This is a genomic window from Ruegeria sp. D6, assembly GCF_056534365.1.
This window is the reverse complement of the sequence record NZ_JBQFPH010000003.1, coordinates 345,477-403,147: the sequence shown is the minus strand read 5'-3', so window position 1 is coordinate 403,147 and position 57,671 is coordinate 345,477. Positions and strand designations below refer to the sequence as shown.

Sequence of the window (57,671 nt, the reverse complement as noted above, 5' to 3'; positions counted from 1 at the left end):
CTGAACAGGTCAAAGACGACATCCGCTTTGCCCATGCCAATATCCGTCGATTCGCCGAAGCGCAGATGACCACGGTGAGCGAATGCGAGATCGAGGTGATGCCCGGCCTGATTGCAGGTCAGAAACAGATCCCGATCTCGAGCGCGGGATGCTACGTTCCTGGTGGTCGGTATAGCCATATCGCAAGTGCGTTGATGACAATTACCACGGCAAAGGTGGCTGGGGTGTCCCACATCACGGCGGTCTCGCCACCGCGTCCCGGTGCGGGCATCCCTGATGCAATAGTTTATGCGATGGACCTTAGCGGTGCAGATCTGATCCTGAATTTGGGCGGAGTTCAGGGGATTGCTGCGATGGCCCATGGCTTTTTTGGTGCGCGGCCAGCCGACATTCTTGTCGGTCCGGGAAACTCCTATGTCGCCGAGGCGAAACGGATGCTGTTTGGTAAGGTTGGCATCGACATGTTTGCAGGTCCAACCGATACCTTGGTCATTGCCGATCACACAGCATCGATCGAGACTGTCGCCTGGGATCTGGTGAGCCAAGCCGAGCACGGCGTCGATAGCCCTGTCTGGCTGGTCAGCACCGATAAAGCTCTGGCCCAGGGCGTTATCGCACGCGCCGATGCCCTGATCGAAAGTCTTCCCGAGCCGAACGCTAGTGCAGCGCGCACGGCATGGCGCGACCGGGCCGAGATCATTCTTTGCGACAGCCGCGACGAGGCTGCCAGGGTCGCCAATAACTACGCGCCCGAACATCTGCAGGTGATCGCCGAGGACCTGGATTGGTGGCTGGACCAACTGACCACCTATGGATCGCTGTTTCTGGGTGCCGAAACAACAGTGCCCTTCGGCGACAAGACGTCCGGGCCAAATCATGTTTTGCCGACAAGCGGAGCGGCCCGATATACCGGCGGTCTGTCAGTGCATAAATTCACCAAAACGGTGACATGGCAGCGCTGCTCAGCGCAAGCCTCGCACGAGCTTGCTGAACGCACTGCTAGGATCAGTCGGATGGAAGGCATGGAAGGCCACGCACGCGCGGCAGAAATGCGATTGTCTAAAGTGTGCTAAATCTGGCCCAAGGATGCTGTTGATTAGTCAGATTCACCGCATCACGAACGGATCGGGGATCGGATCGTCGCTTGTGCGCAACCAGACCGATTTGACCCGTGTGTAATCAAGCGCCGCCTGTAGGCCCCCTTCGCGCCCGTGGCCCGACAGTCCATGACCTCCGAATGGAGCAATCGGGCTGACAGCGCGATATGTGTTAACCCAGACAATGCCAGCCCGAATTCTGCGGATCATTCGATGTGCGCGGGTCAAGTCTTTGGTAAAGACACCCGACGCCAGCCCAAACGCGGTGTTGTTGGCTATTTGTATCGCCTCCGCTTCGGTGCCGAAACTGACGACTGAGAGGATCGGACCAAAGGCTTCGCGCGTCAGACAGGGCGCATCAGGCGCGTCCGTACAATCAATGATTGTCGGTGGAAAATAGTGCCCCTCACGGTCCAAAGGTTGCCCACCCGCTATCACGGTGGCCCCTGCCGAGACGGATTCAGCAACCAAATTTGCCGCTGTCACAAGCTGAGCCTGAGTGCACAGCGGGCCAACTTCGGTCTTTAGGTCATCGGGCGCCCCGATCACGATCTCACCCGCTTTTTCGGTGAGCCGGGCCAGAAACTCATCTTTGATCTTATCAGAGATTACCAATCGCGATCCCGCCACGCAGCTTTGCCCGGTAGCAGCAAAGATCCCCGAAACCTGCGCGTTCACAGCACTTTCGATATCGGCATCTTCGAATACGATGAACGGGGATTTTCCGCCCAGTTCCAACGAAGTCGAAGCGAGGTTTTCAGCCGAGTTGCGCACGATATGGCGCGCGGTTTCCGGGCCGCCTGTAAAGGCAACATGATCGACATCCGGGTGACTGGTCAGAACGGCGCCGCATTCCGGCCCGAAGCCGGTGATGACGTTCAGAACTCCGGGCGGGAAGCCTGCCTGATCGAAAATACGCGCGAATTCCAGCATCGGGGCCGGACCATCTTCGGATGCTTTCAGAACGACTGTGCAACCGGCGGCAAGCGCCGGGCCAATCTTGACCGCAGACAGGAACAGTTGCGAATTCCACGGCACTATGGCGGCCACCACACCAACTGGTTCTCGGCGCAGCCAAACCTCCATGTCGGGCTTGTCGATCGGCAGGTGCGCCCCTTCGATTTTGTCCGCCAATCCGGCATAGTAACGGTAGTAGTCCGCGACATAGGCGATCTGAGCAGAGGTTTCGCGAATGATCTTGCCGGTATCGCGCGTTTCAAGCTCGGCTAAGGTCTGAGCATTTTCGGCGACCAGATCGGCCAGCCGGTACAACAGTTTACCACGCGCCGTTGCTGTCATGGTCGCCCATTCGGGGGCATTCAGCGCTGAACACGCAGCCTCAACCGCGGCGTTCACATCATGTGTTCGGGCCTCAGGCATTTTCGCCCAAACGGTGCCCGTCGCGGGATCAAGGCTGTCGAAATGCGCGGTCCCATCCGAAAACGTGCCGCCGATATAGTGCTGAAACTGCCGCATTTTCTCTCCTTAGGCGAAGGCGGGCATGACGTCCGCGATGAACCGCTCTAGCGAGGCTTTCTTGCGCTCAAAGCTCATCCCACTGTCGATCCAGAAAGAATACTCATCATATCCAAGATCGCTATAGCCCTTGAGGCGTTCGATTGCTTTGTCAGGCGTGGCGATCACATTGTCCCGGATCATCGCCTCGGGCGAATAGAAGGGATGGTTAGCGATGTCGTCATCGCTCAGCGTCTGGATCAGACCCTGCGACACAGGGCGTTCGTTTTTGAACCACGCGCCGAAATAGCAATAAAAGCGATTGATCTCTTCCGCCGCGCGACGGGCATCCGCCTCGTCCGAGGCGATATAGGTGTGGTTCAACAGCATGATTTCGGGGCGCGGGACGTCATGGAATTTGGCGCAGGCTGCGTTGAACGTATCCATCAGCCGGGTGATCTCTTCGTCGCCCTGCCACAAAGGGGTGACCTGCACGTGACAACCGTTCGATACCGCAAACTCATGACTGTTGGGATCGCGCGCGGCAACCCAGATCGGTGGACCGTTTTGTTGCAGAGGCTTGGGCGAAGATGTGGTTGCCGGGAAAGAATGAAACTCTCCGTCCAGCGCATGATCGCCCTCCCAAAGACCCCGCACTGCCGGAACAAGCTCGCGCATACGCTGGCCTGCCTCCCAGGCGTCCAGCCCCGGCACCATCCGCTCGTATTCATAGCTGTAGGCGCCACGCGCGATGCCCAGATCCAAACGGCCATTCGTGATCATGTCCGTCATTGCGGCCTCTCCGGCCAGCCGGATCGGATGCCAGAACGGAGCGATAACGGTTCCGGTTCCCAGACGCACATTGTTGGTCTGGCGTGCCAGATCGACGATATTCAGGAACGGGTTCGGCGAGATGGTGAAATCCATCCCGTGATGTTCGCCGGTCCAGACCGCATGCATACCACCCGCATCAGCGATCTTGGCCAGTTCTATGAAGTTTTCATACAGCTCCTGCTGGTCCTGATCGGGAGAGGTGCGTTCCATATGAACGAAAAGCGAAAACCGCATGTCAGTGACCTCCTCGTGTAATCGGGCGAACCTCGCCGCTGTTCTTGTTTCCGTAGTAAATGCCAAAATCTCCCAGCCGGGATTCCTCGGACAATCGTTCCAGCATGGTTCGGGTCGCCTTGTCGGTTACAGTGCCAAAGGATACGACATCCAGTGGGACGAAATTACCTTTCTTCGGCTCACCATCTGCGGCCTGACACAGAAACGCGATATGTTGACGCTTTTTCTCTGCATCCTCGTAAACCGAATAAACAAAGCCCGGCTCTGCGGTCAGCCCGGTGGCCTCAATCAATTGTTCCAATGCCGCTGAAACACCTTCTGACCCAACCACTGCCTCGGGCGGTGCAAGCGCGCCGTCACCGGCATCGATCAACAGAACCTCACCTGCGCGTTCGATCAAGGCTGAGACGATCAGGCCGGTGTCCTGCATCAAGGCACCAGCAGCTGTTGATGGTGTTACATAGGCCCCCCTTACATATCCGAGACCGGGTGCCGGAGTATTGTCGAAGGCTTTGACCTCGCCGATCAGGATCACATGATCCCCCGCTTCGACGGTTTTGTGCATAGAGCAGTCAAACCAGGCCGACGACCCATCGATCAACGGCGATCCCGCAGGTCCACGCCGCCACTCGACGCTGGCAAACCGGTCTTCGACGGGCCGGGCAAAGGTATTGGATACCTCGATCTGTGTCTCTGACAGGATATTGACGGCAAACCCGTCTGCGGCAATCAATGCGTCATAGTTCTTTGAACTGTTGGCGAGACAAACCAGCACAAGCGGCGGGTCTAGTGAGACGGATGTGAACGAGTTCGCGGTAAACCCGATCGGGTTACCTTGGGTATCATGCGACGTAACCACGGTGACGCCCGTCATGAACGCTCCAAATGCATTTCGCAGCGTGCGGGGATCAAGTGAGGTCATTGCGCAATCCTTTCTTCGGCGGGCTGGCCGAGCCATTCAACCAGATGCGCTGTTACTTCATCGGGTGCTGTCAAGTTCACCATATGTCGGTGGCCTTGGATCACAACGGCCCGACCGTTTTGAACTGCTGCGGCCATAGCTTGTGACATAGCCGGGGTTGAGTTCGAGTCTCCGTCGCCGGTGAGCGCCAGAAACGGGCATGAAATCCGATTCATCTTGCTGGCGTAGGTGGCATCGCCCCGCGCAAAAGCGGAATAGGCGATGGCGTAGCCTCGTTGATCCACAGACCCAAGCCACGACGCCACCTGCGCACGGGCAGCCAGATCACCCGGACTGTCACCAAACCAGCGCGACAACGGCGTTTCCAGATCAACTCGACCCGCGCTGATTTCAGCGGCCCGTTGGATGACTGCGGCGCGGGCTGAGGCATCGCGACAGAAGACGCCGTTCAACATAGCAACACGGCTAGTGATGTCGGGGTGCTCCGCCGCAAAGCCGGCGGCAATCAGAGCCCCCATTGAATGCCCGATGATTGCGACCGGAGCCAGATTCAATGCGTCGACAACATCATGCATCCAGCCAACAAAATCCGGCAATTGGCTTCCAGATGACAGACGGTCACTGCCTCCATGCCCCGGCAGATCAACCGCAATTATACGGCAATGCTGGCTCAGCGTGTCAAACTGAGGGCCCCAGGCCGCAGATTGCATGCCAACGCCATGGATCATAAAGACCGGTTGCCCTTCGCCCGCCTCTCTGAACGCGACTGATCGGCCCGAGTTAGACAGCTGCAGGGTTGTCAACGTCATGACCAAGTTCCTCGATGTCCTGATAGCGATCCCCGATCCGGTGGTGCGGCCGCCCTCCAATCGATGCACCCAGTGCAATCAGAATCTCATCTGCCGCAGGTGCATCTGCAACCGAAGTCTGGATCGTAAGGTAGTGAGAGCGACGACCGCCATCATGTTTGTCCATCAAGGGGATCAGCAGCGGCGCATTGGCTGGGCCGCGCGTATTGCAGAAGGAAAGGTAGGATTTCGCGCCGACTGCTTTGCGATAATGATTGCCAAAATGCAGCGTGTGGATCAGGGCCGACGCATGCTCGACCTCTCCGTTCAAGCCCACAATCGCGGATTTTCCATAGGCTTCGACCCGGTCGCCGCCACCTGAAGCATCCAAAATCATTTTGGTCAGCAACTCCCCCAATCCGGGGGCGCAATCGCGGATCGCGGGGCCAAGATCTTCGACAAAACCCTGACCAGCCCAAGGGTTCCGAATGACAGCCATTGCGGCAATTAGCTTCAGCGGAGTGTCCGCCAACTTACCACCCTCGATCAGAGTGTCTTCGACATGCAGAAGCGTTTTTCGAATTTCGGCGGACATGGTGATTCCTTTGGCAAGCCTTTGGTCGAGAATATGGTATACCATAATACGATATGTCAATCATACTTGTTCCGGATCCGTACCACAGATATGAAAGCGTCGATGATGAACACCGACTCCACCCTGCAAAAGATCGAAAAAGCACCGCAAACCTTGCGGGATATCGTGCAAGCCCGCCTGCGCGAAGCGATCATCGCCGGGCATTTTGCCCCCGGTGAGCGGCTTGTTGAACGCCCGCTTTGCGATCAGCTTGGTGTCAGCCGCACCGTCATCCGCGAGACGATCCGGTTTCTGGAAGCCGAAGGTTTGGTTGAGATTATCCCCAACCGCGGGCCAATCGTCTCGACCCTCAGCTGGGACCAAGCGCAGCAAATCTATGACATCCGCTTACAGCTAGAAGGCTCAGCCGCCGCCGCCTGTGCACAAGCGCATGAGACAGGTTTCGCAAACGATCTGGGCAAGGCATTGAAAGCAGTGGGCGCGGCGCAGAATGACACCGAATGGTCAAATCTGCTACAGGCCACAACTCGCTTCTATGAACTGATTTTTCTACAGGCTGGGCACAGCATCGCCTGGGATGTCGTGCAACGTCTGAACGGCCGGATCAGCCGCCTGCGGGCCTTGACCCTCGCAGCGCGGAATCGAGAGCGTTCTGGGATGAGCCACATGACTGCAATCCATGATGCCATCCTCAGTGGTGATCCTGCCAAAGCCCGAAAAGCAGTCGAAAGCCATATCGCGGATGCTGCACAGACCGCGCGCGGCTTTTTGGAAAGCTCTGAAACCTGAGTGCTCGGCAATTGAGCCAGAATTCCAAGATTCTGATATCAAAGCTCTCATTATCTGCGTAGATTTGCCGGGAATGCCCTGATCTCACGAAAGCACCGGAATGCCGCGTCAGTCTACTCCGAAAGACCTCAGCCTCAAATGGCTGGAACTGTTTCAGATATGCGCGCAGAAAGGGTCGCTGCAGGCGGCCTCAAAGGAAACAGGGCTGACGATAAGCACCGTTTCCCATCACCTGCGCAATCTCGAAGACCATCTGGGCGTTGAGCTGTTCAACCACACCCGCAGACCCATGGTTCTGACCCCGAAGGGCCGGGTCTTCCTGCGCAATATCGACGATGCGCTGCACCTGATCCGAAAGGCCAAGGCCGAAGCGTCTGCAGGAAGCATCACCGAGGCCAGCTATCTGCGTTTCGGCACGATCGAAGACTTCGACAGCGACATCATTCCAGAGCTGGCGGTCTATCTATTCGCGAATATGCCCGCCTGTGATTTCATGTACCACACGGATTCCAGCCACGCGATTATCGACATGCTGCGCGACAGGCAGTTGGATCTGGGGATTTCCACTACTCCTAGCGAACGTATGCGCGATCTGCAGGATCGCCCCCTTCTGCGCGATCCATTTGTGATCGTTTTGCCTGCGGTGAGTGACAAGTCTTTGCAAGACATTGTTGAGGGTCGAACTAAATTGCCGTTTCTACGATATTCCAGCAATCTGATCATCGCGCGCCAGATCGAGTCCCAATTACGCCGGATGGGGATTTCGTCCTCTCACAGGTTTGAATGCAGCAACAATCAGACGTTGATGTCGATGGTGTCCTCCGGTGCGGGTTGGACCATCACGACGCCGCTGCTGTATTCTCGGGCAAAGCGGTTCCAATCAAAGCTGTGCATGCACCCGTTTCCGGGCAAGAGCTTTGCACGCACACTGGCGCTGGTCGCGACGCCGGATTGTTCAAGATCAGTGATTGAGCTTGTGGATGCCAAAACCCGATCACTGATCAATGACCGCATCATTTCACCACTGCGCGATGATACCCCGTGGCTGACGGATAGTTTCAAACTTATCGAATAGCACTGGATCAGCCTTCAAAGAATGTTGAAGCGATCTCGGATTTGCCGATCCTGTTCGTCTGACAGGTATCTTGGCGTATGGGTCTGCAAAATTTCTTGCGCCCGATGTCGCGCGCGGCTCCAGGCATCTTGCGCTCCGTTTTCTGCCCAGGTTCGCGGCTCGTCCCTGTCTGCGAGTGAGGGATAAAAGTAATCCCGTTCCATGGCCGCAAAAGTATGCTGACCACCCAGAAAATGGCCCTCGCCCAGAACTGCTTCGCAGATCGCGTCAAAGCCCAGATTCTCGTGTGTCACCTCTATGCCCCTCAAAGCGCGGTAGGTGTACGAGTGCATCTCATCATCCAGCACGAACGCCTCAAAACTTGCACCCAGCAACGAGGCCGTCATGCCCGAGCTTTCATAGATCAGATTACCACCTGCCAGCGCTGCCGACATTGAGGTCAGTCCCTTTTCCATCCCGTATTGAGCGTCGATCGCCTTGGCATCAGACATCGAACAGGCCACACCTGAAGGCAGCCCAAGCCAATTTGATAATTGTGCTGATGCTGCATTCAGGACAGCCGTCTCTCCGCTGCCACCTGAGAACGCGCCGGTCCGAAGGTCAATCACCAGTGGCCAATTCGAAAAGACCATAGGAAACCCGGGCTGGATCGCGTGGACCATTACTAGACTCGCAAGAGTTTCTGCCAATGACTGCGCCAGAAAACCAGCCAAGGTCGCTGGTGCAGTCGCGCCGGCCTGAGCAGCGGTGATGCAAGAAATCGGAATATTGTGTTCGATGCAGGCGTAGACCACATCCACCGCGTCTTCGCCGTAGCGCATCGGCGAGATCACCGGGCTTATATGTGCTTTCATGAACGGGCGTTTTGCGAATTCACCGGGTCCCCCGGCTGCGATATCCAATATCTCAACAATTGGCGCAACGTGCTGCGCCAATGTAAATGACGTCGCGGTGGGCTTGGAGGTATTCTTCAACAGCGCATAGACGGTGTTCACATCCAGATCGAAGGTTTCCTCCAGATCGGTTGCAACGCAACAGCGGGTGAACCAGCTGACATTTGGCAAGACATCTTGAAGACGCGTGAAATCATGCAAGTCCTGCAAGGTTGAAGGCCGATAGCGACCACTGCGCAGATCAAGCGTCTGAACCGCCGCCCCTCCGGTTCCGAAATAGACGCGATTACCGCCAACTTCGATGGATCGGGCTGGATCACGCCCGTGCAGAACGAAGGTCTTGGCGGCCTGATCAATCGCCTGTTCCACAAGTTGAGGCGAAAAAAGTATCCTCCCCTCCCCGCTATCTTGCGCCCCAACCGCCAACAAATCAGAACGCAAACGATCCGGCACCTCGCCGATCCCCAGCTTCTCAAGAAGATCCAGAGCTGTGTTGTAAATCCGCTCAAGCTCAACCCCAGTCAAGGGTTTGTAAGTGCCTCCCGGTTGACCTGGCGGACAGGGGTCGAGCGCAGGCTTTTCAGCCCGCTGTGCGATACGTCCTTTTCGACCGGACCTTTTCGCCTGCGGCGCAGCCATTTGTGATCCTCCAACCGCATCAGATTGATCAATTCAACTAAACGCCTAGGGCGAATTTCAACCGCATTCGAATTACTACGAGTTAATGAGCTTTTATTTTCGATTTTTTACGTAACAACATCCAGCCGCTTGTGAACCAACTGACAGAACAGGCTAATCCCCAAAAGACTACCTACCGGAGGGTCCTTGATGAAATCGCGCACTAAAGTGGTCGTCATTGGCGGCGGTATCGCCGGCTGCTCGACTCTGTATCACTTGACCCGTGAAGGTTGGTCCGATGTGGTGCTGGTCGAGCGCGATGAGTTGACCAGCGGCACAACTTGGCATTCGGCCGCGCAGGTGACCAATTTTGGCATGAACCAGACCATGGTTGGTCTGAAGACCCACTCGATCAACCTGTACAAGGAACTGGCCGAGGATCCGGACTATCCTATCAACTACCATCACGGTGACGGCGGCATCCGGCTTGCAAATACGCCTGAGCAGATGCAGGGGTACCATCATTTTGCGTCTATGGCGCGCGGAATGGATGTGCATTTCGAGGTCATAGATGCAGAGGAATGCGCCCGCCGGCACCCGTTGATTTCCACCGACAACCTTCTCGGTGGGCTATGGGATCCGCTAGATGGCGACATCGATCCGGCTCAACTGTGCCAAGCTCTGGCACGCCGTGCGCGCAAAGCCGGGGCCGAGGTATATCGCAATACTCCGGTCACAGGACTGACACAGCACAAGGACGATACCTGGACGGTTCACACGGAACACGGCAATATTGACTGCGATATCGTAGTTAACGCTTGTGGTTATCGGGTCAACGAAGTGGGCGCGATGATGGGCGTGCACCACCCTGTCGCTTCGATGGAGCACCAGTATTTTCTGACAGAAGAAATCGCAGCGATCCGCGACGCAGGCCATCGGATGCCCCTGCTGCGCTGTCCGATCAGCGACTATTATTGTCGGCAGGAGAAGAACGGCTTGCTGGTCGGCTTCTACGAGCAGGATTGCAAAACCTGGGGCATGGACGGGATCGATCCGAATTTTGTGAACGCGCTGTGCCCTGACGATCTGGACCGCGTGACGGATGTGCTGGAAGGTGCCTTCGCACGCATGCCTGCACTGATGGATGTCGGTATTCATACAGTGGTGAATGGTCCGATCACCTACACAATTGACGGCGCACCTTTGGTCGGGCCAATCCCCGGAAAGCGCAATGCTTTCTGCATCATCGGCCTACGCGCAGGTCTAGGTGAAGGAGGAGGCCACGGCTGGCTGCTGGCCCAACAGATCGTTCACGGCGAGGCCTGTTATGACACGTGGTGCCTTGATCCGCGTCGGTTTACCGGCCACACAAATGTGGAGCTGACCGCGCTGAAAGCCATCGAAGATTACCAGAATGAATTCCGCTTTCATTTCCCGCACGAACACCGGCCTGCCGGTCGCCCCGCCAAAACCACACCGCTGACCCCGATCCTCGCAGCAGAAGGGGCTGAATTCACAGTGGTCAACGGTTGGGAGCGGGTCGACTACATCAAGCCTGCACCAGATTTTCACCCAACGCTGAGTTTCAGTTTTGATGAGACCTTTGACGTCGTGGCCGCGGAAATCAGAAACCTTCAAGAAAATGTCGGACTGGCCGAAGTGAACGGCTTCAACCGGCTGGAAATCACTGGAACCGATCGGCATCGGTTTCTGGATCGGATGATGTGCGGCGCGGTGACAAAACGCGACGGGCGGGTCGGCCTTGGTTATCTGCTGAACCACCACGGGATGGTCAAAGCCGAGGCCACCATCGCCAACCTTCCCGCGAGTGATCGCGGCCCGGCACGGGTCTGGTACGGGTCCGCCGCCGCCAGCGAATACCATGATATGGACTGGCTAAAGGCGCATCTGCATGATGGCGAAGATGTGCAAATCCGCTCACTCACCAATGATCAGACAATATTAGTGCTGGCCGGACCCAAATCGCGCGACGTGCTGTCCGCTTGTGCTCGAGGAGACTGGTCGCGAGAAGCTTTTCCCTGGCTGTCAGTTCGCGAGTGCTTTGTCGGATTCGCGCCAGCAACTGTATTGAATATCAGCTTCTCAGGGGAACTGGCCTACGAGATACATGTCCCGAACGCCTCACTATACGCGGCCTATCTGGCGCTCAGAAAAGCTGGCGAGACGCATGACTTGAAATTATTTGGTGCTCGCGCCGTCGAGTCCATGCGGATGGAGAAAGGGTTCTTGCACTGGAAAGCCGATCTGCTCACAGAGTTCGACCCGTTTGAGACCGGTTTGAATCGGTTCGTGAAACTGACCAAAGGCGATTTCATTGGCCGAAATGCGTTGCAGAGACGCCTTGAGAGCGGTCCGAAGAAGAAACTGGTAAGCCTGAAAATCGATGCAACCAAAGCACCGGCGCATGGTGGAGCCTCCCTGATGTTGGACGACATGGTTATTGGCACAATCACGTCAGGTGACTGGGGCCACAGAACAGGGCTAAACCTTGCTTACGGCTTTGTGAATCCGGAATTTTCCGAACCCGGCAGCCGAATGCAACTTGACCTGTGCGGAGAAATGATCGCGGCCGAGGTGATTGCGCCGTCCCCGTATGACCCGGACCTCTCACGCGCGCGAGGCTAATCCCAAAGTTACTCCCCGTTCCGATAGGCTGTTGGTGTCTGCCCGAATTGCATCCGGAACGCCCGCGTCATTGCGCTTGGGTTCTCATACCCGCAGCGGCTGGCGATCTCGGCCACGGACTGCTGGGTCTCGACCGCAAGTTTACGCGCCAAATTCAGACGCAGGCGACGATAGAGCGCCTGCGGTGTTACACCCAGCTCGGACAAAACCCGGGTCTCAATCTTCTTTTGAGAGCACCCGAGCTGACGAGCGATATCCTTTATCATTACTGGCGCATCCAACGTGCCCTGCATGACGCCCAGCACCCGATTCACCAGCCTGTCTTCGGATTTCATCTGTGGTGAAGCAGCACTTGGTTCACCACGGTTCATCAGAAGATGCGCCACCTCCATCGACAACAGCGGCCCGTGATCCGCAAGAATCAGCGCAGTCGCCAGATCATAAGCAGCCATCGCGCCTGAGCAGGTGATCCGGTCCCGGTCGATCACAAAACGTTCCTGCACGACCTCGACATCGGTAAAAGTTTCTTCGAACCGGGAAAGTTCATCCCAGTGAATGGTCGCGCGATGCCCTTCCAACAGTCCCGCACGCGCGAGCAACCAACTCCCTGTGTCCAGACCAGCCAGTTTGCGATGACGGGTTGCGGCCCTGCGCAAAGCGCGATGAGTATCGGGAACCGAGTGTTCCAGATACCCATAAGACGGCATGACAACCAAAGCATCACCCGCCTCAATGCCCATCGCTCCATGCGGCGCGACCTGCAACCCGCTGGAGCTTTGGACTGGCGCACCATGGGGTGAATAAAACTGCCAGGCATAGAGATCCTGCCCCGCCAAAGTGTTCGCCGCGCGCAATGGCTCAACCATGTTGGCGAGGCAAAGGTTCGAGAACCCGTCGAACAGCAAAAAGTTATAGATCTGGGTCAAATTTTTCTAACTCGGCATGATATCGTACGATTACTGCATGTCATTGTGTCAGGCAATTACGTTTCATTGCCAATCAGACATCAGGGGAACGCGTCATGCAATTTGGCTTAACCGAAGAACAGGAAATGATCGTCTCAACAGTGCGGAGCTTTGTTGAGAACGAGATTTACCCCCACGAAGCTGAGGTCGAACGCACCGGACAGGTGCCGCAAGAGCTGGGAGACGAAATCAAGCGGAAATGCATCGAACTGGGGTTTTATGCCTGTAACTTCCCCGAAGAAGTTGGTGGCGCAGGTCTCTCGCATCTTGATTTCACTCTTGTCGAACGCGAGCTCGGCCGAGGTTCGATGGCATTGACCCACTTCTTCGGTCGCCCGCAGAATATCCTGATGGCCTGCAACGCCGACCAGCGTGAACGCTATTTGTTGCCTGCCGTGCGTGGCGAAAAGATGGATGCTCTAGCTATGACCGAACCTGACGCGGGGTCAGATGTTCGGGGCATGAAATGTCAGGCCGTTCGCGATGGCGGTGACTGGGTCGTCAACGGTTCGAAACACTTCATCTCGGGCGCGGAGCACGCGGATTTCTTCATCGTGTTCATCGCAACAGGTGTGGATGAAACTCCGAAAGGCCCCAAAAAACGGATCACTACCTTCCTCGTAGATCGTGGTACGCCGGGTTTTGAAGTGCGCGAGGGGTACAACTCAGTCAGCCACAAAGGCTACAAGAACTATATCCTGTATTTTGACAATTGCCGTTTGCCCGACGCACAGGTTTTGGGCGAGGTCGATGGCGGTTTCGCCGTGATGAACGAGTGGCTCTATGCAACGCGCCTGACGGTTGCTGCTTTTTCGGTCGGGCGCGCGCGGCGCTGTTTTGATTATGCGCTGAACTACGCGGCTGAACGCAAGCAATTCGGCCAGCCGATCGGTAAGTTTCAGGGTGTCGGCTTTCAGATCGCCGACATGATCACCGAGATCGACGCTGCTGACTGGCTGACGCTCGCGGCCGCATGGCGTCTGGATCAGGACTTGCCCTCAAATCGCGAGATCGCCTCGGCCAAGCTTTATGCTTCGGAAATGCTGGCTAAGGTCACGGATACGACGCTGCAAATCTATGGTGGCATGGGTCTGATGGACGACTTCCCGATCGAACGGTTCTGGCGGGACGCGCGTGTAGAACGTATCTGGGATGGTACGAGTGAAATCCAGCGGCATATCATCAGTCGTGATCTGCTGCGGCCCCTGGGTGCCTGAGGCCCGAATGAGCAAAGATATCTCCCGTCTTCTACGCCCGGAATCCATCGCGGTGATCGGCGGCGGCGCGTGGTGCCAGCAGGTTATCCTGCAGTCGGAACGCATGGGCTACGCAGGGAAAATCTGGCCTGTCCATCCCAAGGCGGATGAAATTGCCGGGCACAAGGCCTGCGCACGGATTGAGGACCTGCCATCGTCCCCGGACGCGGCCTTTGTTGGCATCAACCGTCACGCCACCGTTGAGGCCGTTCAGGTTCTGTCAGACATGGGCAGCGGCGGCGCAGTTTGCTTTGCCTCTGGCTTCTCGGAAGCTGCAGCCGAGGATCAGGCAGGAGGAGATCTGCAACCAGAGTTGATCAATGCAGCAGGCAGCATGCCCATTCTTGGGCCGAACTGCTATGGCTTTATAAATGCGCTTGATGGTGCGCTATTGTGGCCCGATCAGCATGGAGCTGCTCGAGTAAATCGAGGCGTTGCCATTCTGACCCAGAGCTCCAACATCTCGATCAACCTGACTATGCAGAAACGAGCTCTGCCGATTGCCTATATGGTGACTTGCGGGAACATGGCGCAGACCAGTCAGGCTGAGATCGCGATGTCGCTGATCGATGATCCACGGGTCACTGCCGTCGGTTTACATATAGAGGGCTTCAAGGATATCCGCGAATGGGAGGCCCTTGCTGCCAAGGCACATCGGAAAGGCGTGCCTCTGATCGCACTTAAGGTGGGCGCATCCGAACAGGCGCAGGCAGCAACAGTTTCTCATACCGCCTCACTGGCAGGGAGCGATGCGGGTGCGCAGGCTTTGCTAAACCGGCTGGGCATCCCGCGCCTGTCCTCGCTGCCCGAGTTTCTGGAATCCTTGAAACTGTTACATTGCTATGGGCCTTTGCCGGGGGGCAACATTGCGTCGATCAGCTGTTCGGGCGGCGAGGCAAGCCTGATCGCAGATATGGCGATCGGCACTGGCCTCAGATTTCCAGAACTGTCCAGAGATAAGCAAACCCGATTGCGCGATGCACTTGGTCCGATGGTCGCAATAAGCAATCCACTCGATTACCACACCTATATCTGGCGCGATGAAGAGGCGATGGCGAACGCTTGGGCCGGAATGACTGGCGACGACATAGATCTGACATTCACGATCGTTGATTACCCGACCACCGATCCCACAGATTGGGCCGCTGCCACGCGTACAGCACAAAAAGTGCGGGCAGATACGGGTGCGCGTTTTGCCGTGGTTTCTACCCTGCCCGAATTGCTACCTGAGGATGTAGCACAAACCCTAATGGAGGCCGGTGTTGTACCCTTCATGGGTCTCCGCGAAGCCCTTTCTGCCACGCGTGCGGCGGGTCAGGTCGCCGTACCTGCAAGCGCGCCAGTCTGCTTGCCGGGTACGTCTGATGTCAAGCATACGCTGTTCGAAGCCGAGGCCAAGCAAGCTCTGGCTGCCCATGGTTTGCGCATCCCTCGGAACAGGTCCGTTCGTGGCGCAAAGGAAGCCCTCAGCGCGGCGCAAGAAATGGAAGCGCCATTTGCTGTCAAAGGCGTCGGCCTTGCCCACAAGTCCGAACATTCCGCTGTACGATTGAGGGTTCAGGCTGCCGATGTGGCGGGTGTGGCAGCGGATATTGGAACCGAAGAGATTCTGATCGAAGAGATGATCACAGGTGCGGTGGCAGAAATACTCGTCGGCGTCGTGCGGGATCCTGCCCACGGCTTTGTGCTGACTCTGGGTGCCGGAGGTGTCCTGACCGAAATACTGCGCGACACCACCTCGCTTTTGATCCCGGCAACGTCCAGCAGTATTCGCGCGGCACTGGGCGAGTTGAAAGTCGCGCCGCTGCTGTCAGGCTATCGCGGCCAACCAGCGGCTGATATGGATGAAATCGTTGCCGCCATTCAGGCCGTTCAAGACTATGTAATGCAAAATGCCGAAACGCTCGGCGAGGTCGAAATCAACCCGCTTATTTGCACGCCCACCCGGGCGGTGGCGGTGGATGCGCTTATCAGAAAGGCCTGAGAAATGGACCCGATCAAGACCCGCCGTGACGGCGCAATTCTCGAAGTGACGCTGGATCGGCCAAAAGCCAATGCCATCGATCTGGCAACCAGCCGGATCATGGGGCAGGTATTTGCCGAATTTCGCGATGATCCCGAGCTGCGCGTCGCTATCTTGACCGGAGCAGGCGAGAAGTTCTTTTGCCCTGGCTGGGACCTGAAAGCCGCAGCCGAAGGCGACGCCGTGGATGGGGATTATGGTGTCGGTGGCTTTGGTGGTTTGCAGGAGTTACGCGATCTGAACAAACCGGTCATCGCGGCCATCAATGGTATTGCCTGTGGTGGCGGGCTCGAGCTTGCGATTTCAGCCGATATGATCCTGGCCGCTGAACACGCAACTTTTGCCCTGCCTGAGATTCGATCCGGAACCGTTGCAGATGCGGCGAGCGTCAAGCTACCCAAACGCATTCCCTACCACATCGCGATGGAGCTATTGCTGACTGGACGCTGGTTCGATGCCGAAGAAGGTCAGCGTTGGGGCTTGGTCAATGAAGTCCTGCCTGCCGATCAACTGATGGATCGTGCCTGGGAATTGGCGCGTCTACTCGCCTCGGGTCCTCCGCTGGTTTATGCTGCGATCAAAGAGGTCGTGCGCGAAGCTGAAGACAGCAAATTTCAGGACGCCATGAACCGCATCACCAAGCGCCAGCTGCGCACCGTCGATATCCTCTATTCCAGCGAAGATCAGCTTGAAGGCGCAAAAGCCTTCGCTGAAAAGCGTGATCCGGTCTGGAAAGGAAAATAAGTTCAAAACACCGCTGCCTTCATCGCATTGGCGCAGTTTTGCGCCAATCGCTCAGCTAAGCTTGTTTTTTGTCAGAACACACTTTTACTATCCTGCAATTCAGGCCAAAGCTACTTTAACTGGAAGAATGAATGTCAAAGCGGCCCGATGCAGGACAAGAAAACAGAACCAGAACTTGAGATCGGGCGAACCCTGCAGCGTTTGCGACAGGAACGTCAGCTCACGGTGACCGAACTTGCCGCGCAGTCAAAGGTTTCCGCGCCCATGATCAGCCGAATCGAAAATGGTCATGTGTCGCCGTCCCTTAGTACCTTACACGCGTTGGCAGATGCACTATCTGTCTCTCTGATGGCGATGTTCAGCCATACCGACACGACCTCGGATGTGCATCACGTTCAGGCGGGAACCGGGTTACCGTCGCGGCGTATCACACCAGACCATGCCCATGACTATCTACTGCTCGGCAAACACAGCGGGCCTAGCGGGTCATTCCAATCCGCACGCATCCGCATCTCAAAACAAGACCAACGCAAGTTGCCTAACTATCAGCACGAAGGCTACGTCTTCATCTACATGATTGAAGGCAGTGCCATCTATGGCTGTGGGACCGAAGAGTTCCAGATGTCCGAAGGTGACACGCTCAGCTTCGACGCCAAGCTCCCACATGGGGTGCGGGACATCCTGTCAGACGAAATTGAATTCGTGACCGTGTCGACGCGACCGCATTGATCTTTGCAGATGTCCTAGGTTCCACGCCGCGTTTGCCATCCGATCAGGCTGAAACACGCAAACACTACTGCAGCAACACAAACAATGGATGGCCCTGCAGGCGTATCAAACATGTAAGCAGCCCGTAGCCCGGCGATTGCGGAAAATGCACCAATCGCCGCCGCAATCAAAGCCATCGCTTCCGGTGATCTGGCCAGACTGCGCGCCGCCGCCGCCGGGATGATCAGCATTGCAGCAATCAGTAGAACACCTACGACCTTTATCGCCACGGCCACCGTAACTGCCAGAGACAGCGTCAGGATCAACTGCTCTCGCTTGGGGTCAAAGCCGCTGGCATAGGCCAACTCTTCATTCATGGTCGCCGTCAAAAGCTGCGACCAGCGCCATACGATCAGGGCCACGACAAGCGCTGCGCCACCCCAGATCACAACCAGATCGGTGCGTGACACCGCCAGAATATCACCGAAGAGATAGGCCATCAGGTCGATGCGAACACCGGACAGGAACGATACGGCGACTAGACCGAAGGCAAGTGCAGAATGTGCTAGAACACCCAGCAGTGTATCCATCGCGTAGCCACGTCCGGACAACAGTGTCACGGTAAGTGCCATTGCAAGCGCAACAGCTAGCGCCCCAGTAAAGACGGACAACTGAAACGTCAGCGACAAAGCGACACCCAAGATTGCCGCATGGGCGGTGGCATCCCCGAAATAGGCCATTCGACGCCAGACAACAAAACACCCCAGTGGTGCCGCAGCAAAAGCAACGCCAACACCTGCAAGCGTCGCGCGCGTCATGAAATCATCCAGCATTATTCTGCGGCTTCCTGAGAGGTTTCACAATGACCGTGATCGTGATCGTGATCATGGTCGTGATCATGGCGATAGAGGGCCAGTGCGCCTCCGGTACCCGTTCCGAACAGGGCCCGATATTCCGGGGCCGAGGCTACGACTGCGGGGGACCCTTGGCAGCACACATGACCATTGAGGCAGATCACCCTGTCCGACGCGCTCATGACCACGTGCAATTCATGGCTTATCATCAATATGGCGCATCCGGATTCACGCCGGACCTCTTCGATCTGACGATAAAACGCCGCAGACCCCGGTTGGTCGAGACCCTGAGTGGCTTCGTCCAAAAGCAGAACGTCGGGCCGATTGATCAACGCCCGCGCCAGCAAGACGCGCTGAAACTGTCCGCCTGACAATTGCGACATTTGGCGCTTTAGCAGATCCGGCACCCCAGCAGTTTCAAGCGCTTCTGTACATTGAAGCCTAGAGACACGATCCGTCAGACGCATGAATCTTTCCACTGATATCGGCAGGGTCGGATCAATGTGAAGTTTTTGGGGGACATACCCGATTTTTAGCCCAGGCTTCAGTGTAACCTTACCTTCCGCAGGCTTGGTCGCGCCGATAAGGGCACGCAACAGGCTGGTCTTGCCCGATCCGTTTGGACCAACGATCGTGACGATTTCACCAGCCTCGATCGTCATACCGACATGGCGCAGAACGGTATTCGCGCCATAACGCACGCTGAGGTTCTCAACGGTGATCAGGGTCATGTCTACGCCTTCTCGGTGCAGTCTGGGCAGAGTCCCTCGGCTTCTACAACGGTTCGTTCGATTTCGAAACCCGCCGCGCGCGCGGCTGCGCCGAGGACGCCATTGGACGGTGCCGACTGAGCTTCGGCGACAGCGTCGCATTTTCTGCAGATCATGAAGGCCGGGGAATGGACCTCTCCGGGATGAGAGCAGGCCACAAAGGCGTTCAAACGTTCAATCTTATGGACGAACCCGTACTGGACCAGAAAATCCAGCGCGCGATAAGCCACCGGCGGCTGCGAGCCAAAACCGGCTTCGCGCAAACGATCAAGTATAGCGTAAGCCCCAAGCGACTTGTGATCTTGCAACAGCATTTCAAGAACTTTTCGCCGCACAGGGGTTAGCCGCAACCCTTCTTCCCTGCACCGAGCATCCGCTGTGGCCAACGCCGTTTCGACGCAATTCTTGTGATCATGCTCCTGAAATCCTACCGGCGCATCTTCACCAACCGAAATGGAGTGCATCTCACTTGTCATGTTATACCATATCATATATGCCGCTCGTAACGTTATAAAATCACACAGAGGGTCTGATGTCCAGAAAGCTGCTCCCACTATCGATTACCGCTGCATTGATGGGCGGAACCGCCATGGCGGATGCACCCAAGGTTGCGGTTGACATCGCACCCGTTCACTCACTCGTGGCCCGGGTGATGGAGGGGGTAGGAACGCCTGAATTGATAGTGCAGCCCGGTGCCTCGCCACACGAATACAAACTTCGTCCGTCAGAAGCAGCCGCACTGCAAGAGGCAGATCTGGTATTCTGGATTGGCGAGGACCTGACCCCGTGGATGGAAGGCGCTGTCGAGACGCTCAGCGACGGGGCGACTGTTACGGTGTTGCTTGAGTCGGACGGAACGGTTCTGCTCGATTTCCGTGAAAGTGCTTTGTTCGAAGCGCATGACCATGGCGACGACGAAGATCATGGGGATGACAATCATGACGATCACGACCATGCTGAGGATGATGGTCATGATCACGACGACCACGACGATCATGCAAAAGACGATGACCACGATCACGAGGATCATGCCGAGGACAAAGAGCATGATGATCATAATCATGACGAAGAGCATGCGGATGAGCATGACCACGATGATCATGAGGACCACGCCGGACATGACGACCATGAGGGCCACGCGCATGGCGAACATGATCCGCACGCCTGGCTCTCTCCGGTCAACGCAGAAATCTGGCTGAAAACGATCGCGGCGCAGCTTTCTTCGGCTGACCCAGACAACGCAGGTGCTTATTTTGCAAATGCGGCAGCTGCGCGTGAAGAAATGGCTGCTTTGTCTGCGGAAGTGGCCGAAACGCTGGCGCCGGTCAAAGGTGGCAGCTTCATCGTGTTCCACGATGCCTATCAATATTTCGAAGATGCCTTTGGCTTCCCGGCCTCGGGTGCAATTTCCCTCAGCGATGCGACCGATCCAAGCCCGGCAAGGATCGCCGAAATTCAGGGGCGTATCCGCGACGAAGGTGTGGATTGTGTCATGGCTGAACCCCAGTTCAACCCCGGAATTGTCGCAACCGTTCTCGACGGCACCGAAGCTAAAACCGGCATCATGGACCCGCTGGGATCTGATCTGGAACCCGGAGTAAATCTGTACCCGCAACTCATCCGCAATCTGGCCAAAACACTGTCTGAGTGCCTTTGACTCAATCAACAGCCTGGTTGGGAGTTGGTTCTGGCCAGGCTGAAATCAGACAGAGTTCTCCGCTCATCGTTCCAACAAAGTCATCAGTATTCGGCTACCGGCCTCTCTAAGCTGTCCAATTTGGCGGCTAAGCTGCCGGCGCAAGCCAATCATCGCCAGCGGACTTTCGATGCCGCGCTCGACCAGAGGTTGGATCACGCCAATCTATTCCTCCAGAAACGCCGCCTCCACACCTGTACGGTCGGGAAGATCAAATTCTTGTCCGGATATCTGAGCCTCAAGTCTCGCGCGCGACGCGATCGCAATCGCCTGTCGCGGCCTGCCAATCGCCTAGATCACGCCACGAATACGAACGGGAAGGGCAGATCGACCAAAGCAACCAGCGAGGCAGACGTAAAGAAATCCCTCACGACTTCAAAGTCCTGAAGGATCGAGGCCATGCGTCCATTCTGCCCGCCCCGGGCTTTCATTATAAGCGCCATCAACTGATTGAACAGCCGCTCGGTGATCTTCAGGTCCGCCCGTTTTCCCGCTGCATCGATGAACCGTGTCCGCAATTTCTTGATCAGGAAATCGAACAACAGTGCAAGGCCAACTCCGACGACCAGAGCCAGTAAGCTATCAACCACTTCGTTTGGCAGATTGGGGTCATGAACGACCATGGTGAACAGCGACGTCGTCGGCCCAAGCACACTTATCACCATCGCGGCCAACATATTCTGAATGTAGACCACGCGCAGATCGCTGAACGCAGACCAAAACCATTGGCCTTGCGGGGCAGAGCGGTCCTCGTCCGAACGGCGCGAGCATTATGCGCGCAATATCCTGCGCGTCTTGCGCAGTCGTGTTTCCTGTCGCCGCCAGATCTGAGGTTCGCTGAATCCGGTGCTGACATCGATCGCAAGAAAGCGTCGGTGCCTTCTCGATCCAGAACCACTAAAGGTTGAACATCTGGGGCAAACGCCAGGACCAGAAACAAGTACAGGTCCAGTTTGAGTAACCGCGCTTTCCCAAAACCTGACTGTAGCCCACCGCTTCCACTGCGCTGACGGCCTAGGCGACTTCATCGCCCTAGAACACCCGAAAGATATCCACCTCGGACAACCCAAGACCCAAATGCTCTGTCAGAAGTCGGAGGTGCGTATTCAGCGGGATAGTCGCAGTCGGGTTCATGACGGATATCACAAGGTTGGATCGGTCGGCTGTGCAACACCCAACGCGTCCAGGATATCGCCCGTGACCGCCAGCACGGCATATTCTGCACGACGTGCCTGGGCCTCAAGCTGGATCACCCGAACCTGCGCAAGATTCAACTCGCGCAACGCATCCAATATCTGTACCAGCGTGCTGCGCCCGATATCAAACTGTCCACGAGCTGCATCCAGCGCTTGCTCATTGATCTCGACAGCGCGCCGGGCTGTGGCGAGCCGTCGCTGGATTGAATTGGTCTCTTCCAAGGCCTGGGAGAGATTACGTTGCAACTCGCGCCGCAATTCTTCTTCATCAGCCCGGCTTTGTTGAAGATTCGCCCTTGCGGTTTCGACATTGGCGCGCGCGGATCCCCCTTGGTAAATCGGGACCGTTACACCCAATCGGGCCTGCACACCGTCGTCGATACTGCCCTGGTCGAAATCTGTCTCAAGAATCGCAGAGAGTGTTGGGCGGGTCGCTCGTTCGGCAACCACGACCTCTTGTTCACGCACTTGACTGAAGGCGACCTGAGTACGCAGACGCGGGCTGCGCGCAACCATTTGCTGCGAGGTGGCCGCTGCCAGAATGGGTGCGGGGGGGATGGTCGGAATTATATCGGGTCGCGTTCCGAAGACTTCGACCCATGTTGCCGTCGCCAGTTCCACATCCGTCTGAGCCTGCGCTAATTCTGTCTCGGCGTTAGACTTCCGCCCCTGCCCCGCCAGCAAATCTGCCACCGATCCGGCCCCGGCATCAAAACGGGACTGGAGGTCGCTGACCAAAACGTCCGTACGATCCAGATTCTGCTGGGCTTGTTCTTCGAGGCGGCGATTTCGATCCAGATCAATTATGGTTTCGATGGCCTCGAAGCTCAGCGCGCTCAGCTCTGACAATTCGTTTAACCAGGTCTGCCGGGCTTCAATCTGACGCAAACCCACACGACCCGAGACTTTGCCACCATCATAGATGATCTGGCTAAGCCGCAGGATCGGTACTGTATCCCCATCGGACGTCAGGGATGTCTCGGCCTCGATCTGCGGCAGGAACGCGCCTTGCTCGGCATCAATGCGGGATTTCGAAGCCAGAACGCTGGCGGCTCCGGCTGCGGTGGTGGGCGATGTCGCGACAGACCTTCGCACCAACTCAGCGAATTCAGTGCGTGCGACATTTCCCTTCAGATTATTCCCCCCCGATAAGGGAGCGGGGGCTGGTGTCGCCCCGGGATCAAAGGACTTGGTTCCCTGTAAATCCTGACTGCAGCCCGCCAAAATAATAGTGGCTATCACAACCGACAACCATGCCCTCATCCCGCCAAAGCTCCTGATTTCAACTCTGAGATAAGCAACAAATTTCCAGTCAGTTAATCGTGGAACTTGTTGCCCGCATTTTGCGTTACAGGAGAAAGTGCGGTAAAAAAGTAACCATATTCTTTACGAGTTTATTGTTCTGGCACGACATCAGTTTATCAAGATGCGGGTCCAGAAAAATCAAGCGGAGCAAGGGCGCAGATCCCATCTGATAATCCGCGAGCTTTCGGCCGCCAGCCATGTTCTGTTCGGCAAGTTTGATTCAACCAATCACAACTCATCCAACCTTGTTGCCTTGGCTCCAGACACCGCGCAAAACTGGTGTTTGACCCATGCGACGCACACGCAGAACGTCACCACGCAGACCTACATTCAGGATGCCACGGTCATCAAGACCGACAGCCATTGCAGGATTACGTGTAACCGTGGCCACAGCACGAGGCAGGTCGTCCCAAACACTGGCAAGGTGAAAAGCCGACAGCAGTAGCGCGGAGGGCACATAGTCGGAAGACACAATTTCCAGAAGATCGGCCTTTGCAAGATCTTCAGCCGCGACATTGCCGGAATGCGAGCCGCCACGGATCAGATTCGGGGCACCCATCATGACGGCGATGTTGCGGGTACGGCAGGCCTCGGCCGCCTCGAACGTGGTTGGGAACTCGGCGAAAGCCACACCATTTTCGGACGATTTTTCGACATGCCGCGCCGTGGTATCGTCATGGCTGGCCAGCGCGGCGCCAAGACGGGCGGCCTCGATCACTGCACCGGCTTCGTGCTTTTCTCCGAAACGCTGCTGTAGACCACGCAGGTTCTCGACATGTGCAACGAAATCGGCGTCGGTCATACCGCGCTTTTTGGCGACATAGGTCTTCAATGCACTCAGATCGCTGAATTGGCGTTGACCCGGCGTGTGGTCCATCAGACTGACAATGCCAACCCTGTCTTCCGGCCCGAAGGTCGCCAATTCCTCAAGCAGTGTCTCCGAGCAGATCTCGGCCCGCAGGTGAAGGAAATGGCTGATCTTGAAATAGCCTGCGGCGCGCGCCGACAACAGTTCGTCCGCCAGTTTGCGGGCATAATCGATGTAACGGCCCTTGCCGCTGTGAATGGAACCTACTCGCATGGCGTCGAACACGGTTGTGATTCCGGTCGAGGCCAGCTCGCTATCATGCGCGATCAGGGCCGGAAGATGAGGCCAGTCCACTTCCGGGCGAGGCTCGATATGACGTTCGATATTGTCGGTGTGCAGCTCGACCAGTCCCGGAAGGATGTAATCACCTGCACAATCGACTGCGCCGGTCGGAACATGGTCCCCTTCGGTGATCTCGGAAATGACGCCCTGTTCGATTGTCACCGAACCGGTTACTACCCGATCGGGCATCACAAGCTGGGCATTCGCAAGGCACAGATTATCTGACATATCGCTGTCACAAGCCTTTGCCAAAGAGGGCGCGGGAAAAGGGGAATTCATGTCATACTCTCGATTTGCAATCTACTACGTGCCGCCCGAAGGACCATTGGAACAGTTCGGCGCGCGCTGGCTGGGATGGGATGTCGTGCAGGGCTGCGAGGTGCCTCAGCCCGATCTGCCCGATTTGCATGACGTTACGATGACACCGCGCAAATACGGCTTTCACGGAACGCTGAAACCACCCTTTCAACTGGCCGGAGGTTATTCGCTTGAAGCCCTGAAAGCGGCGGCGTCTGAGATGGCCGCTGGCCTGGCGCCTTCGAGCTGTGAAGGGCTGATTCTGACGAGGCTGGGCCGGTTTCTCGCCTTGACCCCACAGGGCGATGTTAGCGGCTTGCAAAGAATTGCTGCGGCCTGTGTACGTGAGCTTGACCCGTTTCGCGCCCCAACCAACGAGGCTGAACTTGAGCGGCGGCGCGGTGCAAGGCTGAGCCAACGTCAGGACGCACTGTTGATCGAGTGGGGTTATCCCTATGTGATGGACGAGTTTCGGTTTCACATGACGCTGACAGGTCGGCTGCCGAATGGTGATATTCCTGTATGGACCGAGGCGCTGCGCCGCCATTTGCCAGCCTTGCCCGAGCCCTTCGTCATCGACCAAATTGCCTTGTGCGGCGAGCGCATTGATGGGCGTTTCGAGCTTATTCATCGGTACGCGCTCGCTGGTTGAAGGACCCCTGCGGCGCGCGCAACCGTCTCGGCCAGCGGGCCATCGTTGGAAATGGTGATAACGTCCAACCCATCGGGCAAGGGTTTTTCTGCCTGAGCAAGCCGATTTGCAATCTCGCTATCGCTTTCTCGGCCGCGAGCCGCCAAACGCCGTGCAAGAGTTTCCGGCTTCGCGGTGATATTCAGGACAATGAAGCGCGGGAATTTTTCTGCGGCCTCGAGCAGAGCTTTACGCGAGAAATTTGCCAGACAATCTGCGCCATCACTCAGCCGATCTTTGACGGCAACCGGTATCCCGTAGCAAAGCCCATGAGCAACCCAATGCACCGCAAAGGCACCATTCGCCGCCATTTCTTCAAATTCGGCGAGTTCGACGGCGTCATAGTCTTCCCCGCCCAACTCTGGTGCCCGGGTGATGACGCGGCGCACCAAATGCAAATCGGGCAACAAGTCACAAAGCCCTAGCATCACACTGTCTTTGCCAACCCCCGACGGGCCAACCACAGCGATGAGGCGGCCCTGGGTCATGCCGCGACCTCGGGTGAAAACTGACTGGCGTCGATTTCGCGATCACAAACGCGCGCCCTAGCCGCTTCGTCGTGAAAGATGCCGATGATTGCAGTGCCACGCGCCTTTGCCTCTTCGATGAGGCTTAGAACAACCTCGCGATTGGCCGCATCCAGACTGGCAGTCGGCTCATCCAACAGCATCGCGGGATAAGAATAGGCGAACCCGCGTGCGATGTTGACACGCTGCTGTTCACCACCCGAGAAGGTAGTCGGTGAAAGGGTCCAGAGCCGCTCGGGAATGTTCAGTTGCCGCAACAGAGCTTCAGCCCGCGCCTTCGCGTCAGCAGCGGAAATGCCCACAGCCCGCAAGGGCTCGGCCACGACATCGACGGTGGGCACGCGCGGAACCACGCGGAGAAACTGGCTGACATAACCCAGAACCTCGCGGCGCAGGGCGATAACTGTCCGAGGCTCTGCCTGCACGATATCCACATCACCGATGCGAATTTCTCCGCTTCGGGCCAGATAGTTGCCATAGATCATACGCATGAGGGTGGACTTGCCCGCTCCAGACGCGCCCGTCAGCGCTACGCATTCGCCCGGAGAGACCGAGAAGGATACATCGCTCAGCACCTCGATCACGGCCGCACCTTGATTATGGAGAGTGAAAGTCTTTGAGACGTTGTTAAGCTCAATCATTGCTCACACCTGCAAAACGGAACTGACAAGAAGTTGGCTATAAGCGTGTTGCGGGTCATCAAGCACTTGATCGGTCAGGCCTGCCTCGACCACGCGGCCCGATTTCATCACCATCAACCGATCTGCCAGCAGGCGCACCACGGCCAGATCATGCGTGACGATGATCGCCGACAAGCCCATGTCGCGAACTAACCCACGCAACAAGTCGAGCAACCGCGCCTGAACGGACACGTCCAGACCGCCCGTTGGCTCATCCATGAACACCAGCCGAGGACCGGTCACGAGGTTTCGTGCAATCTGCAGGCGCTGCTGCATCCCACCCGAAAAGGTCGTCGGGCGATCATCCACACGGGAGGCATCGATCTCCACTCGTTGAAGCCAATCCGTGGCCTTGTCACGTATGTCGCCATAGTGACGCTCTCCAACGGCCATCAGCCGTTCACCTACATTCCCACCGGCGCTGACGCCCATGCGTAACCCGTCGCGTGCATGTTGGTGGACAAATGCCCAATCGGTACGGCTCAGCATCCGGCGCTCGGGCTCGGACATCGTTACCGTGTCCTGCGGACCTTTTGCGCGGGTGTCGAACACAACCTCTCCGGCATCCGGGGTCAGATGCCCGGCCATGCAATTCAGCAGTGTCGACTTACCTGACCCGCTTTCGCCAACGATCCCCATGACCTCGCCGGGATAGAGGTCGAATGACACATCAGCACAGCCAATGTTTGGGCCATAGCGCTTTGTGATGTCCCGAACAGACAGCAAAGGTGTCATGCGGCGTCCTTTCCTTTGTGACCCGCCGCCTGGCGCGCCTCGCAATAGTCGGTATCCGAGCAGACGAACATCCGCCCACCCGCGTCATCGATGATTACCTCGTCCAGATAGCTGTCCTCTGCACCGCACAAGGCGCAGGCTTGGTCGGCCTTGGACGCCTCAAACGGATGATCCTCAAAATCCAGTGAGACAACCTGCGTGTAGGGTGGCAGCGCGTAGATCCGTTGTTCACGCCCAGCTCCGAACAGCTGGATCGCAGCCATATCACCAAGCTTTGGGTTATCGAATTTCGGGATTGGCGACGGGTCCATTACATAGCGGCCTTCGACCTTCACCGGGTAAGCATACGACGTCGCGATATGCCCGTGACGACTGATATCTTCGTACAGCTTCACATGCATCAGCCCGTATTCCTCAAGGCTGTGCATCTTGCGGGTTTCGCTCTCTCGCGGTTCCAGAAAGCGCAACGGCTCAGGGATAGGCACCTGATAGACAAGAATCTGACCTTCTTGCAGCGGCTCCTCGGGAATCCGGTGGCGAGTCTGAATCACGGAGGCGTCGCTTGTCGTTGTGGTTGTTTCAACCCCTGCAGTGCGTTCAAAGAAGGTGCGGATCGAGACCGCGTTTGTGGTATCGTCCGAGCCCTGATCGATCACCTTGAACGTGTCATCCGGGGTCAACACAGCGGCCGAGACCTGCACACCGCCCGTACCCCAGCCATACGGCATAGGCATTTCGCGAGAGGCAAACGGCACCTGATAGCCCGGGATCGCCAGACTTTTCAGAATTGCACGGCGGATCATCCGCTTGGTCTGCTCGTCCAGATAAGCAAAGTTATAGGCGTTCATTCCGCAGCCTCCTGCACCTGATCCGCGCCAGCCTCGCGGCGTAGTTTGCGCACCAGTTCCAGTTCAGACTGGAAGTCGACGTAATGCGGCAGCTTGATATGCTCTAGAAACCCCGTCGCCTGTATGTTGTCCGCGTGATAGAGGACAAACTCGGCATCCTGAGCAGGTGCGCCAACATTATCCTCACCCAGTTCTTCCCACCGCAGCGCACGGTCGACCAAAGCCATCGAGATCGCCTTGCGTTCCGTCTGACCAAACACAAGCCCATAACCTCGGGTGAATTGCGGCGGCTCGGTTTTGGAGCCCTTGAACTGGTTAACCGTTTCACATTCGGTCAGAACGACCTCACCGATTTCGATGGCAAAGCCGAGTTCAGGGATCTCCATTTCAACCGGCACGGACCCGATCCGAAGCTCACCAACAAAGGCATGATTGCGCGCGTATCCGCGCTGTGTGGAATACGCCAGACCGAGGGTGAAACCTTCATCCGCGCGGGTCAGCGCCTGAAGGCGCAGGGCGCGATCGGCGGGCATTTCAAGCGGCTCGCGGGTCAGATCAGGTGGCGGCGTATCGTCATGCGGCGCTTCCTCGATCAGGCCTTCGCGATTGAGGAAATCCGTGACATGCGGCACATCACCCAGTTCAGCTTCGCGCGCTGGGGCTTTGGGCACCTCACCATCAGCAGCCAGTTTGAAATCCAGTAAGCGATGAGTGTAGTCGAAGGTCGGCCCAAGCACCTGCCCGCCCGGCAATTCCTTGAAGGTTGCCGAAATGCGCCGGTCGCAAGCCATTGCCCCGGTATCAACAGGCTCGGATGCGCCAAAGCGTGGCAACGTCGTGCGATAGGCGCGGATCAGGAAGATCGCCTCGATCAGATCGCCGCGCGCCTGCTTGATCGCAAGCGCGGCCAGATCCGGATCGAACAACGAGCCTTCGGCCATGACACGATTGACCGCCAGGCTCAGCTGTTCGCGGATTTGCGCGATGCTCAGTTCCGCCACATCGGTATCACCACGGCGTTCTTCGGCAAGCCAAGTGTGGGCATTTTCAATCGCACGCTCGCCACCTTTTACTGCGACATACATCAGGACACCTCGGTCGTTCTTGGCAAAGCCGCTAGGCGGTTGCCATTCGTGAAGATGAAGTCGAGCCCCAGTGGATATAGCGTCTGATTATGCTGAAACGCCTCAAGCTCGGGCAATGAAAGCGCGGCTTTATCCTTGATTCCCGGACCTGTCAGAGTCGCCCCTGAAGCGATGAGTTCGGGGCATTCCATGATCAACGTGGCAGAACGATCCGGATATTCAGACGTCCCGATCGGGTATGCGTTCAATGATCCCAGATCCGACCACGCACCAATGGCAAACATACAATGCGACGGGCCGGTCAGCGGTGCGCCGGTGTGGAATGCAAGCCAGTTGCGTACGGCGTCGCAATTTAGCGCACCTGCCAGATAAACGGGCGTCTCAATGTCGCAAAGCGTCAACAACACCGCACCCGCTGCTGGTGACATTGGGGCCGGAGGAACTGCGCCAGAAATCTCTTGCACGGTACCGGGACGCGCCATTGCTTCCATCACGCTGCGAAAGGCGTGAGCAGATTGGATCGCGGGATCCTTGAAACCGCTGATCAGGGCTTCTGACTGCATCAATCCTCTCCTCGTACCATGGTGAAGAAATCAACCTTAGTGGCTGCGGCTTTGGCGGCACGCGCGGCCTTTGCATTGGTCAGCTCATCTCGCAAAGGGGTCAGCACTTTTATTCGCAACAGATCAGACACATCTGTCTGCATCAGTGCATCAACCAGCGCGGCGACTTCGGCATCTTCTTTCCGACGGCCTTGCATATAGGCATGCCCGACTTCGCCCGTTCCCAGCGTCAGCGCACAGCGTGTTACCGTCATTTCGCCCAGATTGAACGGCGCACCAGTCCCGCCAGCGCGAGCCCGAACCATGGTGCTGCCAATCTCAGGAGCACGCAGCCATGTGAAGCCGGGGCGAGGCATCGCTGCATCCAACAGGACGGCCACGCGTCCCTCCGGCGCTTTGGCCAGCAGGCTCATCCAAGCCTTCCGGTCCGCGTTTTCATCAAAAGTGTCTTTCATCTCGACAACTTTTCCATATACTATACAACTATACACATCTTATCATATTTGCCGCCGTCAGACAGAGGAATTTTGTGAAACTTGCGTGACACTCCCACCAAAACCCCGATCTGGAAGGCCATCGCCGACGCACTTCGCAGCGATATGGCCGAAGGGCGCTATGGCCCGGGTGATAAGCTGCCAACCGAAGCGGCACTGGCAGAGCGGTTCGGTGTGAACCGCCATACGGTGCGTCACGGCATCTCGGCCCTTGTGGATGAGGGCCTCATCCGAACGCGCCGGGGCGCGGGCGCTTTCGTGGCAGCCACGCCCACCGATTACCCCATCGGCTCGCGGGTGCGATTCCATGAAAACCTCATCGCTGCTGGTCGCAGACCAGAAAAGAGGGTGCTTCATGTTGAAGAACGGGCAGCGACCGAGGGCGAGGCCACCGCACTGACCGTTTCACCCGGTGATCAGATCTGTGCGTATCACGGGCTCTCATTGGCGGACGGGCACCCGATTGCCGTGTTTGAAAGCATGTTTCCCCTTGAGCGCCTGCCTGGCATAACTGCTGCGCTGCAAGAGACCAGCAGCGTTACCGAGGCGTTAAACAGGTCGGGCGTCACTGACTATACTCGGGCCTCAACCCGGTTGACGGCCACGCGCGCAACGGCCACCCAAGCGCTACATCTGCAGGTTTCAGAAGGTGATCCGCTGCTTAGATCATCCGGGGTGAATGTGGACGAAAAGGGACAACCGGTTGAATTTGGCCGAACCTGGTTTGTTGGAGATCGGGTGACACTGACCCTTGAGAGTTAAGGCTCGTATTTCTCCAGAAACGCATCAGCCGTCAGAGCACGGAAATCGTCGAGCGCTATCCGCAACTTGTCATGAGACCAATTCCACCAGGCCAATGCGATTAACCGATCGGCGATGTGTCGTGGCTGACGCAGTCGCAAGGGTCTTGCAGGTGTACCGGCAACAATTGTGTAGGGGTCTACATCCTTCGTCACCAAGGCACCCGCAGCCACAACAGCCCCGTCACCCAGTGTGACCTCGGGCTTTATCATCGCGCCTGCGCCAATCCATGTATCGTTCCCGATATGGACAATTCGGGATTTGCGGTGACTGAAAAACACCTCGTCCCGATCCGCATCGTCCCAATAATCGTTCGAGCGATACAGGAAATGGTGACAGGACGCCGTGTGCAGCGGGTGATCAGTCGCGCCGATCCGCGAAAACGCGGCGATGTTGGCGAACTTACCGACCTTCGCGTTGGCGATGTCGGCATAACGATCGCAATAGCTGTAATCGCCCATTTTTGTATGTACGACGCGGCTGCCCTTGCCGATTTCAACATAGGCCCCGAACGTGCTTTCGGTAATCTCACATTCGGGGTGAATGCAGGGATGTTCCGCTGAAAGCCGCGCCATCAGTCTTTCCGCCCGATCAGCTTACCGCGCAACCAGCCCGAGGCCCAATCCATGAACATCACCATGATGATGATCAGGACAATATAATAGGCGACCTCTTCCCAATCTTTCTGCGTCTGGATGGCTTGCGTCAGCATCAGTCCGATGCCGCCACCGGTGATCGCACCGATGATCGTCGCAGAACGTGTATTGGATTCGAGGAAATATAGAATCTGGGCCAGCAGCACAGGAACAACCTGCGGGATCACCCCGAACCGGTATCGCTGTAGCGGTTTGGCCCCGGTCGAGGACACCCCCTCGATCTGTTTCTGATCAACGTTTTCCAACGCCTCCGAGAAGATCTTGCCAAACGTGCCCGTGTCGGTAATCAGAATCGCCAACGCGCCGGTCAATGGTCCGGGGCCAAAGGCCCGAGCCAGAACCACAGTCCAGATCAATGCGTCCACACCGCGCACAAAGTCGAAAAGACGGCGCGTTGCGGCGCGAAGCAACATGATCGGCGAAAACCGTTTGGCGGCGAGAAAGGCCAATGGCAGCGCGATCATAGCGGCACCCATCGTACCCAGAAATGCCATCAGGATCGTTTCTCCGATGGCCCAGGCCACATCCTTATGCCGCCACATCGCGTTGTTCCACCAGTCAGAGACTGCGCCTGCGATATTCGAACGGCTTGGATCGATCTGCGCGCCAAACAGGATTTCACCAAGCCCATGGCCGTGGTAGGGACTGTCAAGCGTGAACCAGAACAACTCCCAACCCGGGAAATAGTTGAACACTTCAGTCCGAGCGCCCGTCATGGTGATCCGGCCCTCAGGCGTTGTGACGCCAACACGCCGTTCAGATGCGGAAATCCAGTCGGGCAGTTCAGAGGGCAGATTTGTCGTCAGGCGACGTCCCTTGGCCTGCACTTCGATCAGCTGGAAGTCGGGTATTTCAATCTCGGTCCGGTTGTCAGGCAGGAACCGCACGATATGATTGCGGCCCAGATCGATCGTCGTCACCTCTTCACCCGATACCCAATCGGGGCGCTGACCTTCGGGATAAGTGCCCTTACGCTCGCCCTCAACAGCATAGGTCACCTGGCCGGACCGGTTATTGCGTGTGACATGCACTTTGTGTGACCAGCTATCAGAAGCCAGTGTAACGGCGTTGTCCAGATTGGCACGTTGCGCAAGGCCCGGCAGGTCGAAGGCAAAGAAGATGTAGGTGAGATAAACGAGGATCACGACAGGGATGCTAAAGCCGATCAATCGTTTACGCTGAAATAGCTTTTCGGCGTCAAGCTTGGCCCCGTCCAGCCCGAAGTTCCAATCAATCGTGGTCATTGGCCCTGCCCTTCGGTCAGACGGTTGCGGTAGCGGCTGGACACCTGATCGAAGAATACGATGGTGCTGAATAGCAGGATGAAAATCGCGCCGGCCTCGTCAAAACGACCCGGACCCCAAGCCATGGCATTGCGCAGTTCGTAACCCAACCCTCCCGCGCCGACGAAGCCCAGGATGGCAGAAGCGCGGATATTGATCTCAAATCGCAGCAACGTGTAGCTGATATAGTTTGGCGCGACCTGTGGCAGGATACCCAGCATCATCTGTTTCGACCAAGTCGCCCCGGTCGAAGCCAACCCCTCAACCGGTTTCAGATCCGCGTTTTCGGACACTTCCGAGAACATTTTGCCAAGCGCCCCAGCGGTGTGGATTGAGATGGCGATCATCGCCGGCACCGGCCCGCCGCCAAGGACAAAGATCAGCACAAGCGCGATAACGATTTCCGGCACTGCGCGCATAACATCCGAGATACGCCGGAAGACCGGGATTAGACCCGGCCATTTCGCCAGCCCGCGTGTGCCAAGAAGCGACAGGATCAGACCACCGATGGCCCCGATCAACGTGGAAACTGCGGCAATGTTCACCGTCTCAACCAGTGCAGGGATGTACTTCACGATCAGGCCAGGCAGATCGGCCCGCTTTTCCCAAGCTTCAGACAGCACATCCGCCGGGTAATCACCGATCTGATGCAATCCGTCCCAGAACCCACCCGCGTTTCGGGAATCCGCAATGTTGAAACCTGATACCATCAGGACCAAAAAGATCAGCAGCGTCAGCCCGCCATAAAGCCTGCGCTTGTGAACTTGTGCCATATAGCTGGATTGAATGGTCTCAACGCCGCCTGGCGCCGCACCGATTGATAAATCTGCCATCCCGAGCCCCGAATGAATAAAGACCGGCAACCCCAATGGGTTGCCGGAAACGTCATGTGCGCGCGTTAGCCACCGATTTTGGCTTTACGGGCCTCAACAATCGAGATGTAGGTGTCATGCGATACCGGCTGGAAACCCAGCGTCTCGCCTGCCGCCACACCATAAGCGCAATCGGGGTCACGCTCGTGCAGGCCATCGACAAGATCTGTCATGGTCGCACGGACATCGGCAGGCAACGCCTTGCGCAGAACCACAGGGCCTTCGGGGATAACGTTCGATTTCCAGATCTGGACCATGTCGTTCATGTCGACAAGACCTGCGTCAACCGCTTTGCGCAGGGCACCAGAATTGTATCCATCTTCCCAGTTGCCCTGACCATCGGCCCAGGTCACACCACCATCAATGTCGCCATTATTCACAGCGACGATCGTCTGCTCGTGGCCACCAGTGAATTTGACCTCACCGAAATACTCACCCGACTCCATGGTGATACCTTCTTTGTATTGCGGGATTTCGATCGACGGGATCAGATAACCTGAGGTCGAGTTCGGATCACCAAACCCAAACACTTTGCCTTTCATGTCGTCCAGTGAGGTGACGCCACTATCCTTACGGGCGAACCCGATCGAGTGATACCCGATTGAACCATCCACATTGACCTTGATCAGAACGGGCTCAACTGCTTCGGGGTCTTGCAGATAGGTGGCCGCGTAAGAAGAGGCACCCAGCCATGCCATGTCGAGTGTACCGCCCAACAGGCCCTGTATCACACCGTTGTAGTCCGCCGGGGCGAATAGCTTGGTCTCAACGCTTAACGCCTCAGAGGTATAGTCTGCAAGACACTGGTACGAGTTCATGCGGTCCTGGGCATTTTCACCACCGAGGATGCCAATGCGAAACTCGGTGATTTCTTCGGCAAGAGCAGCAGTGCTCAATACAGTCGTGGCGGCAAACGACAGTGCGAGGGTCTTTTTCATCATTTTCTCCGTTCGGTTAGATGAAGGTGGCCCGCGACGGACGCGGGGGGGGGAAATGGCTCAGACGTAGGCTTCCGCTTCGCGGACCTCGGGCCTGTCCAGTGTTTCGATCTCGGTCGAGGTTGCGGCCTCGGAAAAGTCCGCGCCTGCACCGTAGATGTCGCGCGCTACGCCCGTGGTCAGCTGCGCAGGGGTGCCGTCGAACACAATCCGACCATCACGCATTCCGATGACCCGGTCGCAGTAGCGACGCGCGGTATCCAACGTGTGCAGATTAGCAATGACCATTCGGCCGTCTTCTTCGTGAATGGCCCGCAGCGACTGCATCACAACCTGTGCATTCATTGGGTCCAGCGAGGCAATCGGCTCATCCGCCAGAATGATCTTCGGGTCCTGCATCAGCGCGCGGGCGATGGCGACGCGTTGCTGCTGGCCGCCTGATAAGGCTTCGGCTCGTTTGGGTGCTTGCTCGGCAATGCCTAGCCGATCCAGAATTTCAATCGCCTTATGAATATCCGACCGCGGGTACAGGTTGAACATCGTCGAAAAGGTCGATTGCCTGTTCAGCGCGCCATGCAAAACGTTCGAGACGACATCCATGCGCGGTACAAGATTGAACTGCTGGAAGATCATCGCACAGCGCGATTGCCATTCGCGTTTGGCAGCACCGCGAAGCGCAGAGATCTCTTCGCCTTCAAAAGTAATTGTGCCGGTCGTTGCATCGCTCAGACGGTTGACCATGCGCAAAAGCGTGGATTTTCCAGCCCCGGAGCTGCCTATAATCCCGATCATGGTTGGCTTGTCGACAACGATATTCGCCGAATCCACGGCCCGTTTGTCACCAAACTTTTTGGTCAGCTTTTCAATTCTCAGCATATCGCCCCCATCGTTGCGAGGCGGATAGAACGTCAAAACAAAAGCTTCGTGACGCTTTTGAATCGTTTCGTTTACATCTACGCGAAAGATTTGTGACAGGCGCGATGATTGCCTGGTTCTGCAGTGTGTGGCGTTTCTCGCAGGACTCTGCGCGAGTTTTATCCACAGGGCGTCATAAAACTGTTACGCTTGAGCGCAGAAAGAACTAACCTTCACCTATGACCCGTCTTCATGCCAGCCTTCTTCTTCTATGCCTTGTGGTGCCTTCTACTGCGCAGTCTAAAATGGCGGATGTCAGCTGTGATGACAGCGCGCGGATGGCACAGACACTGAAACAGGTTCTGGGGGCCGAACGTCAGGGCATGGGTTTGCGCGATCCCGAAACGATGCTGGAGGTTTGGGTCAAACGCACAAGCGGAGACTGGATGATCGTTCAGAACTACGCCAACGGCACTTCATGCATCGTCGCGATGGGGGACCATTGGCAAGGTGAGGTGCCAGACCCGGCTTAGGCAGGTGTCAGCAGACCGCGCGAACTGCAGACGCGCAATCTCGCTGATTGTGTCGTTCCTTCTGAAGATCTCGCGAAGGGATCAGGTCAGTCCAGCAGCCCACGTTCGGTCAGGACATTGCGAGCGACACGGAAGCATTCAAGAGACTGCGGGACGCCACAATAAATGCCGATCACATGAATGATTGATCGGATTTCCTCTTTGGTGACACCATTGTTCAACGCGCCGTTACAGTGGATTTCCCATTCATGCATCTTGCCGAGTGCCCCAATCATAGCGAGGTTCATCATCGAACGGGTCTTGTGATCGATCGTGTCATCCCCCCAGCCGAAGCCCCAGCACCAAGCAGTCATGTTCTCTTGGAATGAGCGGGTAAAATCATCCGCCGCTGCCAGGTTCTTCTCAACATACTCGTCGCCCAGCGTCGACTTGCGCTGCTTCAGGCCATGTTCAAACAGGTTGTCGTCCATCATTCTCTCCTCAGGTGAAACGACCGATCTGCAACTTAGTCGGTCCTGGCTCGATATTCCGCTAAAGCCGCCGCCCCTGTCTTACAACCAACCCCACCACCGAAGGCAAGGGGCTCGATCGCGTCGTTCTGGTCGGGTGTGCCCTTTGGCACAGCGTTGGCTTCGGTGATGTCTTATCTGGCCCATCCACAGCACGTAACGTTATTCAATCGCCTCGCGCATCCATTGTTGAAGCTTCGCAACGGAATGCTCGCTCATGACGCCACAGGCCGGATCAAGCACCAGCGGTCCCGGTTTGTACCCTTTGGATTTCAGGCCGCGGTGAACGGATTCCACTAACCGAATATCCTCAGCCACAGTCGTTTCGCGATCCTGAGTGGCAAGGCCACGGATCACGTCGCTTTCATGACCGCCTTCTGTGTACCACCCGCGCCAAACGGTACAGCTGTCCACTGTATTTGCCCGCCAATGATAGGTGTTCAGAACATTTCCCGGATAGCATTGGAACGAGAACATCGGCCACAGGAACCAGCTTTGATAGTCGCCCGCGTGCATGTTGCTTTCCAGATCAATCGGATAGGTCATCTTTTCGAGGCTTTGGCACTCGGTCGTGTGACGCAGCACGTAACCTCCCGACACATCGGGCTGAATGTCATAGGTTTCCGGTTTGATCACGCCTTCTGCAAAGGTCGGGTGATTAGTTGGGCAGTGATAGCATTCCGAGTAATTCTCGATCGAAACCTTCCAATTGCAGTTCTCGGGAATTTCCACCCACTCTAAGGGGGCCAGAGCGTTAGTGTTCGGCACGAACTCAGACAACTCGTCCCGGACACCGGGATACCATTCGTCCATCGTTGCCGCGTTATCGTCCAAATTGACAAAGATGAACCCAAGGAAGTCTTCGGTCCGTACTTCGGTCAGACAGATTTTCGCGCGATCAAAACCGGGAACTTTCTTGATGTTCGGCCCAGACCGCAGGCCGCCGGTAAGCTCATAGGTCCACTGATGATAGGGACAAACCACTACACGGGTATTCCCAGTTCCGGTCACCATTTCATGCGCACGATGCTGGCACACGTTGTAGAAAGTCCTGACAAGATTGTCGCGTCCGCGAATGGCAAAAAGGTTCTGACCAGCGATTTCGAACGCAAAGTAATCGCCTACATTTGGGATATCTGCCGCATGACCAGCGTATTGCCAAGTTCTGCACAACAGGCCGTTCATCTCTTTGTCGAATATGTCAGGATCCGTATAGTACCGAGCCTCGAGCGAGTGGGTTGGCAGGACAGTCATATTTTTTCTCCTGATACAAGCCGAGCTGGTGTTTCAGTCAAAAAGATCGCGTCAGGATTCGTAACATCCGTACGCGTCAGAATACCACTTGAAACATCTGTACCGCACATTGCTTACCTCGGTATGTACATTTGTGCCATTTTTCATTGACAATGGTACATATGTAGCAATAGGAAGTCCACAGAATTCCATGTCTCGGAAACAGGAAGTTGCGATGTCTAAAAAGGAACTGCCTGCACGCGCAAAGGTCGTCATTGTCGGCGGTGGCGTCATGGGTTGCGGACTGGCCTATCACCTGGGCCATGAAGGTTGGGGCGAAGACACGGTGCTGTTGGAAAAGGCCGAGTTGACTTCGGGCTCCACCTGGCATGCCGCTGGTCAGATCACTCACTCCACCAGTTCCTACGGGCTGGGCAAAATGGTCGACTATAACATTGGCCTTTATTCCAAGACACTTGAGGAGGAAACCGGTCAGGCGGTTACATGGCATGGCTGCGGTTCATTCCGTCTGGCCTACACCGAGGATGAGATGGACTGGCTGCGCCACACATTATCAGTTGGCCGAGCGCTGGGATTCAACATCGAGTTGGTAGGGCCTGATTTTATAGCTGAAAAGCACCCCTACTATAACCTCGACAGTGTCATTGGCGCGCTTTACACGCCAGATGACGGCCACGTCGACCCTTCGAACGTGACCATGGCTATGGCAGCTGGTGCCCGACAGAATGGAGTGAGGATTTTTCGCCACTGCCGCGCGACTAATATCACTCAGAATGATGCTGGCGAATGGGTGGTGGAAACCGAGCAAGGTATCATCACCTGCGAACACGTGGTTAACGCCGGTGGCACATATGCCCGTCAAATGGGCGAATGGTCAAACCTGCAGCTGCCTATGACCTCGATGACCCATCATTATTTTGTCACTGAAGATGTGCCGGAATTCAAAGACCTGACAACTGAGCTGCCGGTGATCCGCGATGACAAGATGGTTTCGGGCTATATCCGCATGGAACAGAAGAAAGGCCTGATCGGGATCTACGAAAAAGAGAACTCAAACTCTGTCTGGCATGATGAATGCCCATGGGAGTACGAAAACTGGCTGTTCGAGGCGGATTATGACCGTGTTATGCCATGGCTGGAAAACTCATTGGAACGGATGCCGATCTTTGCTGAACTGGGCATCACCCGCGAGGTCCATGGAGCAATCAGCCATCCGCCAGATGGCAACCCGATGGTCGGCCCCGCACCGGGCGTCAAGAATTACTGGTGCTGCTGTGGCACGCAGATCGGCATCGGTTGGGGGCCTGGTCTGACCCGTGAACTGGCCAAATGGATGGTACACGGTGCTGCCGATATCAACATGCGTGACTATGATCCGCGCCGCTTTGGCAGCTATGCCAAGAAAGACTGGCAGGTCATCAAGGCGCATGAGGATTACAAGCTGCGGCACGAGATCCCCTTTCCGCATTTCAATCGTCTTGAAGGGCGTCCGATCAAACCCTCGCCGCTGTATGAAATCCTCAAGGAAAAGGGCGCGGTCTATGAAGAGGTTTTTGGCCACGAGCGCCCGCGATGGTTCGCGCGCAATGGTGTTGAACAGCGTGACCACTATTCGTTCCGCCGCAACGAAGTCTTCGACATGGTTGCGCTGGAATGCCAAGCCGTGCGTGAGCGTGTTGGTATCATGGACGTGACCGCGTTCACCAAAGTCGAAGTTTCAGGCCCCGATGCCTATGCCTATCTTGACCGTCTGACGGCCAACAAGATGCCGCAAAAAGACGGCTCGATCACGCTGACCCACTTTTTGAATCGCCGAGGCAGGATCGAGCTTGAGACGACCATCGTTCGCATGGCTGAAGATCGGTTCTACCTTGTATGTGCCGCCTTCTTCGAACAACGCCTTGTCGATCACCTGAACCAGAACCTCACGGGAGAGACAGTCTTTGTCAAAACGCTCTCCGAAGATTGGTCGGCTTTGTCCCTGAACGGGCCAAATTCCCGCGAGGTGCTGGCCAGATGCACCGACGCGGACCTGTCCAACGCCGGGTTCCGCTGGCTGTCGGCTCAGGAAATCACCATCGCGGGGCACAAGGTCTGGGCCTTTCGCATGTCCTATGCGGGCGAGTTGGGTTGGGAATTCCACATGCCGGATGAAGCCTGCGTTGACGTCTACAACGCACTGTGGGCTGCCGGCGAGGAATTTGGCATCGAAAACTACGGCTCGTTTGCGATGAACAGCCTGCGCATGGAAAAAGCATTCCCCGGTGCTGGAGAACTGACCAACGAGGTCACGCTGCCAGAGGCCAATGTCAGCCGGTTCTTCAAGCTGGACAAAGAGTATCTAGGTGTCGAAGCAACGCGCGCCAGTGCCGCTCAGTCTGAGGCGGGCGAGATGCCTTGGATTTGCGCCTATTTGGAGATCGAACCGGATGGGGTCGAAGATGGTCATGGGGGCGAGGCTATTCGGATCAAAGGCGAGGTTGTCGGTGCAATAGCCTCGGTCGCCTATGGCCACAGCGTCGGCAAAATCCTCGCCTTTGCTTACGTCAAGCCACACGTGAATGTTCCGGGCACAGAGATCGAAGTAGTTATCGCTGGTGTACCCCGCAAAGGGCGTGTCCTCGGCGAAGCAGCCTATGATCCGAAATCCGAACGCCCACGCACGGACGCAGTTCGTGAACTGGCGTGATCTGAAAACCAGAGCATCGGCCATCGCGGAAGCCCAATGGTGACGCCTTGAAGATAACCCGTATCCGTGTGTTCAAAACCCCCCTGCCCTATGTCGGCGGATCATACGGCTGGGGCGCGGGCAACGCGATCACAACGTCGATGTCTTCGGTAGTGGTGATCGACACGGATGCGGGTCTACAGGGCTGCGGCGAGTTTGCCCCATGCGGCGAGAACTACATGATCGCCCATTCCGAAGGCGTCGAGGCCTTTGCCCGCCTCGCCGCCCCGCGCTTGCTGGGGGAAGATCCCCGCCAGCTGTCCAAGATCGAACGGTTGATGGATGGCACGGTCCAAGGTCACGGCTACGCCAAAGCGCCCTTTGATGCAGCGTGTTGGGATATTCTGGGACGGTCCACCGGACAACCTGTTTGGATGCTGATGGGCGGCAAACTCACCGATGGTGCGCCGATGTACCGGGTTGTGCCGCAGAAGCCTGTCTTGGAAGAAACCATCGCCGAGATGGGGCAGCACCGCGCAGCGGGATACCGGCAGTTCCAGATCAAGGTAGGTGGCGACTGGGTGACCGATATCGACCGTATCCGCGAAGGCGTGCCCCTGCTGAAGCCCGGTGAAAAGGCGATGGCAGACGCCAATCAGGGTTGGCGCGTTGACAACGCCATCCGTGTGGCCCGGGCAACCCGAGATCTGGACTTTATCCTTGAACAACCCTGCCACAGCTATGACGAATGCCAGCAGGTGCGCCGCGTAGCCGAGCAACCGATGAAGCTGGATGAATGTGTGACCGGGATCGACATGGCCCGGCGTATTGTAAACGATCGGGGTGCCGAAATTTGCTGTCTGAAGATTTCAAACCTTGGTGGGCTGTCCAAAGCCCGCCGGGTGCGTGATTTCCTGATTGATCACGGTATTCCGGTTGTCTCCGAGGACACATGGGGCGGGCAGATCACCACCGCTGCGGTCGCCCATTTTGCGGCCTCAACACCCCAAGAGATGCTGATCAACTCGACCGATCTGATGAACTACAACACACAAAACACCGGGATTGGCGGCCCCACAGTAAGGGACGGTAAACTCTATGCCACAGATACTCCGGGGCTTGGGGTGACGCCGGACTTTGACAGCCTTGGCCCACCTGTCGCAACCTACGAATCCTGCGCCTGATGGAAACCGCCTGATGAAGATAACCCGCATCACCGCCTGGGAAGTCCCGTTGACCTCGCATGACACCTATTACATGGCTGAGGGCAAGACCTGCGATACGACGGTTTCAGTGGTTGTCCGCCTGGATACCGACACCGGCGCATCGGGCTGGGGAGAGGTTTGTCCGATCCCGCATTATTTACCCGCCTATGCCAAGGGCGTGGTTCCAGCACTTGAAGAGATGGCACCCGTTCTCATCGGCGCTAACCCGGTTGGTCCCGAAGCGCTGATGGAGCGCCTTAATAAGCATCTGATCGGGCATGGCTACGCCAAGTCAGCGATCGATACAGCGCTTTGGGACCTGACCGCACAGGCAGCCGACCTACCGCTTTACGCTTTGCTCGGTGGGCGGGCGGTCGCGGATTTGCCGCTGTATCACTCGATCACCTGTATCACACCAGAGGAAATGGCGCGCATGGCGCGCGATGCCTTTGATCAGGGCATGCGACAGTTTCAGGTGAAGCTGGGCGCGGACGACAACTGGGAAGCCGACGTTGCTCGTTTGATTCAGGTGCGCGAGACTGTGGGTGATGGCCCGTTGGTTTATGGAGACTGGAACTGCGGGTCAGATACGCTGACCGCCACACGAGTTGGCCGCGCTGTCTCGCATCTGGACATAATGCTGGAACAACCTTGCGCCACGATCGAGGAATGCGCCCATGTACGAGCAGCCACGGGTCTGCCGATGAAGCTGGACGAAAGTGCCTGTGACATTCATTCGATACTGGCTGGACACCGCGCTGGCTGCATGGATGCTGCCGCGCTGAAACTGTCGAAGATGGGCGGCCTTTCGACGATGCGTCAAATCCGCGATCTCTGCCTGTCGCTTGGCACGCAGATGTGCATCGAGGACACTTGGGGCAGCGATGTTACGACGGCCGCCTCGCTGCATCTTGCAGCCTCAACCCCAGCGCGCGGCATCATGAATACCTGCGATTTGTCCCACTATGTCAAACCGCGTCTCGATCCGAATGCACCTAGCCGCCGGAACGGTCGCATCGCCCCACCCGAAGGCCCCGGCCTTGGCGTCACGCCTGATGCAGACGCTTTGGGCCAGCCAGTAACCATCATCGATTAATCCCAACCCCGCACGCCAAGAGGCCTGTCATGGAAGACTTCAGCAACGCCTACCCCTCACACGATCCCGAGTGGGTCAAAGACATGCATGCGGACCATTACCTGCAAAGCTGGTCAAAGCAGGGCAGCCGCCCGCGCGTCATAACAGGTGCTCAGGGCAGTTGGTTCTGGGACAGCGACGGCAAACGCTACCTCGATTTTCAAAGCCAGCTGGTGAACGCCAATATGGGTCATCAGCACCCCAAGATCGTACAAGCGATTAAGGATCAGGCGGACAAGCTTTGTTATATCGGCCCGGCCATGGGCTCGGATGTTCGATCAGAACTCGCGGCAATCATGACCGAGATCACACCTGCCAACATCTCATCAACCTTTTTTACAACAGGAGGGTCCGCCGCCAATGAAACCGCGATCCGTTTGGCGCGGCATTACACCGGTCGGACAAAGATCATTGCCCGCTACCGTTCCTATCACGGAGCAACCGGTGGCACGCTATCGCTGACTGGCGACCCGCGCCACCATCTGACCCGCGCCGATATGCCGGGCATCGTGCGGATGCTTGATCCTTACGTCTATCGGTTACCAACAGGCCACAAAGACCCGGCCCAGTGCCCGGTCGCCCAAGGCGGGCCGCATCTGGAAGAAATCCTGATGTATGAAAACCCCAACACCGTGGCCGCTGTCATTCTGGAACCTATTGTCGGCACAAACGGGATCATCGTGCCACCCAACGGATATCTGCAATCTATTAAGGCAACCTGCGAGAAATATGGCATCCTACTGATCGCGGATGAGGTCATGGCCGGGTTTGGCCGGACCGGGAAATGGTTCGCTGTGGATCACTGGGGTGTTCAACCGGACATCATCACCTCGGCCAAAGGCATTAACTCGGGCTACGTCCCGCTTGGCACAATGTCCGTCAGTACCGAATTGCATGATTGGCTGCGCGACACCCCGCTACCCGGGGGTCTGACCTATGCTGGCCATCCCCTTGCCTGCGCCTCAGGCGTCGCCGCGATCCGTGCCATGCAGGAAGAAGGCACGCTGGACCATGCCACTGCGATGGGTGAAAAGATGCGCGCAGAGCTGCGCAAGCTGGCAAAGAAACACCCCTCGATCGGGGATATTCGCGGCAAGGGCATGTTCAACGGCATCGAACTGGTCAAGAACCGCGACACTCGCGAACCGCTGGTGCCATTTGCCGCCAAAGGCGAAGACGCCAGACCCATGAGCGAGATGATGAGCTTTGCGATGAACGAAGGCCTCTACCTGTCATTCTTCTCGAACGTGATCCGCCTGACCCCACCGCTCAACATCACTGAAGACGACCTGATTACAGGGCTGGCGATTCTGGACCGCACCCTCGACATCGCCGACCGGGCGTGTCTCTGAGAACTAGTCGGCGCGAACGCTCGCATCTCGGAAATCCAAAGCCATCACATAGCCCTACGCCGCAGCCTCCGCTCGTTGCGAGTGCAATCACAAAATGAACGCTCTGGTCAGACCCTTCTACGCGTTGCTAACCAAGAAGGCCTGTGCGGCCTTCTGGAAGGAAGGCCAGGCAATCACGGCAGCATATCGGATATTCTGCTAAATCCCGCCAGATCGAAACCAAAGGAAATCGGATCGCCGACCCGGTTTACGCTTTCAATACTCAACAGATTGCCAGCGCGCATCTTTGACATCCAGTCCTGAGAAACAGGAGAACGGGCAAAACAACCCTGTGCTTCGCAGGTTAGAAAATCCAGCCGCGCGATCTCGGCATCATCCACTTTAGCAATCAGCCCTTCAGAGAACAGCAGGCCAAATGGCAGTGTCAGCACCGCTTCGATCTCGTCTCTGCCGGCAGGTTTGACGAACGCAATCGAGGCAAGCCTTTGATTGTTCTCGGTTAAGATAATGGTCTGGGTCATTTCACAAATCAATTCAGTTCCGTTGACCTGATTGCTGCAGTTGACCGACCACAATGGCGCTTCGTTTTCCTGTGCGCCAAGTTGAGTTGTCAAACCGAACGACGCCACCAAAGCGTAGATCCAAGTTTTCATACTGCTGTTCCTCATAAACTAGAATTGTATCCCAAGGCCAATGCCAACCTGCAGGGCTTCGGTTGAGTCTCCAAACATATGGTCCAGGCTCAGGTTGATAAAGCTGCTGTCATCCAAAGCAAACAATCCCAACCGCGCGGACACGACGCCGTGGGCGTCACCGATATAGCTGGTATTCACGAACCCTCCGTCGGAGGCGCTGGCCCCACTGAAGCCAGCGGTTACCGACACCGTGTCGTCAGACGAGAGGATGGCACCGGCGCGCAGGCTCGCACGCAGTTTCTGCGAGGCGCTCAGGATCTGCTCGGTCCCGATCTCAATCGACGGCGTCAGCGAATAGATCATCTCGTTGTCGTCCTGCAAGACGATACCTGACAAAGTGGCATCGCCATTGCTTTCCGTCGCCAACCGCGTCGCATCGACGGCCAGTTCGGGGCGCAGGTACGCTCCACCAGTGCCAAGTCTTTGATCATACGCCAGGCTGAGCCGCAGGTTCTGGTGGTTCATCTTGTGCTTGATCTCGCTGACACCAACGGTGTCCACAATAGTGCCATTGGGCAAAACACCCCGGATCCCACCTGCACGGCTTGTATCGTAGTTTGACCAACCTGCCGACAGCATGGCCGCAAACTCCCACGCGCCTGTGTATTTGGTCAGCGATGCACCCAGATTAAACCGATCGCCGGATGCATTGTATTGCGATCCGTTCTGCAGGCTGATCTGATCGTAGCCCAAGGCAAACCCTGCATACAACTCATCCCCCACCGGTAGACGGACACCCGCCGACCAATTGGTGTTGTTGACGTTCAGATCGTTGTAAATCCCGGTCTGCTCGCGGTCGAAGAAATAGCGGCCGCCGGTAAACCAGATACAATTACGCGGATCATCCCCGGCTTGGTAATTGGTGTAGCGTTCGCAGTTTTGCAGCGTATCCGCGAATACCCGCGTGCCATAATACGCATCCACCGCATCTGCGGCGTAGTCCGCTGTCGACAGGCTCTCAATGGCCGCGATCACATCGGCCTCGGATTGCATGTTCCCGATCAGCGCCAAAAGCTCGCCCTGTTCGGACGTTCCCCGCCCGTTCAGTACATCATTGATATAGTCACCGATCGCGGTCTGGTTGGAGTTCATCCTAGGCGTCGAATAGTCTGGTGTGATCACCAGATCGATCGAACTGCCGTCCGACGTCGCCCCGTTCAAACCAATGGAGTAATCCAGAACCACAGTGTCCTGGATGGTCGTGCCAGCATCTGCGGCCGTTCCATCGGGATTGATGATGACAAGCGGCAATGCGCGTTCGAGCGTGTTCAACCGCGGCACCAATGTACCACCAATGGTGGCATCCCCGGTGACATTGATCAGATCGCTGTCTCCACCCGATATGCCAGTGGTTCGGAAATACACGTCGAACGTTGAAGTCGCAGTGCCGCCAAAGGCCAGACTTCCGGTCACGTTCGTGGTCTGGCTGACATTTTCGGTGAAGGAAAAATCATCCGCTTGAACAGCAGCCGTCAGGCCTCCGTCGACGCCCCAATTTGCGCCCAGAACCAAGTTGCCATCCACCTGCATGAGCCCGGCGTCGCCCAGATTCACGGTATCCAATACATAGAAGGTTGCGCCATCTTCCACGGTCAGGCCATTCGTCCCGTCACCAAGGTTCAGGTTCCCAAGCGCGCGTCCGGACAGCGTGATTTGTTCATTGCCATCGCCGCCGTTCACCAGTTGGTTATTGCCCGCGATCAGCACCGTGTCTTCTGATAGGGTCAGCGTGTTGTCGGTACCTCCTTCGACAATGATCGAGGCAACCGAGTTCGCTTGCCCGGTGCCGCCCATGACAACACCATCGAACCCAAGCATAATGGCGTCTGCACCGTCACGGCCTTCGGATTGTGCAAAGACACCAATGCCACCGTCGCCGACCGACAAGACATTGCCGGTCAGGGTCATGTCGATAGCACCGCCCGACCCGGCGCCACCTGCGGCACCCCGGAATATGGAATCGACGATGCCGCCGCCGCCACCCAACGACTGCGCGGCGACACCGATCGCGTTCTCTCCGCTGGTGACCGTGTTACCAGTTTGCGAGAACAGAATGTCCCCGCCGTCCCCGCCATTTGCAGCTGACAGATTTACGGTCACCTGACTGGGGTCCAGGTCTGTCGTGACAAGACCACCGCCACCACCGATGCTCTGGATCACGAACGCATGCGATCCGGTACCACTTGTGTTTACGTCACCGGTATTGGTGAAATCGACGTTGCCGCCATCTCCAGTTGAATCGTCCTGCGCCCCGAGGGTCACATCGACGCCTCCAAGACCAGCAACGACAGCTTCACCACCGCCCGCGCCGATGCTTTGAACGCTTTGGCCAAAGGACCGGTCACCGCTAGTGAAGACATCTCCATTCAGATCAAGATCGATATCACCGCCGTTGTTGCGGAAGCTTGGATCGGACCCCAGGATTACCGAAGCAAACCTGTTGGTATCAGTCGTGCCCGTGCTGTTGAGCACCAGCTTACCGCCGCCGCCGCCAATAGATTGCGCCGTACCTGCCGAGGAAAACGCACCATCAGTGCCGACATCGCCCGTCCGGCTGCCGAACACATCGCCACCTGCTGCATCATTCGTATCAATCGCGCCCAGGCGCGCATCAATCTCGATACCGTCGCCATCCTGAAGGCTGATGTTGTTGGCCGATGTGCCACCACCGCCGCCAACACTCTGCAGCATCAGGCCTGTCGAGCGGTCGCTGGTGGTCGCTATGTTACCGACGTGCGACTGGGCAACCTGGCTGCCCGCCGTGCCCGAAACATCATCACCGCCCAGCGAGATGTCACTGATGTAAACAGTGCCGGTTACACCCGCGCTTGCCGTCGCAGTCGTAAAGTCGACCGATGTTTCAGAGTTGCCGCCGCCGCCGTTAACGGATTGTGCGAAGATGGCCTCGCTGCCTGCACCATTCACCAGAATGTCTCCGGTTGAATTGACAGTCGCAGTTCCCACCGAGCCGGTGGTCCCTTCTCGCGCGCCCAACACATGAGAGATCGTGTAGTCCAGCGCCGAGACCAAGGGCGACGATACCGAATATCCCGCATTACCGCCGCCGCCACCTACGGATTGGGCATAGATACCGAACCCGTTTTCAGCGTTCACGACAATCGTACCGGTATGGTTGACCGTGACATCTCCACCATCCGCCCCGTCGCCACCAGAACCGCCAATGGCGATCTTCGAGTATGACTGGCCGGTCATGGTGTTTTTGAAGTCGTTCACATCCATCGCGACGGCCAAACCACCGTTACCGCCGCCCCCACCAACGGATTGCGCGAAGATACCGTAGGCCCCTTCGCCATCAACGCGGATGTCGCCGGTATTGGTGACAACCGCGTTTCCGGCAGCATTCCCACTGCCACCCGAACCACCGATGTTCAACTGCGCGGTCGGAGAGCTATTGTCCCCAGTCTTAAGCCGCAGCGTCCCAGTAATCGAACTCCCACCATTGCCGCCGCCGCCACCAACGGATTGAGCAAAGATGCCATGCGCACCTGCACCAATGGTGAGGATCGTACCCGCATTTGTGACGGCCACGTTGCCTCCGGTTCCACCGGAACCACCCGAGCCACCCAGGCCAAACTGCAACGCCCGCCGAGTGCTCGCCTCGGCCCCGCCATAGCGACCATCGACCGAGATTGTCGATCCGCCATTGCCGCCGCCACCGCCGACAGACTGCGCGAAGATACCGTGGCTTTCGGCTCCGCTGGTCACGATCGTACCATCGGCTTCGTTCACAACAGTGGTTGTACTGCCAGAACCACCGGTGCCGCCGGTGCCACCAATAAGGATCGCGTTTGTCGTAGACCCCTCCGAGGACCGGCCCAGAATAATGTTTCGAACCTGCTGTGCATCACCACCGCCACCGCCGACCGATTGCGCGTAGATACCCACCGACTTGTCGCCCGTGGTCAGGATCACGTCCCGGTTGGTCACAGATACCGCCGCCGACATCGCACCCGAGCCGCCGTTGCCGCCGATGGACAAGGTCGCGGTGTTTCCAATCTCTTTACGCAGGCTGATGATGCGGTTTTCCACGACACCACCCATGCCGCCGCCGCCTCCGACGGACTGCGCAAAGATACCATGGGCCATGGTGCCTGCTGTGCTGATTATTCCGTCACTCACTACGGTAACGATGTCCGAGGTCATACCGTCCCCACCGGTACCGCCTATGTTGATCGATGCTGTGGTGCCGACTGTGGACGGGTTGACCACAGCTTTGATGGTATCGAGGTTCGATTGTCCGGCCTGTACCATGCCGCCAGTTCCGCCTGCGCCACCGATGGATTGCGCCATCAGCCCAATCGAACGATCTCCGAACGTTGCGATCTGGGCAGTGTTGGTCACGTCCACCGTGCCACCAACGCCTCCGGTGCCGCCGGTACCACCGATGGACAAGGCAATTGAAGTGCCCTTGCCAGCCGAGTTGCTGGCCTTGCCACCATTGCCGCCACCGCCGCCGACGGACTGGGCAAATACGCCATGTGCGTCATCGCCCTGCGTGACAACAGTGCCCGCCACCACAGAAGTCACATCGCCTGCTGCGCCACCCGTACCGCCTTCAAGCCCGACTGACAGGCTGGCTTTGTTGCCTTTGCTGTCGCCGGATTTCGGGGTGCCGATGCTGACCGAAGTTGATGACGAGTTACCCCCGCCATTGCCGATGGACTGTGCAAAGAAGCCATAAGACCGGTTGCCCGTCGTGCTGATCGCGCCGTTCGAGCTGGCATAGACGTCCCCACCGCTGCCCCCGGTTCCACCCGTGCGGCCGATCTGGATGTTTACATTGCCGCCATCAACCGACGTCGATGCCGAATTGTAGCCAGCATTGCCGCCGCCGCCGCCAACTGACTGCGCAAACAGACCATGGGAATCTGCGCCCGAGGTCGCGATGTCGCCTGTATTGCGCACATCCACCGAACCACCGATGCCGCCCTCACCCGTGCCGCCGCCAATAGCCAAGCCAAAGCCTTTGTTGGTCGCGTCGGAGGCAAGCTCATAGGTCATGCCGAGGTTCAAGGCGGCGTTGCCGCCGCCACCGCCGATGGATTGCCCAAACACACCGTGGCTGCCATCTTGCAAGGTGACGATATCACCATAGTGGTCAACATCGACCTCGCCACCGTCCCCTGCCGTACCTGCATCGCCACCGATGGCAACCACCGCCGACACTCCGGTTTTGTTGCCCGAGGAATCTGCAGGGTTCACCTTGCCTTCAAGCTCATCCAAAACCGCGTTGTAGTTGGCGATGACCGAGTCATCGACGCCGGTATTGGTCGGTGTCTTGCGATCCGTGGAATCGCCGGTGCCGCCGTTACTTTGATTGCTGGTGGTCTTGCTGATACCCACAACTGCGTTGATCCCGGCATCGCCGCCGCCGCCGCCAATGCTCGACGCCTCGATACCGTGTGATCCAACGCCATCGGTCGTGATTGTCCCCGCAGCAAGGGCCGCTGTGCCACGCGCGACGGTCACGTCACCCGCATCGCCGCCACCGCCGCCAAAGCCGCCGATCCCCATCGCGATCGGTGAGCTGTCCTTAGTACCAACAAAGGTTGCATTGATGCCGCCAGTGCCACCGCCGCCGCCGATGCTCTGGGCAAAGATTCCGCGCGCGTGATAGCCATTTGTTGCGATGTTGCCGGTCTGAGTGACCGACACGTCACCCGCATCCGCACCAGTACCTCCGTGGCCGCCAAGGCCGCCCACAATGCTCAGATCCGTTTTGCCGTCCGAGTTGTTGGAGTCGCCATAGTTCAGCTGCCCGGTCACGTTCAAAGCACCGTTGCCACCGCCGCCTGCGATCGACTGGGCCAAAACTCCATGTTTCCAGTTGCCGGCGACTGACACAGTTCCCGCGTGATTGACGCCCACATTGCCCGAGACATTGCCGTCACCGCCAAAGCCTCCGACGCCAAACGTAACCGAAGGGATCTTGCCATCTTTGCTGAGCGCAATACCGCCCGAGACATTCAGACCGCCATTGCCGCCGCCTCCGCCGATGGACTGTGCCAGCAGACCCGCCGAGCCATCGGTATCGGGTTTTTCTTCGTTGAAGACACCCATGTCGATGAACAGGCGTTCCAACCCGAAGTTCGACGCCAATTCCTCGGTCTCATCTACGATCGAGTCGCCCAGGAAATCGCGCAGTTTGTCTTCGAAGGTCGTTGTGTTGGGGATCGATATATCGTCCGGGTTCGTTGTAACCGTAATATCCGCTTGCGAGGTGACCGTGACGTCTCCGGCCTGGCCGCCATCGCCTGCGAAACCACCGACGCCCACGATCAGAGAGCTGTCGGATACGATCCCGCCTGACACGTTCAGACCACCGTTGCCACCGCCGCCGCCGACGGATTGGGCCAGCAGGCCGGATTGGCCAGTGCCGTGAGCTGTGATGGTGCTGCCTGCGCCGATGTTCACATCAACATTCCCGGCGTCTCCACCGCCGCCACCAAAGCCCCCGACGCCCACGACAACCGCGTAGGATTTGCTGCTATCTGTCTGGCCTGCGCCGGGTTTGCCGCTTATCGCGAGGCCACCCGAGACGTTCGTGCCGCCGTCACCGCCACCGCCACCAAGCGACTGGGCAATGATGCCACTGGCCCCTTTGCTTTCATCAACGGCGAAAGTGCCATCCGATTGCTCGACCATCGGTACGGCCTGTACATTGCCGGTATAGTCCAGATCGACATCGCTTGCATCACCACCGGCCCCGCCAAAGCCGCCAACACCCGCTGAAACCGAAAAGATCGTGTCCGACCCCGATGGTTTGGTCAGCGCCAGAGTGCCCGAAATATTCACGCCCCCGGTGCCGCCACCGCCACCAAGGCTTTGCGCAAACAGACCATGCGATCCGTCACCCGCCGTCACTACATCGCTTTGAACATCCAACGTGACCGCATCGGCATTGCCACCACCGCCACCAAAGCCACCAAGTCCCAGGGCAACCGCTGCACCGGATTTGCCGGTGAGATTGACAGCGCCAGAAACGTTCAGACCGCCGTTACCGCCGCCGCCGCCGACCGACTGGGCCATGACACCAATACTGTCTACGCCAGTGGTTACCACCGAAGTTGTGCCATTGCTGTCCGTTCTTGAGCGCAATGTGCTGTTCACTTCACCAGCGTTACCCGCCCCGCCACCGAAGCCGCCAACGCCCAGACTGACCGAGCCGCCATTTTCCTGGCTGATACCCAACGAGGCCGAGATATTAGTGCCGCCGTTGCCACCACCGCCGCCAAGGCTCTGTGTCAGGATCCCGGTGCTGCGATCACCTGTTGTGGTTACTCCACCGGTGATTGTCGATTGCACCAACGCTCCGGCATCAGCGCCGCCGCCGCCAAAACCGCCCACACCGATGCCGACCGCCGCATTGGCTGATCGGGACAGAGACAACGCTGCCGAAATGTTGGTGCCGCCGTTGCCACCACCGCCGCCGAGGCTTTGCGTCAGAATGCCGACCGAGTCATCACCGGTTGTCATGACATCTCCGGTGACCCGCTGCGTGACGTTATCTGCCGCACCACCGTCCCCGCCAAAGCCGCCGACGCCGATCCCCAAACCGCCGGAATAGTTGCTGGCTACAGAAATGGCCCCGGAAATGTTTGTGGCGCCATTGCCGCCACCTCCGCCAAGGCTTTGTGCGATAATACCTGCCGACCGCGGACCCGAGGTGCTCACATTGCCCGAGAACGTGTTGTCGACTACCCCGCTGGTCCCGCCACTGCCGCCGAAGCCGCCCACGCCGATACCTGCCGCACCCGATCCAGTGCGTGCGATGCTCAGAGCGCCCGATATGTTGACGCCGCCATTACCGCCGCCGCCGCCAACGGATTGGACCAGAACGCCCGCCGCGTTCTCACCACTTGTAGTGACATCGCCGGTGACCGACCCCGTCGCCGCGCTCGCAGCACCGCCATCGCCACCCGAGCCACCGATGCCAACCCCGACGGCGCCGCCCCCGGTCCCCGAGATGTTCACGGCTGCTGATACGTTCAGCCCGCCATTGCCGCCGCCACCCGCAGCAGATTGCACCAAGACGCCGCCAGAATTGTCACCGGTAGTGGTAACATTGCCAACGACCGTGCCTTCGGCCGTATCCGCGTCGCCCCCGTCGCCACCGCTGCCACCAAGACCAACAGACGCACCACCGCTGCCGGTTCCTGCGACAGTGACTGTGGCGGAAACATTCATGCCTCCATTGCCCCCACCGCCGCCAAGGCTTTGCACGATCACCCCGCCGGATTCATCGCCTTGTGTCGAGACGTTTCCGTTCAATGTGGCTTCAACTGTGCCTCCGTTGCCGCCGGTACCGGACGCCCCACCAAGACCCACGGATGCCCCACCCGAGCCGGTGCCCGCCGCGGCCACTGCAACCGAGACGTTCATGCCACCATTACCGCCGCCACCGCCGACAGATTGTGCCAAGAGACCGCTGGAGGTTTCACCTTGCGTGATCAGATTCCCGGTTACATTCGCCGTGACCGCCGAGGCGTCACCGCCGCCAGTTCCACGACCGCCCAAGCCAACTGCCGCAGCGCCAGAACCCGTACCTGCGCCACCGACGGAAGCAGAAACGTTGAACCCGCCATTGCCGCCGCCGCCGCCGATTGATTGCGCCACAACTGCGCTGGACTGCGCACCTTCGGTTTGAACACTATTGGCAACCGTCAGGCCAACAACACCCCCCGTGCCGCCGCTGCCACCGGACCCACCCAGGCCAACGCTGATCGCGCCCGATCCGGTGCCGGCCCCAGCCAAAGCCGGTGAGACATTGAAGCCACCATTACCACCACCGCCACCAACGGACTGCGCGAGGATACCCACCGAAGCATCCCCTCGGGTTACCACGTTAGCTGTTGTGCTGGCCGTCACCAAACTGCCGTCACCCCCGGCGGACCCTGAGCCGCCCAGACCAACCGAAACCGATCCCGCACCCGTTCCAGCCCCGGACACGGTGGGCGAGACATTGAATCCGCCGTTACCACCGCCACCGCCAAGCGACTGCGCAACAAACCCGCTTGAGGCGAAGCCATCCGTCAGGATGGTGCCATTCGAGGTCAGCGTGACAATGCCGCCATTGCCGCCGGTATCACCTGAACCACCCAGTCCTACACTCACCGCACCACTGGCTGTACCTGCGCCCGACAGAACCGGGGCTACGTTGAACCCACCATTGCCGCCTCCGCCACCGATGGATTGCGCTACGACGCCCGAGGACTGATCCCCCTGCGTTTCAACCGCATTATTCGATGTGGCATCGACCGTGCTGCCATCGCCGCCACCGCCGCCGTTGCCACCCAATCCGACCGAGACGCCAGCCCCTGCAGTGCCCGATCCCTGAACCGATGCGCTGACGTTAAACCCGCCGTTACCTCCGCCACCGCCGATGGACTGCGCGAGGAAGGCTGTCGCCGAGTCGCCTTGCGTCAGAATTGTCCCACTGGATCTTAGCGTAACCGACCCGCCATTACCGCCACCTGCGCCCGTTCCACCAAGCCCGACACTGACCGCACCGCTTGCAGTACCTGCACCGGCCCCAGTCCCCGAGATATTAAACCCACCATTGCCGCCACCACCGCCGATGGATTGGGCGACGACGCCTGAAGAACGGTCCCCGACAGTTACAATCGTATTTGTAGTCGTCAGATTGACTGTGCCACCCGTCGAGCCCGTACCTGCGTCGCCGCCAAGGCCAACTGAAACTGCACCGCTCGCAACCCCAGCCCCTGCAAGTGACGCGCTAACATTAAAAGCACCATTGCCACCGCCTCCGCCAACGGACTGTGCCAGAACGGCAGTAGAGTCCGCGCCACCGGTGCTTACGGTGCCTGTGACTCGACCTGTCACCGATTGACCGATTCCACCTCCTGAGCCGTCGCCACCAAGGCCTACGGTGACGGCACCGCCACCTGCCCCCGCACCAGCAACACCGGCCGTCACGTTGAAGCCACCATTGCCACCACCGCCGCCGATGGATTGGAAAACTACGCCGCCTGAGCCTTCGGACACTGTTGTGACGTTTCCAGCAACCTGGCCTTCAACCACGCCGCCATTGCCGCCTGTATCGCCGTTGCCGCCGAGCCCGACGCCAATTGACCCAGCACCGGCTCCTGCCGCTGCCACACCGGCAGTGACATTGAAACCACCATTACCACCGCCACCGCCGATGGATTGAATAACGACAGCCGTCGAGCGTGCACCTTCGGTCCGAACCTCGCCGTTGACGCGCACGCCGGTTACCGTACCGCCTATGCCGCCGCTGCCTCCGTCGCCGCCAAGTCCGACTCCAATCGTTCCGGCACCGCCACCGCCGGCCGCCAAGCCAGCAGCGACGCTGAAACCGCCATTGCCACCGCCACCGCCGATGGATTGCACCACGACCGCACCGGCATCGTCCCCACGGGTTGTGACATCCGCATCAACTTGGGCCGTCACTGTACCGCCCGCACCTCCACCGCCAGCTTTGCCGCCGAGGCCTACACTGATGGACCCGGCAGCGCCGCCCGCAATATCGGCGCTGGCACCGATGGCATAACCACCATTACCACCGCCGCCGCCAACGGATTGCGCAACGACACCGCTGGAGAATGCGCCACTGGTTTCGATTGAGGTCCCACCGGCGCGCAAAGTGACGTTGCCACCGATACCGGCACCACCACCATCTCCGCCGACACCGACGTTGATCCCGACCGCAGCGCCTCCGCTTGCGCTGATACCGGCCGCGATGCTTCCACCACCATTACCGCCGCCGCCGCCCACGGATTGCGCGATAATCGCGCTGGAGCTTGTGCCAGTCGTGGTCACGTCAGCATTGGTATAGACCTGAACAAGTCCACCATTGCCCGCACTGCCGGCCTTGCCGCCAATTCCAACTGACACGTTGCCCGAAAACAGAGCCGAAGCGCCTCCGGTCGCAGCGACCGCCAAACCACCATTGCCACCACCCCCGCCGACGGACTGGAACAGCATGCCTGTCGATCGGTTTCCGGTCGTGACGACAGTGCCTTCAAACCCAGCTGCTGTTGCGACGCCACTACCATCGAACTGGCCAACCGTGACCGGACCACCCGTGCCGCCCGTACCACCGTCACCGCCAACCCCAACAGCCAGCGAACCCGATACCGGACCTCCAGAGGCTGCGACAGATACCGCATAGCCACCATTGCCGCCGCCACCGCCAACAGATTGCAGCATCACCCCAACCGAGTCGTCACCACCGGTTTGTACAGAAGCTGAACCGCTGCCGCTAAGCGTGACCGTCCCACCGTTGCCACCATTGCCAGCGGACCCACCAACCGAGACCGATGCCGCGCCAAATGCGCCAACCGCAACCGAGACCGCTCCGCCACCGTTGCCGCCACCGCCGCCGACGGATTGTGCAAATACACCTGCCGAGCGCGCGCCCGAAGTCCGGATAGCCGACGGCTGGCTGCCATCGGTGTTGGATAAGGTTACGTTGACATTGCCACCGGTCCCTCCGGCCCCGCCATCACCACCGATGGCTACCCCGACAAACGCACCTACCGAACCGGACGAACCACCATTGCCGCCACCGCCACCAATCGACTGGGCCAGAATACCCATCGCATCATCACCCGAAGTGGTGATGATCCCGTCATTCACGATCGTCACAGTGGACCCGCTGCCACCGCCGCTGCCATTGCCACCGACCGAGACCATTCCGCCGGACGAGCCGCCGTCACCGCCACCGCCGCCGATGGATTGCGCGATAATCCCGCGGGCGTTGTCGTCTTCGGTTACAATACGCCCGTAGTTGCTGACGCTCACTGCAGCGCCCGTTCCGCCCCGAGATCCTGTGCCACCAATCGCAACAAGCCCATAGGAGTTTGCACCGGTTCCGCCGCTGCCGCCGATGGATTGCGCCATGACACCGTCAGCCCCAATGCCCGAAGTCAGGATGCTTCCCGAACCTTGCACAGTGACATTCACCGCGTCCCCGCTACCGCCGTTCGAGCCCACGCCACCAAGAGAAAGTGATACCAGACCGCCTGCAGTTCCGCCCGAACCGCCGCCGCCGCCGATGGACTGGGCAACAATACCGCGCGCGAAATCGCCTTGTGTTTCAATCGCGCCACCATGCGAGACGTTAACCCTGCCTCCATTTCCGCCATTATCGGCCCCGCCAATGAGCGAAACCAACAAGTTGCCACTTGTCCCCGCTGACCCCCCCGAACCGCCGATGGATTGGGCGTAAATCCCGTTCGCATAGTCGCCGGTCGTCAAGATGCTACCGCTTGAGGTCGTGTTTACCGTTACGGTGCCACCGCTACCGCCATAGCCTCCGTTACCGGACGAGCCAACCAGCCCCCATTGTGAGCCACCATTACCGCCGTTGTTCGAAACG

Annotated in this window: 45 protein-coding genes (2 of these 45 cut by a window edge); 16 read left to right on the top strand and 29 right to left on the bottom strand. The window is 57.9% G+C overall.

What is annotated here, in order from left to right; genetic code table 11:
• Positions 1-1,073, top strand: the 3' portion of a protein-coding gene (gene hisD, locus ACR0A1_RS13720) for a histidinol dehydrogenase (RefSeq protein ID WP_480762781.1). It extends 202 nt beyond the left edge of the window; only the last 1,073 of its 1,275 coding nucleotides appear in the window; the start codon falls outside the window, past its left edge; the stop codon is at positions 1,071-1,073.
• A 33-nt stretch (positions 1,074-1,106) separates the two neighbouring features.
• On the opposite strand, the gene ACR0A1_RS13715 is transcribed toward hisD, so the two are convergent.
• Genes ACR0A1_RS13715 through ACR0A1_RS13695 form a run of 5 tightly spaced genes read right to left on the bottom strand, consistent with a single transcriptional unit; the run spans position 1,107 to position 5,925 of the window.
• Complete coding sequence (locus ACR0A1_RS13715) at positions 1,107-2,573, bottom strand: aldehyde dehydrogenase (RefSeq protein WP_170394391.1); 1,467 nt, start codon at positions 2,571-2,573, stop codon at positions 1,107-1,109.
• 9 nt (positions 2,574-2,582) lie between these two features.
• Complete coding sequence (locus tag ACR0A1_RS13710) at positions 2,583-3,620, bottom strand: LLM class flavin-dependent oxidoreductase (protein WP_170625539.1); 1,038 nt, start codon at positions 3,618-3,620, stop codon at positions 2,583-2,585.
• Position 3,621: 1 nt separating this feature from the next.
• Positions 3,622-4,542 (bottom strand): flavin reductase, encoded by a 921-nt coding sequence (locus ACR0A1_RS13705; RefSeq protein WP_480867979.1) that lies wholly within the window; start codon positions 4,540-4,542, stop codon positions 3,622-3,624.
• Positions 4,539-5,351, bottom strand: a complete 813-nt coding sequence (locus ACR0A1_RS13700; RefSeq protein WP_223118489.1) for an alpha/beta fold hydrolase — start codon at positions 5,349-5,351, stop codon at positions 4,539-4,541. Before ACR0A1_RS13700 ends, ACR0A1_RS13705 begins: the two co-directional genes overlap by 4 nt.
• Complete coding sequence (locus tag ACR0A1_RS13695; RefSeq protein WP_170422877.1) at positions 5,323-5,925, bottom strand: amino acid synthesis family protein; 603 nt, start codon at positions 5,923-5,925, stop codon at positions 5,323-5,325. The genes ACR0A1_RS13700 and ACR0A1_RS13695 overlap by 29 nt, the downstream gene beginning before the upstream one ends.
• A gap of 102 nt (positions 5,926-6,027) precedes the next feature.
• Here ACR0A1_RS13695 and ACR0A1_RS13690 point away from each other — a divergent pair, with 102 nt between their 5' ends.
• Positions 6,028-6,714 (top strand): GntR family transcriptional regulator, encoded by a 687-nt coding sequence (locus tag ACR0A1_RS13690; RefSeq protein ID WP_170422879.1) that lies wholly within the window; start codon positions 6,028-6,030, stop codon positions 6,712-6,714.
• A 100-nt stretch (positions 6,715-6,814) separates the two neighbouring features.
• On the top strand, positions 6,815-7,789 hold the full coding sequence (locus ACR0A1_RS13685; protein WP_170422881.1) for a LysR family transcriptional regulator: 975 nt from the start codon (positions 6,815-6,817) through the stop codon (positions 7,787-7,789).
• Positions 7,790-7,803: 14 nt separating this feature from the next.
• Here ACR0A1_RS13685 and ACR0A1_RS13680 read toward each other — a convergent pair whose 3' ends face one another.
• Positions 7,804-9,321 carry a trimethylamine methyltransferase family protein gene (locus ACR0A1_RS13680; protein WP_170422883.1) on the bottom strand — a complete coding sequence of 506 codons (1,518 nt, stop codon included), beginning with the start codon at positions 9,319-9,321 and terminating at the stop codon, positions 7,804-7,806.
• A 189-nt stretch (positions 9,322-9,510) separates the two neighbouring features.
• Between ACR0A1_RS13680 and ACR0A1_RS13675 the strand changes: the two genes are divergently transcribed.
• The gene (locus ACR0A1_RS13675; protein WP_480867976.1) at positions 9,511-11,946 is read left to right on the top strand and encodes a GcvT family protein; all 2,436 of its coding nucleotides are present in this window, start codon (positions 9,511-9,513) and stop codon (positions 11,944-11,946) included.
• 8 nt (positions 11,947-11,954) lie between these two features.
• On the opposite strand, the gene ACR0A1_RS13670 is transcribed toward ACR0A1_RS13675, so the two are convergent.
• A complete protein-coding gene (locus ACR0A1_RS13670; RefSeq protein ID WP_223118493.1) occupies positions 11,955-12,872 on the bottom strand; it encodes a GlxA family transcriptional regulator in 918 nt (305 codons plus the stop codon).
• A gap of 95 nt (positions 12,873-12,967) precedes the next feature.
• Here ACR0A1_RS13670 and ACR0A1_RS13665 point away from each other — a divergent pair, with 95 nt between their 5' ends.
• The 4 genes from ACR0A1_RS13665 (at position 12,968) to ACR0A1_RS13650 (ending at position 17,663) form a co-directional block, all read left to right on the top strand.
• Positions 12,968-14,128 carry an acyl-CoA dehydrogenase family protein gene (locus tag ACR0A1_RS13665; protein ID WP_170596211.1) on the top strand — a complete coding sequence of 387 codons (1,161 nt, stop codon included), beginning with the start codon at positions 12,968-12,970 and terminating at the stop codon, positions 14,126-14,128.
• Between the two features lie 7 nt (positions 14,129-14,135).
• On the top strand, positions 14,136-16,151 hold the full coding sequence (locus ACR0A1_RS13660; RefSeq protein ID WP_480867973.1) for an acetate--CoA ligase family protein: 2,016 nt from the start codon (positions 14,136-14,138) through the stop codon (positions 16,149-16,151).
• Positions 16,152-16,154: 3 nt separating this feature from the next.
• Positions 16,155-16,934 (top strand): carnitinyl-CoA dehydratase, encoded by a 780-nt coding sequence (locus ACR0A1_RS13655; RefSeq protein ID WP_480614336.1) that lies wholly within the window; start codon positions 16,155-16,157, stop codon positions 16,932-16,934.
• Positions 16,935-17,081: 147 nt separating this feature from the next.
• Complete coding sequence (locus ACR0A1_RS13650; protein ID WP_170646960.1) at positions 17,082-17,663, top strand: XRE family transcriptional regulator; 582 nt, start codon at positions 17,082-17,084, stop codon at positions 17,661-17,663.
• A 14-nt stretch (positions 17,664-17,677) separates the two neighbouring features.
• Here the strand turns inward: ACR0A1_RS13650 and ACR0A1_RS13645 are convergent, their stop codons facing one another.
• From ACR0A1_RS13645 to ACR0A1_RS13635, 3 genes are read right to left on the bottom strand one after another with little or no spacing between them, the layout of a single operon-like run.
• Positions 17,678-18,475, bottom strand: a complete 798-nt coding sequence (locus tag ACR0A1_RS13645) for a metal ABC transporter permease (protein WP_170596216.1) — start codon at positions 18,473-18,475, stop codon at positions 17,678-17,680.
• Positions 18,475-19,227 carry a metal ABC transporter ATP-binding protein gene (locus ACR0A1_RS13640; RefSeq protein WP_480867970.1) on the bottom strand — a complete coding sequence of 251 codons (753 nt, stop codon included), beginning with the start codon at positions 19,225-19,227 and terminating at the stop codon, positions 18,475-18,477. The genes ACR0A1_RS13645 and ACR0A1_RS13640 overlap by 1 nt, the downstream gene beginning before the upstream one ends.
• A 2-nt stretch (positions 19,228-19,229) precedes the next feature.
• A complete protein-coding gene (locus tag ACR0A1_RS13635) occupies positions 19,230-19,742 on the bottom strand; it encodes a Fur family transcriptional regulator (RefSeq protein ID WP_170801717.1) in 513 nt (170 codons plus the stop codon).
• A 56-nt stretch (positions 19,743-19,798) separates the two neighbouring features.
• Here ACR0A1_RS13635 and ACR0A1_RS13630 point away from each other — a divergent pair, with 56 nt between their 5' ends.
• Positions 19,799-20,923 carry a metal ABC transporter solute-binding protein, Zn/Mn family gene (locus ACR0A1_RS13630; RefSeq protein ID WP_170646963.1) on the top strand — a complete coding sequence of 375 codons (1,125 nt, stop codon included), beginning with the start codon at positions 19,799-19,801 and terminating at the stop codon, positions 20,921-20,923.
• A 335-nt stretch (positions 20,924-21,258) separates the two neighbouring features.
• Here the strand turns inward: ACR0A1_RS13630 and ACR0A1_RS13625 are convergent, their stop codons facing one another.
• The 3 genes from ACR0A1_RS13625 to ACR0A1_RS13615 all read right to left on the bottom strand — a co-directional run bounded on the left by ACR0A1_RS13625 (position 21,259) and on the right by ACR0A1_RS13615 (position 24,841).
• Positions 21,259-21,657, bottom strand: a complete 399-nt coding sequence (locus tag ACR0A1_RS13625; protein WP_170422901.1) for a 6TM ABC transporter family protein — start codon at positions 21,655-21,657, stop codon at positions 21,259-21,261.
• Positions 21,658-22,104: 447 nt separating this feature from the next.
• The gene (locus tag ACR0A1_RS13620; protein WP_170512019.1) at positions 22,105-23,253 is read right to left on the bottom strand and encodes a TolC family protein; all 1,149 of its coding nucleotides are present in this window, start codon (positions 23,251-23,253) and stop codon (positions 22,105-22,107) included.
• A gap of 445 nt (positions 23,254-23,698) precedes the next feature.
• On the bottom strand, positions 23,699-24,841 hold the full coding sequence (locus ACR0A1_RS13615) for an alpha-D-ribose 1-methylphosphonate 5-triphosphate diphosphatase (protein WP_170512021.1): 1,143 nt from the start codon (positions 24,839-24,841) through the stop codon (positions 23,699-23,701).
• 49 nt (positions 24,842-24,890) lie between these two features.
• On the opposite strand from ACR0A1_RS13615, the gene ACR0A1_RS13610 reads away from it, so the two are divergent.
• A complete protein-coding gene (locus ACR0A1_RS13610) occupies positions 24,891-25,562 on the top strand; it encodes a DUF1045 domain-containing protein (RefSeq protein WP_480867967.1) in 672 nt (223 codons plus the stop codon).
• On the opposite strand, the gene phnN is transcribed toward ACR0A1_RS13610, so the two are convergent.
• From phnN to phnG, 7 genes are read right to left on the bottom strand one after another with little or no spacing between them, the layout of a single operon-like run.
• Complete coding sequence (gene phnN / locus ACR0A1_RS13605) at positions 25,538-26,089, bottom strand: phosphonate metabolism protein/1,5-bisphosphokinase (PRPP-forming) PhnN (RefSeq protein ID WP_480867965.1); 552 nt, start codon at positions 26,087-26,089, stop codon at positions 25,538-25,540. The genes ACR0A1_RS13610 and phnN overlap by 25 nt on opposite strands.
• Positions 26,086-26,769, bottom strand: coding sequence for a phosphonate C-P lyase system protein PhnL (gene phnL / locus ACR0A1_RS13600; RefSeq protein WP_480867963.1), 684 nt, complete (start codon positions 26,767-26,769; stop codon positions 26,086-26,088). Before phnL ends, phnN begins: the two co-directional genes overlap by 4 nt.
• Positions 26,770-26,772: 3 nt before the next feature.
• Complete coding sequence (gene phnK / locus ACR0A1_RS13595; RefSeq protein ID WP_170394315.1) at positions 26,773-27,543, bottom strand: phosphonate C-P lyase system protein PhnK; 771 nt, start codon at positions 27,541-27,543, stop codon at positions 26,773-26,775.
• Positions 27,540-28,391: an alpha-D-ribose 1-methylphosphonate 5-phosphate C-P-lyase PhnJ gene (locus tag ACR0A1_RS13590; protein ID WP_480867960.1), complete on the bottom strand. Its 852-nt coding sequence runs from the start codon at positions 28,389-28,391 to the stop codon at positions 27,540-27,542. Before ACR0A1_RS13590 ends, phnK begins: the two co-directional genes overlap by 4 nt.
• Positions 28,388-29,476 (bottom strand): carbon-phosphorus lyase complex subunit, encoded by a 1,089-nt coding sequence (locus tag ACR0A1_RS13585; protein ID WP_480867958.1) that lies wholly within the window; start codon positions 29,474-29,476, stop codon positions 28,388-28,390. The genes ACR0A1_RS13590 and ACR0A1_RS13585 overlap by 4 nt, the downstream gene beginning before the upstream one ends.
• Positions 29,476-30,039 carry a phosphonate C-P lyase system protein PhnH gene (phnH, locus tag ACR0A1_RS13580; protein WP_480867956.1) on the bottom strand — a complete coding sequence of 188 codons (564 nt, stop codon included), beginning with the start codon at positions 30,037-30,039 and terminating at the stop codon, positions 29,476-29,478. The genes ACR0A1_RS13585 and phnH overlap by 1 nt, the downstream gene beginning before the upstream one ends.
• On the bottom strand, positions 30,039-30,494 hold the full coding sequence (gene phnG / locus ACR0A1_RS13575; RefSeq protein WP_170596235.1) for a phosphonate C-P lyase system protein PhnG: 456 nt from the start codon (positions 30,492-30,494) through the stop codon (positions 30,039-30,041). Before phnG ends, phnH begins: the two co-directional genes overlap by 1 nt.
• Positions 30,495-30,575: 81 nt before the next feature.
• Here phnG and phnF point away from each other — a divergent pair, with 81 nt between their 5' ends.
• Positions 30,576-31,295: a phosphonate metabolism transcriptional regulator PhnF gene (phnF, locus tag ACR0A1_RS13570; RefSeq protein ID WP_170509522.1), complete on the top strand. Its 720-nt coding sequence runs from the start codon at positions 30,576-30,578 to the stop codon at positions 31,293-31,295.
• Here the strand turns inward: phnF and ACR0A1_RS13565 are convergent.
• The 5 genes from ACR0A1_RS13565 to phnC form a co-directional block, all read right to left on the bottom strand.
• Positions 31,292-31,909 carry a DapH/DapD/GlmU-related protein gene (locus ACR0A1_RS13565; RefSeq protein ID WP_170596236.1) on the bottom strand — a complete coding sequence of 206 codons (618 nt, stop codon included), beginning with the start codon at positions 31,907-31,909 and terminating at the stop codon, positions 31,292-31,294. The genes phnF and ACR0A1_RS13565 overlap by 4 nt on opposite strands.
• A complete protein-coding gene (phnE, locus tag ACR0A1_RS13560; RefSeq protein ID WP_170422924.1) occupies positions 31,909-33,234 on the bottom strand; it encodes a phosphonate ABC transporter, permease protein PhnE in 1,326 nt (441 codons plus the stop codon). Before phnE (ACR0A1_RS13560) ends, ACR0A1_RS13565 begins: the two co-directional genes overlap by 1 nt.
• On the bottom strand, positions 33,231-34,106 hold the full coding sequence (gene phnE, locus ACR0A1_RS13555; RefSeq protein ID WP_480867953.1) for a phosphonate ABC transporter, permease protein PhnE: 876 nt from the start codon (positions 34,104-34,106) through the stop codon (positions 33,231-33,233). Before phnE (ACR0A1_RS13555) ends, phnE (ACR0A1_RS13560) begins: the two co-directional genes overlap by 4 nt.
• Positions 34,107-34,171: 65 nt before the next feature.
• Entirely contained in the window at positions 34,172-35,083 is a 912-nt protein-coding gene (gene phnD / locus ACR0A1_RS13550; RefSeq protein WP_480867951.1) for a phosphonate ABC transporter substrate-binding protein, read from the bottom strand.
• Positions 35,084-35,143: 60 nt separating this feature from the next.
• Positions 35,144-35,959, bottom strand: coding sequence for a phosphonate ABC transporter ATP-binding protein (phnC, locus tag ACR0A1_RS13545; protein WP_480867949.1), 816 nt, complete (start codon positions 35,957-35,959; stop codon positions 35,144-35,146).
• 284 nt (positions 35,960-36,243) lie between these two features.
• Between phnC and ACR0A1_RS13540 the strand changes: the two genes are divergently transcribed.
• Positions 36,244-36,471, top strand: coding sequence for a hypothetical protein (locus tag ACR0A1_RS13540; RefSeq protein ID WP_170509507.1), 228 nt, complete (start codon positions 36,244-36,246; stop codon positions 36,469-36,471).
• An 86-nt stretch (positions 36,472-36,557) separates the two neighbouring features.
• Here ACR0A1_RS13540 and ACR0A1_RS13535 read toward each other — a convergent pair whose 3' ends face one another.
• A complete protein-coding gene (locus tag ACR0A1_RS13535) occupies positions 36,558-36,944 on the bottom strand; it encodes a carboxymuconolactone decarboxylase family protein (RefSeq protein ID WP_480867947.1) in 387 nt (128 codons plus the stop codon).
• A gap of 198 nt (positions 36,945-37,142) precedes the next feature.
• Positions 37,143-38,234: an aromatic ring-hydroxylating oxygenase subunit alpha gene (locus ACR0A1_RS13530; protein WP_170509504.1), complete on the bottom strand. Its 1,092-nt coding sequence runs from the start codon at positions 38,232-38,234 to the stop codon at positions 37,143-37,145.
• Between the two features lie 214 nt (positions 38,235-38,448).
• Between ACR0A1_RS13530 and ACR0A1_RS13525 the strand changes: the two genes are divergently transcribed.
• From ACR0A1_RS13525 to ACR0A1_RS13510, 4 genes are read left to right on the top strand one after another with little or no spacing between them, the layout of a single operon-like run.
• A complete protein-coding gene (locus ACR0A1_RS13525) occupies positions 38,449-40,923 on the top strand; it encodes an FAD-dependent oxidoreductase (RefSeq protein ID WP_480867945.1) in 2,475 nt (824 codons plus the stop codon).
• A gap of 47 nt (positions 40,924-40,970) precedes the next feature.
• Entirely contained in the window at positions 40,971-42,086 is a 1,116-nt protein-coding gene (locus ACR0A1_RS13520; RefSeq protein ID WP_480867943.1) for a mandelate racemase/muconate lactonizing enzyme family protein, read from the top strand.
• A gap of 13 nt (positions 42,087-42,099) precedes the next feature.
• Positions 42,100-43,203 (top strand): mandelate racemase/muconate lactonizing enzyme family protein, encoded by a 1,104-nt coding sequence (locus tag ACR0A1_RS13515; protein WP_170422940.1) that lies wholly within the window; start codon positions 42,100-42,102, stop codon positions 43,201-43,203.
• 29 nt (positions 43,204-43,232) lie between these two features.
• Complete coding sequence (locus tag ACR0A1_RS13510; RefSeq protein ID WP_480867941.1) at positions 43,233-44,594, top strand: aminotransferase class III-fold pyridoxal phosphate-dependent enzyme; 1,362 nt, start codon at positions 43,233-43,235, stop codon at positions 44,592-44,594.
• Between the two features lie 173 nt (positions 44,595-44,767).
• Here ACR0A1_RS13510 and ACR0A1_RS13505 read toward each other — a convergent pair whose 3' ends face one another.
• The gene (locus ACR0A1_RS13505) at positions 44,768-45,247 is read right to left on the bottom strand and encodes an invasion associated locus B family protein (protein ID WP_170407630.1); all 480 of its coding nucleotides are present in this window, start codon (positions 45,245-45,247) and stop codon (positions 44,768-44,770) included.
• Positions 45,248-45,265: 18 nt separating this feature from the next.
• Positions 45,266-57,671: the 3' portion of a hypothetical protein gene (locus ACR0A1_RS13500; RefSeq protein ID WP_480867939.1), read on the bottom strand. The gene runs 920 nt beyond the window's last position; the window shows 12,406 of its 13,326 coding nt (coding positions 921-13,326); its start codon lies off the right edge, out of view — the gene reads right to left on this strand; the stop codon is at positions 45,266-45,268.

What these genes read in the sequence shown, in the direction of transcription:
- ACR0A1_RS13715 (WP_170394391.1), bottom strand. Translation starts at nt 2,573, where the DNA reads ATGCGGCAGTTTCAGCACTATATCGGCGGCACGTTTTCGGATGGGACC.
- ACR0A1_RS13710 (WP_170625539.1), bottom strand. Translation starts at nt 3,620, where the DNA reads ATGCGGTTTTCGCTTTTCGTTCATATGGAACGCACCTCTCCCGATCAG.
- ACR0A1_RS13705 (WP_480867979.1), bottom strand. Translation starts at nt 4,542, where the DNA reads ATGACCTCACTTGATCCCCGCACGCTGCGAAATGCATTTGGAGCGTTC.
- ACR0A1_RS13700 (WP_223118489.1), bottom strand. Translation starts at nt 5,351, where the DNA reads ATGACGTTGACAACCCTGCAGCTGTCTAACTCGGGCCGATCAGTCGCG.
- ACR0A1_RS13695 (WP_170422877.1), bottom strand. Translation starts at nt 5,925, where the DNA reads ATGTCCGCCGAAATTCGAAAAACGCTTCTGCATGTCGAAGACACTCTG.
- ACR0A1_RS13690 (WP_170422879.1), top strand. Translation starts at nt 6,028, where the DNA reads ATGATGAACACCGACTCCACCCTGCAAAAGATCGAAAAAGCACCGCAA.
- ACR0A1_RS13685 (WP_170422881.1), top strand. Translation starts at nt 6,815, where the DNA reads ATGCCGCGTCAGTCTACTCCGAAAGACCTCAGCCTCAAATGGCTGGAA.
- ACR0A1_RS13680 (WP_170422883.1), bottom strand. Translation starts at nt 9,321, where the DNA reads ATGGCTGCGCCGCAGGCGAAAAGGTCCGGTCGAAAAGGACGTATCGCA.
- ACR0A1_RS13675 (WP_480867976.1), top strand. Translation starts at nt 9,511, where the DNA reads ATGAAATCGCGCACTAAAGTGGTCGTCATTGGCGGCGGTATCGCCGGC.
- ACR0A1_RS13665 (WP_170596211.1), top strand. Translation starts at nt 12,968, where the DNA reads ATGCAATTTGGCTTAACCGAAGAACAGGAAATGATCGTCTCAACAGTG.
- ACR0A1_RS13660 (WP_480867973.1), top strand. Translation starts at nt 14,136, where the DNA reads ATGAGCAAAGATATCTCCCGTCTTCTACGCCCGGAATCCATCGCGGTG.
- ACR0A1_RS13655 (WP_480614336.1), top strand. Translation starts at nt 16,155, where the DNA reads ATGGACCCGATCAAGACCCGCCGTGACGGCGCAATTCTCGAAGTGACG.
- ACR0A1_RS13650 (WP_170646960.1), top strand. Translation starts at nt 17,082, where the DNA reads ATGCAGGACAAGAAAACAGAACCAGAACTTGAGATCGGGCGAACCCTG.
- ACR0A1_RS13645 (WP_170596216.1), bottom strand. Translation starts at nt 18,475, where the DNA reads ATGCTGGATGATTTCATGACGCGCGCGACGCTTGCAGGTGTTGGCGTT.
- ACR0A1_RS13640 (WP_480867970.1), bottom strand. Translation starts at nt 19,227, where the DNA reads ATGACCCTGATCACCGTTGAGAACCTCAGCGTGCGTTATGGCGCGAAT.
- ACR0A1_RS13635 (WP_170801717.1), bottom strand. Translation starts at nt 19,742, where the DNA reads ATGACAAGTGAGATGCACTCCATTTCGGTTGGTGAAGATGCGCCGGTA.
- ACR0A1_RS13630 (WP_170646963.1), top strand. Translation starts at nt 19,799, where the DNA reads ATGTCCAGAAAGCTGCTCCCACTATCGATTACCGCTGCATTGATGGGC.
- ACR0A1_RS13615 (WP_170512021.1), bottom strand. Translation starts at nt 24,841, where the DNA reads ATGTCAGATAATCTGTGCCTTGCGAATGCCCAGCTTGTGATGCCCGAT.
- ACR0A1_RS13610 (WP_480867967.1), top strand. Translation starts at nt 24,891, where the DNA reads ATGTCATACTCTCGATTTGCAATCTACTACGTGCCGCCCGAAGGACCA.
- phnN (WP_480867965.1), bottom strand. Translation starts at nt 26,089, where the DNA reads ATGACCCAGGGCCGCCTCATCGCTGTGGTTGGCCCGTCGGGGGTTGGC.
- phnL (WP_480867963.1), bottom strand. Translation starts at nt 26,769, where the DNA reads ATGATTGAGCTTAACAACGTCTCAAAGACTTTCACTCTCCATAATCAA.
- phnK (WP_170394315.1), bottom strand. Translation starts at nt 27,543, where the DNA reads ATGACACCTTTGCTGTCTGTTCGGGACATCACAAAGCGCTATGGCCCA.
- ACR0A1_RS13590 (WP_480867960.1), bottom strand. Translation starts at nt 28,391, where the DNA reads ATGAACGCCTATAACTTTGCTTATCTGGACGAGCAGACCAAGCGGATG.
- ACR0A1_RS13585 (WP_480867958.1), bottom strand. Translation starts at nt 29,476, where the DNA reads ATGTATGTCGCAGTAAAAGGTGGCGAGCGTGCGATTGAAAATGCCCAC.
- phnH (WP_480867956.1), bottom strand. Translation starts at nt 30,039, where the DNA reads ATGCAGTCAGAAGCCCTGATCAGCGGTTTCAAGGATCCCGCGATCCAA.
- phnG (WP_170596235.1), bottom strand. Translation starts at nt 30,494, where the DNA reads ATGAAAGACACTTTTGATGAAAACGCGGACCGGAAGGCTTGGATGAGC.
- ACR0A1_RS13565 (WP_170596236.1), bottom strand. Translation starts at nt 31,909, where the DNA reads ATGGCGCGGCTTTCAGCGGAACATCCCTGCATTCACCCCGAATGTGAG.
- phnE (WP_170422924.1), bottom strand. Translation starts at nt 33,234, where the DNA reads ATGACCACGATTGATTGGAACTTCGGGCTGGACGGGGCCAAGCTTGAC.
- phnE (WP_480867953.1), bottom strand. Translation starts at nt 34,106, where the DNA reads ATGGCAGATTTATCAATCGGTGCGGCGCCAGGCGGCGTTGAGACCATT.
- phnD (WP_480867951.1), bottom strand. Translation starts at nt 35,083, where the DNA reads ATGAAAAAGACCCTCGCACTGTCGTTTGCCGCCACGACTGTATTGAGC.
- phnC (WP_480867949.1), bottom strand. Translation starts at nt 35,959, where the DNA reads ATGCTGAGAATTGAAAAGCTGACCAAAAAGTTTGGTGACAAACGGGCC.
- ACR0A1_RS13540 (WP_170509507.1), top strand. Translation starts at nt 36,244, where the DNA reads ATGGCGGATGTCAGCTGTGATGACAGCGCGCGGATGGCACAGACACTG.
- ACR0A1_RS13535 (WP_480867947.1), bottom strand. Translation starts at nt 36,944, where the DNA reads ATGATGGACGACAACCTGTTTGAACATGGCCTGAAGCAGCGCAAGTCG.
- ACR0A1_RS13530 (WP_170509504.1), bottom strand. Translation starts at nt 38,234, where the DNA reads ATGACTGTCCTGCCAACCCACTCGCTCGAGGCTCGGTACTATACGGAT.
- ACR0A1_RS13525 (WP_480867945.1), top strand. Translation starts at nt 38,449, where the DNA reads ATGTCTAAAAAGGAACTGCCTGCACGCGCAAAGGTCGTCATTGTCGGC.
- ACR0A1_RS13515 (WP_170422940.1), top strand. Translation starts at nt 42,100, where the DNA reads ATGAAGATAACCCGCATCACCGCCTGGGAAGTCCCGTTGACCTCGCAT.
- ACR0A1_RS13510 (WP_480867941.1), top strand. Translation starts at nt 43,233, where the DNA reads ATGGAAGACTTCAGCAACGCCTACCCCTCACACGATCCCGAGTGGGTC.
- ACR0A1_RS13505 (WP_170407630.1), bottom strand. Translation starts at nt 45,247, where the DNA reads ATGAAAACTTGGATCTACGCTTTGGTGGCGTCGTTCGGTTTGACAACT.